Source organism: Nostoc sphaeroides (genome assembly GCF_003443655.1).
Taxonomy (GTDB): Bacteria; Cyanobacteriota; Cyanobacteriia; order Cyanobacteriales; family Nostocaceae; genus Nostoc; species Nostoc sphaeroides.
This window is the reverse complement of the sequence record NZ_CP031941.1, coordinates 1,556,956-1,614,626: the sequence shown is the minus strand read 5'-3', so window position 1 is coordinate 1,614,626 and position 57,671 is coordinate 1,556,956. Positions and strand designations below refer to the sequence as shown.

Sequence of the window (57,671 nt, the reverse complement as noted above, 5' to 3'; positions counted from 1 at the left end):
TTAATACCAAGTTTATCAGCATTATCCTTGGCAGAATTTGCAATCTCATTGATATTTGGCATAGTCAATTTTGGATTTTGGATTTTTTCGCTCCCTGCTTTCGTCTGGGAGTTTAATAATAGAGGCCTTCTGCCTTCCTAGATAAAATAAGTGGCAGAGCCACGAAGAAGGCGTTTCCAGGTAGAACCTGGGAACGAGTTGAACGAGTTGAGTTAATGAGGTTATCTTCCACCGACGGTAATAGAATCAACCTTAATGTGGGGTTGTCCTACTGTGGTGTAGATACTGCCACTGACGGAACCACAAAAACCTGGTGCAATTTCCAAATCTTGGGAACACATAGAAATTTTATTCATAATTTCCTTAGCTTCACCAATTAGAATTGCTCCCTTTAGCGGTTTGGTGATTTTGCCATTTTCAATCAAATAAGCTTCATCAACACTAAAGTTAAATTGGCCTGTAGCACCAACGCTTCCGCCACCCATCTTTTTACAGTAAATACCTTTATCAACAGAGGTAAATAAATCATCAATGCTATATTCGCCAGAATCAATATAAGTATTACGCATCCGGCTAGCAGCAGCAAAGGTATAATTTTGGCGGCGTCCACTTCCAGTTCTGGGATGTCCGGTGCGTGCAGAACCTGTTCTATCTGCTAAGAAGTTTTTGAGAACGCCTTTTTCAATTAATAGGGTTCTTTGAGCAGGCATACCTTCGTCATCCATGTCAATTGTCCCGAAGGCATTTTCAGAACGCCCCTCATCCCAGGCTGTCAAACTTTCGTGGGCAATTTTTTCGCCTTTTTTGTCAGCAAAGGGAGTGGTATTGCGTTCAATTTGAGTGGTTTCTAGCAGGTGTCCGCAAGCTTCGTGGAAAATTACGCCGCCAAAGTGATTGGCCATAATAATCGGGTAAGTACCTGATTCTACGTAATCGGCGTAGAGCATTTTGCCAGCAGATTCTGCTATTTTTTCGGCGGCTTGTTGAGAATCCCAAGTCCTCAAGAAGTTGGCATCGCTAGTGTTACCAGCGCGTTCACCGATAGAAGCACGATTAGCGCCATCAGCACACAATAGGTTAAATCCTACTGATTGGGTGAGGCGGATGTCACGGGCAAAAGTGCCGTCACTAGAGGCGATTAAAACTTCTTGCCAATCTCGGAAATAGGTAGCACGGCGCGATTGGACGTGGCTAGCTTTTTGCTTCAGGTTGGCAGTACCATCAAGAAGGACTTCTCCCATTTCTCGGATGGAGCTACACACTGGTAGCCATGCATCTTTACCTCTTTTAGTGGCGTAATCTCTTAGTAATTCTAGGTTGATTTCTGGGATGAAAGCTTTAGGGGTGGGTAGTTGCAATCCTAAGATAGAAAGACCTTTTTCTAAAGCTGCTTTCAAACCGGAAAATGAAAGGTCATTTGTGCTGACGTAGCAATCAGCTTTGCCGCGAAATACTCTGACTCCCGCGCCTGTAGACAGACTGGGTGAAATACTAGTGATGGAATCGTCTTCTGCAAGACAACTAATATAGTTGCGACGCTCTAAAAATAATTCGATGAAGTCAGCACCTGCGGCGCGTCCTAGTCCCAAAAGGGTAGCCAGGGGGGCTTCCCAGGTTTCATCGAAACGCTCTGGTGTGGAGGAATATTGCAGGGTTGGAAGTTGATTCGAGAGAAGTAACGTACTTGTAAGCATGGGTAGCCTCGTCTGCTGGCGTAGTTCAGAGATTTGACTGAAAAATCCCGGTGTGTTCAGTCTAACAAATCAGTGAAAGTCAGAGTCGGCGATTAAGTAGTAGGGGTTTCCTCACCTTGGAAACTTATACTAATTCTGTATGAAGATGCGCTAAACCATATTTAAGTACAAGAAAGAAGAAAGAAAAACGAACCGCAAAGTACGCAAAGGAAAGAAAGAAAGAAAGAAGTGAAAAGGTTTGACGCAGCCTCATAAAGAAATGGTATTACTTCCCTCTCTTAAGCGTGAATAAAAAACTCCACCCACAAGGGGATGGAGTTTTTAGTCATTAGTCATTAGTACCAATGACTAATGACTAAAGCGGCGGGACGGCTATCCCTCTACAGACACCTGGGGATGGAGCTTCCCGCCGCTTTCGTGAAATATTCGATACAGATGTTTATGTAATTGACTTGTGTCCCCAAGCCAATGTCTCAGAAATCCTATTAGGGGATATCTTAATAGTCCTAAGGGACTTCCAAGTAAAAAAATATTCCATTGCTATTGTTCACTGTTGACCATTGACGGTTCACGAGTTTTCAGTCAACAGTCAACAGTCAACAGTCAACGACTTGAATGTGGAATAATTTATTTTTTGGAGTTCCCTTATGTGTGTGTGCCAAGAGAATGAGCAAACCAGAAAGTGAAAATATTCATACATAAAAAATTGGAAGGCTGTCTTCCAATTTTTTATGTATAGGAAAGAATATCCACATATATTGGTAAAAGCAACAATTTAATCAAACTTATTTTTGATTTATGCCTTGCTCATCTCTAGAATGATACCGTTGATAAATTACTATTTCCCATCCAGTTAATTCTTGGTGAGAGCCTATTCCTTCTCAGGTTTATTTATGATTTGTTATTTTAAGTGGAATTCTTGCTGTTTCTTTCTGATTGAAAGTCTGACCTAAATTAGCAGCAGTTGGCGCTGGCGATGTTAAATTCTTAAACAATAGTTTTAGAGTTCGAGTAATAGTTTTAAGAATTTTCATTTTGCTGGCACTCGGCTTTTGGTCATATCTCAAAACCATTGGAATTTCTACGATTTTTGGTTTGAGCGGTTTGGCTTTCAATAGTAAATCTATCATGCAAGCAAATCCACTTTCAGTGAATAAATTCTCGCCATAATACATATCTAGTTTACTGACGAAAGTACGGTTATACAGTCTATAACCACAAGTGTAGTCTTTTACACCTGGTACACGGGCTGCAATTCTAAAAAGCCAGCTAGCTCCGTAACTCATCACCTCTCTAAATTTTGATAAGCCTATGACTTTGGAGCCTTTTCGATATCTGGATGCGATCGCAATATCATAGCTACCAGCTATCATCGTCTCATACATCTTGATTAATAGTTCTGGTGGTTGAGTGTTGTCGCAATCCATCGCGGCTAAAAAATCCCCTTCTTTAGAAATTTCTAAGAAAGTCGTGAAACCTGTTTTAATTGCTTGACCTAAACCAGCATTTTTGGCATGTTGGACTAATTTCAGTGATATTCCTAGTGATTGAGATTCTTCTATTGCAGTCTGAGCAGTTGCATCCCTGCTACCATCATCAACAAGAATCAGCCGGATATCCAGATTCGAGATTTGCTGCAATATCTGAAACTTTTTGAACAAGGGGCGAATTGATTCTTGCTCGTTGTATGCGGGTAAAAGAACAAAAAGACTCATAAGTACCTCGTGTGATTTTCAAAATATCATTCTCAAATCTCAAGAATTCAGTAATGTTGATTTCTTGAGAAATTCATCGACCTGTCGGACGACTGCGTTGTTATTGACGCTATCATTGACCAATTGTGAGGTATTGACGACGAAAAAATCATCGTTTTCAGTACTCACTTTTGGAACAAGGCTTGAATAATTTAAAACTTGTAGCGGCTGTACTTTAATAGCTCGATTAATGTGTGCTGCGACAATATCATCTGCTTTGAGTTCTGGGAACATCAAACGTATACCCTGAAAAAATACTTGGCGCAATTCATCATCTGGCTGTTTTAACAACGGGTCAGTGGAAAGGATATATTTTGGTAGGAATGTGATATGATATCCTGCTGTCTCTTGCAAAGAAACTAGGTTACTCATACCGATGACTCCAGTAAAGGGAACATTTCTATCGGCAATATTTACTACGTAATAAGGAACTAGAGCCTTGCGAGTAATAAGTACCATGCAGATTACGCCCAGGTATTCTACTGTTTCACCAGTGTCTGAAACTTTCACCAGTTCTTTAGCAGCAACCTGTTGCAAAATATTAACTGGGCCAGTAAAAATGACTTTATCAAAATGTTCCTTTTTGCTTTGATATTCTACCCACATTCCCCCCTCTGGATGAGGTGCGATATATTCCACCGCAGCACCTGTGTGGATATTACCTCCAGCCGCGTAAATTAATTTTTCTATATGGTCAAAAACAGTTTTGTAACCGCCTGAGACATAACCAAGTTGTTCTTTATTTAATGAAGAATCCCGCGCTGAAAATAGTCGTTTGATATAAGCCCAGATAAAAACTGCTGATATTCGCTTATAGTTCTCTCCTAATTTGGATAGAAGCAAGGGTTTCCAGAGCTTTTCGTATGTGCTTTTACCACCAAGTTTTAATAGCCAATCTTCAACTAATATCTTCTCTAAGCGCCGCCAGTTATTAAGACGTGAACCATACAGGAGAGTAAAAGCTAATCTTATTTTACCTATAAGTCCAAATAGAGGAAAGCGGAGAAATTCTATAGAGTTACTGATAGAATAAAATTTTTGATTGTCGTAAAAGCCTGTTAAACTTCGATGCCAACGCAGTTTATCTCCAAGACCAATATCTCTGATAAAATTTATTAAATGAGTATCAGAAGGGAGGATAACGTGATAAAACCGATCCCAGGTAAACAACCCATAATCATGATAAGTGGTAAGTCCACCAAGCTGCTTATTACTGTCGAATACAGTTACCTTATGTCCTTGATTTGAAAGACGTTGAGCTAATACTAGCCCAGTTATACCCCCGCCAATGATGCCTACATTCATAAATTTAATTGAGATTTATGTAAGGATACTTTTGAGATTTATCTTCAGTAAATTGTAGTATTAATAGCCTTGCTGTCTACCCCTTTTGCTATTAATTTACAACCAAAACTACACCAGTTATGATAATGGAAATTCCTAACCACTGGCTAAATATAACCTGTTCTTTTAGAAGATAGTGAGAAGCAATTGGAACAAATGCATACATTAATCCTAGAACTGGAAATGCTTGACTCAGAGGAATTGTCCGCAATACATAAAGCCACAATATAGTCATAAATGTATAGCAAACAAACCAAATCCAAAAATAACGAGACAATAACAGATTTTGGATAGATGCGCTTGCTCCTTTAGTAGGACTAGAAATGTGAAGTCCATACTTTAGCGATAAGTTCGCTGTTGTTCCGAATAAAACCACAAGCATTAAAACTAGCCAAGTAATGATGTTCATTTGTCAATCTTTATTGATGAGATTTACTATAAATTTATCTAGATTTTTTTAGGGGAATAACTACTAAAAGAACACCCAGAAAAATAGTGATTACTCCTGCTATTCGAGTTAGTGTAATCTCTTCATTAAAAAAGTAGTATGAACCGAAAAGTATCCCGACATAATTTAAACTAGTAAGTGGATAAGCAATACTCAATTTTACAGAGCGTAGAGCTAATATCCAATTTATTACTCCCAAGCAATAAACACTAATAGCTAATACTAATTTTTGAATAAATACCCAATTAAATAATCCTTCATTTGCATGACTCATGGTATGCTTCATCAGCAATTGCCCAGAAATACTAAATAAAATACTGACAAATAGGATAATATAAGGAATTATTTTAACGTTTGAAGTTTGCGAGATAGATTTCATAGTACATTTGCCTCAATCGAGATAGTAGGTATGAACCGGACAGTAAACAGCCCACCTTTTGAACGTTTCATATTTCGGTCACGCCTTCTGTGCAATTCAACTTCCACTTCAGTAAATAGACAACAAAACTAGGAAGGGTATGTTGAAGGAACTGAGATCAAAATTATCATTGAAGCTTATATCCAAGAGTTAGCAACTAAATACTATGTAGCTTGTAGGAGAGTTGCTGTATTATGGCAGCGCCCGATATTATCGGAGTATAATATGTTAAACTAGCTGACTGGGTTACACTCGCAGGCATAACAGTTAATTGGTACAATCAATTTAGGCTTTGCCCAATTGTGAATTGCACATATCTTCGCTATCAGCCAGTAATCTTTCTAGACTAGTTTTAGTGCGATGGCGTATCCGCCCGCCGTAGGCGATCGCAATATCTATCTCATAGTGGATGCAGATATAGGGAACATTAAGTCCTCTGTCACAAATTTGTGGACAAAGTTGCTGAACTCGGATTCGGCCCGCATGTTCAACAGATGGAGTTAAGCGAATAAAAATGGATTTCCAGAATTTTTGATTAATCCATTCATTAACTTTCATCAGTTGTATCCTGCTATAGGAATCTTGTTGAAGACACTACTTAACTTCTCAACCAATTAACTTCTGCATCAAACACTAAGCTGGATTAATAAATGTTCTTACATTTTCTCCACGAAGTGTTTATTTAGTTTTCTGACATGCAATAAAATTTATCCCGGCTCAGAGATATGTCCGAAATTTCGGCTTAGTCTTCAGCCGATTCATAAAAATTTGTACTTAAATTGAGTGTGCATAGGTGTTCTTCTTGGACATCGGAACACAATGGATAACAGAAATCTGGCTGAGAGCGAAAACCATTGATAGATAACTCTACAGTGATTTGCTTTACAGGTTTCTGCTGAATTTTATTGAATGTCAAAATCGAGTTTTTGACGAGAATAAAGGCTAATGTAAACTAGCGTTTGGCGATCAACTCGCAGCTTGCTTACGTTGAGTTAAGTGGATTTGAGATATTTTTACATGATCTTTAGTATTAGTGTTGTGTAATTGTTATTAACTATATGTAATTTTAACTAGAGCGTTATCTCAAAATTAATTTTTACATATAATCACTTACTAGAATACCACGAGAAAACAATGTTGCAAATTTATCGCCACACTTCATCAAAAATTCATTTTAGGAAAATATACCTAAACAAAAACTTTATAAAATCTCCACTTTCCTCTTGATAAATCTTTATTTTTAAGAATTTGTACATTTATATACCACTTTCTGGTTAATAAACTTGCATAAGGAGCGATTTAGCATCAGACTCTAAAAATGCAAAGTTAAGACTGTCATAAAGCAGAATTGAAACTTCAACAACAGTGTAAACAACCGAAATTTTAGTATAAAAGTATCCTGCTATCAGCAACCTTAGATGCTAATCTATAGTCTGAATCGTTTTTTATTTATCCATGAAAATCTTCAAATTCAGAGATATCAGACAAAATTCAATACTGCGTAGGTTTTGCCTAAAAAATAACCCCAATGTAGGTTGGGTTGAGGAACGAAACCCAACATTATCGAGGCTTTGTTGGGTAACACTAAAGTTCAATCCAACCTACAAATTTTCTTAACCGAGCAGTATTGAGACAAAATTTAGTTTAAGGTTAACTTAGACACCAAGTAAGCCGGAGGACTCTATTTCTGAATTCTCTTATCAAACTTTATGCTTTATGGTTCTTCAGTAGCTCTTCTTTTTTTAGATTAATTGTATAAAACAGGTGTATTTTTTACTCTTTTTTTACTTAGTTTCTCTAAATTGTTCTCCTTTGCTTGGAGTTTGTTTGGACTCATTTTCTTGCAAAAGTCTATTGGTAATAATTAAGACAATGATTAACAATCCAAACTGAATCTGCCAGGGTGCTAATACTAAACTAAAAATTAAGCTAATAGCTGCAAATACACCTGCAATATATGCAAGTTCATCGCTACTCTTTTTAAAGAAGTAGCCAGTGGCTAAAGCTGTGCATAGTGGTATCAAAAATAACAAAGCCATTTTATTTACTTCTGAACTATAAGTTGTTGTGCTTATAAAACAAACTGAAATTGTTTTTTGGAATTGTGGTTAATTTTACATCCAATGAGGTTTTAGCCACAACAGCCCATTGAAATAAATATTATAGAAAACCAAGATTACGCAACGTCGTATCTTACACAAATTGGAATAATTCTTGTGACAGAAGCAGCGCTCAAAAGCTTGGCTAATAACTCCTTCTTGTGTTGTCGATGATGAGCCAAGCTGGCTTTAACAATAGGTTACCAGACGCTAGGCGCAGCTTGGTGAGGAGTGCAAAATCTCTTCCGGTAACACTATCTCAACTCAGTATAGCTGCGCTATGCTATACAAACTCTTGTTTACCCAGACAAATTGGAAGGCTTTAAAACCTGCGTAGGTGGGTTTTGTCTATTTAGCCAATTGCACTCTTGTGAGCAATCATCTGGTAAATTAGCTTAAAACTTTGGCCTTGCGCCAGGATCAGAATTTAATACAGCGCGGCAAAAATCAAGCTACCATTTTAAAACTTGCAAAAGCCTTGATATACAAAACTTTTGAATGCGTGAATGCGTGAATGTGTGACTTCCGCCTTGCGGTACTAGCATATTACCTTTAGAAGTAGCATTTTCATTTTTTCATTTTAGACACTCAATGCTGAACATTCCTCAATTACTGGCAACTGAAATCAACCTCAAACCCCATCAGGTGCAAAACGCGCTCTCCCTTTTGGCGGAGGGTGCAACGATTCCCTTTATTGCACGTTACCGGAAAGAGCGCACCGATGAGATGAATGAGGTGCAACTACGTGAACTGGCTGATCGATATACTTATTTAACAGAACTGGAAGAACGAAAATCTGTAATTTTAAGTGCGATCGCACAACTTGGTAAACTCACAGATGAACTCAAAGCCAAAATCTCATCCTGCTTACAAAAAACCGAACTTGAGGATTTATACTTACCCTATCGCCCAAAACGACGCACCCGCGCCACTATCGCCAGAGAAAAAGGACTCGAACCACTAGCGGAATTCATCAAGTCGCTAAATGTCAAAAATGCTGCAACTGCTTCATTGGAAGAAGAAGCTGCTAAGTATATTTCTGAAGCCAAGGGAGTAAAAACAGCAGAAGAAGCACTTAAAGGTGCTGCTGATATTTTAGCGGAAGAAGTGGCTGAAAAAGCTGAATTACGCGCATATATCCGCGATTATCTTCTTGAAGAAGGGGTATTTGTCTCCCGCATCAAAGATGATTATCCTGAAGGTACAACCAAATTTGAGATGTACCGTAACTATCAAATTAAGGTAACAAATATTGCACCACACAATATGCTGGCCTTGTGTCGGGGTGAAACGGAGAAAGTATTAAGCTTTGAAATTGCTTTTGATGAAGATACGGTACTTTACTATCTTGAGTCGAAAGAAATTAAAACCAAAGTTCGGACAATTCGGGATTTTTATCAGGCGATGTTGAAGGATGCATTCAATCGTTTGATGAAAGTCTCTCTAATGGGAGAGGTAATTTCTGAGATTAAAGTCTATGCAGACATGGAATCAATCAAGACATTTGAAACTAATCTGCGAGAGTTGCTGCTATCTGCACCAGCAGGAATGAAACCAACCTTGGCGATAGACCCTGGATTTAGAACTGGGTGTAAAGTTGCTGTTCTCGACCAAACCGGGAAATTTTTGGAATACCAAGCGGTTTTTCCTCACCAAGCTGCTGAACAACGCGCCAAAGCTGCACAAACCGTCAAAAATCTGATTGAAAAATACAAGATTGAGTTAATCGCCATTGGTAACGGTACAGCCTCCCGTGAGACAGAGGAGTTTGTCACGCAAGTACTGGAAACCATAGAACACAAACCAGTTAAGGTGATGGTGAATGAATCTGGCGCATCTATATATTCTGCTAGTAGTGTAGCGCTAGAAGAGTTTCCCGATTTAGATATTACCGTGCGTGGTGCGATTAGTATCGGCCGTCGTTTGCAAGATCCTCTGGCGGAACTGGTGAAAATCGATCCCAAATCCATTGGTGTGGGACAATATCAGCACGATGTCGATCAGAAGTTGCTGAAAAAGAAATTGGATGAGACTGTAGAAAGCTGCGTTAACTACGTCGGCGTAGACTTGAATATGGCCTCCAAAGAACTTCTGACTTCTGTCTCTGGGATTACGGCAACAGTTGCCAATAATATTGTCGCCTATCGTAACCAGAATGGAGCCTTTAAAAATCGCCGACAACTTTTGAAAGTTCCCAAATTAGGGCCAAAAGCCTTTGAACAAGCGGCGGGTTTTCTGCGGATTCGCGGCGGTGACAACCCATTAGATAATACAGCAGTGCATCCAGAGAGTTATTCTCTAGTAGAAGCGATCGCATCTGATCTAAATGTGCCATTAAATCAGGTGACACAAATTGCCGAAAAACTTAAAAAGACCAACCTGAAAAAATATGTTACCCATAGCGTCGGTGAACCCACACTGCGCGACATCCTCAGCGAACTAGAAAAACCAGGTAGAGATCCCCGTGCAGAATTTAAGTATGCCACCTTCAAAGAAGGAATTAAGGAAATCAGGGACTTAAAGGTGGGAATGGAACTGGAAGGAATGATTACAAATGTCGCCAACTTCGGCGCTTTCGTTGATATCGGCGTACATCAAGATGGCTTGGTGCATATATCCCAACTTGCTGATAGATTTGTAGACGATCCCAACAAAGTTGTCAAAGTCGGACAAGTAGTCAAAGTGCAGGTGCTAGAAATCAACGAGAAACTCAAGCGGATTAGTTTGTCGATGAAAGCAGTTAAACAATAATTACAAACAGCAGATGGCAGTTTATCAAGTTCAATTCATCAATCCTACACTTGGATTAGATCGGACTATTCCAGTACCAGACGATCAATATATTCTGGATATGGCGGAAGAAGCTGGTATCCGCCTACCATCTGGGTGCAAACAAGGCGAATGTTCTGCGTGTATTGCTAAACTTATTAGTGGTGAAGTCGATCAAAGCGAGCAAAAATTTCTACGCCCAAGTGAAATACAGGCTGGTTATGTTGTGACTTGTGTAACTTACCCCTTATCTGATTGCACTTTAGAAACCCATCAAGAACAAGTCTTGTATAAATCAGCCCTTTATTATAAGCCTGAGTCGGGAAAATCTAAGCGATCGCAATATTAATCGGTTAAGAAGATTTGTAGGTTGGGTTCAAGGTAGTGAAACCCGACAAAGCGTGAAAATGTTGGGTTTCGTTCCTCAACCCAACCTACTCGGAGTGCTTTTTGAAGTAAAACCTACGCAGTATTGGAATCGCTATATTTTTATGATCGGCCTAACGATAGAACCAAATTCTATCTTGCAAGAGAGGTTAAAACCCTGCACATAGTTGAAGATGAAATAAGAAGTTACAAAAAATCTCTAGTGATTAGGTAAGAAAAATGTTAACACCATTATTAACCGCCCTAGCTACAGCTTTGAGCCTGTTGATTGTCGATTTAGTTGTTCCAGGCGTTAATATTGCTAACTTTCCCGCAGCTATGATTGCTGCTTTAGTAATTGGTTTAATTAACGGTTCAGTTAAACCAGTCTTGTCTGCTCTTTCTCTACCACTTAACTTTCTATCATTTGGAGCATTTTCGCTCGTCGTCAACGGTTTGTGTTTCTGGTTAGCAGCAGTGCTAGTTCCTGGGTTCGCAGTTCGCGGAATTATTGGTTTCCTTCTTGGGCCAGTGATCCTAACTTTTGCTAACACCTTCATTAACAACTACTTTGTTGAAAGAAACCTGTTAACCGGCAGTGGTGATGTAAAAACACAAGGTGAATTACCTTCTAGATAGGTATTAGAAGGAGTAGAAATACGAATTTTATTACTACGTTTCTACTCCAAATAAATATCCGAAGGTGGATTTCCTAATTCGGTATCTTGAGCAGAATGTAGTTAAAGAAAATCACAAAAAATACGGTAAAATCATGAAATTAGTTCGTTTTCTTCTAGGTTTGTTAGTGCCTCCTTTAGGCGTTTTCCTGACAGTTGGAGTTGGCCCAACCCTGTTTATTAACATCTTGCTCACAGTTCTAGGTTGGCTACCCGGTAGTATTCATGCAATTTGGGTTATTGCCAAGCATGATGAACAACTGAATAGAGAAGGCAATATTTACTAATACGCAAGATGAATTTTAGGGAATCTTGAGTGGGGTGCGTTATGGCTTTAGGCGTCGTAACGCACCATTTTAGTTTCTACCAGAATTAGAAGTTATAAGACAATACAGTTCAGATAAGACCAAAACACTTGTAGAGACGGCGATTTATCGCGTCTTATAGAGACGGCGATTTAGTAGAAATAGCGCTTAACTGAACCGTATTGAGTTATAAGATCTAACCCCCAACTCGTCGCGGGAAGGAAGAAAAATTCAAAGCCTCTCTCCTTTTAGAAGAGAGGTCAAAGTTGTACCTCATACCAATTCTGTATGAAGATGCGCTAAACCATATTTATAGCGGTTCCCATTCAAATGAGGTACAAAATTATATCGCAAGGTGTAGGGGCACGGCATTGCCGTGCCCCTACGAGTGTACGTCACGCTTGCCGGGAAACGCTATTAAGTACAAGAAATAAAAACGAACCGCAAAGTCCGCAAAGTCCGCAAAGAAAGAAAGAAGTTAAAAGGGTAAACGAGTAGTTTGAAAACACGTCCTAACGCACCCTAAGAAAGCTGAGTATTTAATAATTATACAAATACGTTGGTAGGGGCACGGCATTGCCGTGCCCCTACATGTATCAGAGTTTTTGTGAAAAAGCAGTCCAGTCTATTTATGAATAGTCTCGCGCTCTTTATTAGCAGGTTCCTTATCTTTGAATAAGTCAGCCGCCGTTAAGAGTAACTCTCTCAATGTTTGTTTGATTTGGCGCTCTTTTCTCGCTAAAGATGTACCAGCTTCACCCAGTTTATCTTCAAGCTGCGATCGCTTCTCTTCTACCTGCACAGCCATAGATTCGGCTTGAGGACGAGCTTTATCATACCAGTGTTTAGCCTCGTCTAGATAATCTTGAACTTCCATATTACGTCCGCCATAGCGTGCAGCCATATTAGCTCGAACAATGGCTAGCTGTGCTTGCAGTTGGGCGTAACGTTTCTTTAACAATCCGACTTCATCACTATCTTTAATAGCATTGACAGCAGAATCAATGGCAGTTTTGGTACTAGCAGGTTTTTCCTTACCCGTCTCCTCAATTTCTGCCAAAATTACATCAACCTCTTGCTGGAGTTGTTCTTCTTCACCATCAAGTTGAGCCTGTAGCCGCTTGATATCTGTCTGAGTTCTAACAATGTTTTGGTGTCTTTGGCTATTAATTCCTTCCAGCGCTCCTTCAATGGAAGCTGTCACTTCATCTTTGAGTTCGCCACCTTTTTCTTGGAAGTTGTCAATTACAGCAGAAACAGCATCTCTCACAATGCTACGAACTTCACTAGAACCTTGTTTAAACTCAGAAGCTACTTGAGAAACTGCGGATTTTACAATTTCTCGAATCCGTTCAGTTCTTAATTGTCCAGTTTCTTTAGCTTGTTGCAGGTCTGCTTGAATTTGTTGTTTGATATTGTTAGGCATTTTCAACTCTTGGGGTTTAACTATTTTGGATAAAATTTTCTAGACATGTTCCCATACCCACATTATGGCGTAGTCTAAGAAGGCTTGGCACTTCCTTTAGATAGAAAATAATAACCCGAAAGACGTGATGTGTAGCATGTTGCCCATTCGTGAGATGATTAATTGTTGGTAATAATTGAGATGCAAATATGTGGCGAGTAAATATTACTTGTTCAGCCGATGCCTGGAAGCTCTATGGTAGCGAATTTAAAGCGATCGCAGAAAAATACAAAGGGGAATTGATTGGTTCCAAAAAAATGCCAGATGGGACGCGCATCATGTCTTACAAAATTGAAGAAGTTAGCGATGCCGAAGCCTTTCAAGATGATTGTGCAAATTTTGCTGGATTTACAACTGACTTTGAATCCTTATAGTATTGGTTCTGACACTAATCCCTACAACCCTATGTCAAAATCAGGAGAAGTTAATTGAAAAAACTAGTCACATTAGTATTAGTAACATTTTTGTTATCGATAAGCACTTTTATACCTGCTAGTGCAGCAGACACGGTTAACGGTGAACAAATATTTAGTGTTCATTGTGCTGGTTGTCATATCAACGGTAGCAACATCATTAGGCGAGGTAAAAATCTCAAAAAGCAAGCGCTGAAAAAGTATGGCATGGATTCAATAGAGGCAGTTACATCTATAGTTACCAATGGTAAAAATAATATGTCAGCCTACAAAGAACGCCTCAGTGAACAGCAAATTAAAGATGTTGCTGCTTACGTTCTCGAACAAGCTGAAAAAGACTGGCGTTAGAAAGTTGGGAGCGATGCCCTGAGCCTGCCGAAGGGTTAGGAGTGAAAAGTTAGGAGTTAGGAGTTAAAATTTAAGAGTTATTGATTATCGCTGTTATAAATGGTTCTTAAGAAGGCATAAAGGGTAAGAATGTTGTAATAAGATGCTTCCGAACTCACTCTTAACTCCTCACTTCTAACTCCTAACTCCTAACCCCTCACTCCTCACTCCTAACTTTTTACTCCTCCTAAACTTGAAAATGAACTTACCCACAGCTAGCCGTCTCCAATTCACTCCTGATTTAAACATTTGCCGCATATTAAATGGGATGTGGCAAGTCTCCGGCGGACACGGACGCATTAATCCCCAAGCCGCCATTGAGGCTATGTTCAAATATGTAGATGCAGGCTTTACCACTTGGGATTTAGCAGACCACTATGGCCCCGCAGAAGACTTTATTGGTGAGTTTCGCTGTCAACTAATTGACACTCGTGGGAAAGATGCTTTATCTCAGGTGCAAGCTTTTACCAAATGGGTGCCTCGTCCTGGCAAAATGACGAAAAAACTCGTCGAAGAAAATATTGATATCTCCCTGAGAAGGATGAATGTGCAATCGTTAGATTTGATGCAATTCCACTGGTGGGAATATCAGGATAAAAATTACCTGGATGCCCTCAAATATATGGCAGAACTTCAGACTGAGGGTAAAATTAAGCATTTAGGTTTAACTAATTTTGACACGGAAAACTTAAAGCTGATTACCGAAGCAGGGATCAAAATCGTTTCTAACCAAGTGCAATTTTCCCTTGTTGACCGCCGTCCCGAAGTTAACATGGTGGAGTTTTGTCAACAGCATGACATAAAGCTTTTTACTTACGGTACACTGTGCGGCGGTTTGTTATCAGAAAACTATTTGGGGAAACCGGAACCGCGAGGATTTGATCTATCCACTGCTAGTTTGAAAAAATATAAAAATATGATCGATGCTTGGGGTGGTTGGCGATTATTTCAAGAGTTGCTAGCTATCTTAAAAGAAATTGCTAATAAGCATGGGGTAAGCATTTCTAACATAGCAGTGCGTTACATTTTAGATCAACCAACTGTGGGCGGTGTGATAGTTGGTGCAAAACTTGGTGTATCTGAACATATAGAAGATAACGCCAAAGTATTTAGTTTTAGTTTAGATGCTGACGATCGCGATCGCATCAATGCAGTATCTCGCCAATCACGCGATTTGTACCAGCTTATCGGCGACTGTGGCGACGAATATCGCCGATAACCATTAAGGCTTGAGGAATTGGTGCGATCGCTTATTTATTTTTTGGAAGTCCAAAAAGACTCGTCGGCGAGTATCAAAGACTCGTTCACGAGTATCAAAGACTCATCGCCGAGTATCAAAGACTCGTTCACGAGTATCAAAGACTCATCGCCGAGTATCAAAGACTCGTTCACGAGTATCAAAGACTCGTCGGCGAGTATAAAAGACTCGTTCACGAGTATCAAAGACTCATCGCCGAGTATAAAAGACTCGTTCACGAGTATCAAAGACTCATCGCCGAGTATCAAAGACTCGTTCACGAGTATCAAAGACTCATCGGCTGTTTAGTAGAGTGTGTTAGCGACAGCATAAGGCAGTAAAAACATCTTGGAAGGTGCTTTAAGTTCTTAACGCACCTTCCAAGGTCACTAACCTACTTCATACATCTGCTTATGTTTGGCTAAAAGCTTTTGATATTTCTCATTTGTCTTTGCTTCTACCCACTTGGCTTTAAATATTGCTGCTGATTCTGCTTTAACTGGGTCTACTTCATAAGGAAGAATTTCTTTTTTAGAATCTGGATCTTCCGAATTTTGTTTATACTTCCTACCACTTTTATGATTAGCATAACGGCGAGAGCGAGTATAACCCATTTGGATAAACTTTCGTGCCATATCTGCGCCGACAAAATCATCTTTATCTAAATAATCAAGAAACATCTCGTAGATTTTTTCACTCGACTCTCTAGCAATATCAGGAGTTTTGAACCGCCAGTAGGGAAGGATTTCTGATTTGTATGGCTCAACCAAAAGTACACCCTGCTCACCCTTACCAACGCGATAGAGTTCAGGATGTTGGCGAAAATCAATATTTTTAAAATCTAAAGAATAATCAAAAGCCATGATAGATTTTTATTATGAATAGTAAACTTTAAAAAAAAGTTCAACTTCTATCTAAGTATTGAGATTTTGTTGATTATGCTATCTAGCACCCAATCCGTGAACAGTGTCCTTGCGCCAGGAAATCTGCGTAAAGTGCATCACATTGCTCTCAACGTCCAGGATATGCAAGCTTCGCGCTATTTTTATGGCACAATTCTGGGTTTGCATGAACTCACAGGCGACGAAGTACCCGCAACCCTGATAGAACTTGTCGCATCTGGGAAAGTAGCCAACTTCATCACCCCAGATGGTACAATTCTCGATTTATTTGGCGAACCAGAATTATCACCACCAAATCCTGATCCCGAAAAGACCTTCACCAGAGCCTACCATCTGGCTTTTGATATCGATCCGCAGTTATTCGATCGCGCGGTGACAGTGATCAGAGAAAATAAAATAGCGATCGCACATGGCCCAGTCACTCGTCCTACTGGTAGAGGAGTGTATTTTTACGATCCAGATGGCTTTATGATTGAAATTCGTTGCGATCCAGATGTGCATTAAATAATTATTTGTCAGCAAAAAACGGGAAATATTTCTATGACAGCACTGACATTAAACCTTAATTCGATTCTTAAACTGACAAGAGAGCAGTTTTATCAGTTGTGTGAAGAAAACCCCGATTTACAATTAGAACGCAATTCTCAAGGAGAATTAGTCATAATGCCACCAACGGGAGGAGAAACTGGAAGAAGTAACGTTAATTTAATTCTGCAATTGGCATCATGGAATGAACAAAAGCAGCTAGGCGAAGTTTTTGATTCTTCCACTGGATTTACTTTACCTTCAGGGGCTGACCGTTCTCCTGATGTTTCTTGGGTTGAAAAATCTCGTTGGGATAATTTGACTAAAGAACAAAGAGAAAAATTTATTCCTTTATGTCCTGACTTTACAATTGAAATAATGTCACCATCTGACACTTTAAAAAAAGTTCAAGGAAAAATGCATGAGTATATGTCAAATGGATGTCGTTTGGGTTGGCTGATAAATCGAAAAAAACAGGAAGTTGAAATTTATCGTCTAGGACAAGATGTGGAAATTTTAAAATCACCTCAAACACTTTCTGGAGAAACTTTTTTACCTAGTTTTGTACTCAATATGAAAAAAATTTGGGGATAATAATAATTGATTCTTATGTGCCAAAAGTAGGAAAAATTCTGGAAAAAACACTAGTTAATCTACTATGACCGCGAAACTCACCCAAATATTTAAAGTAATTGAAGACACAATCGCAAAACCGCCAATTCCACACGAACCATACAAGCAATCATTGAAAGCCTGGGCGATGTATTGCTTGCGAGACAAAGGTTTTATAGTTGTTTATGCTCAAAATGCCGACTTTGCTATTGAAAGAAAAGGCGAAGAAAAGCTATATTTCAAAGTTTCAAATAGCCCCGATGATTTAGATAATTCTTTTAACTGGATTGTTTGGGATAGTGTAACCAAAAGCGCCAGTCTGATAATTCGTAATTCGTAATGACGCTCGATGACTCGCTACCGCTTCGCTAACGTAATTCGTAATTTGTAATTAATGGTGCAATTAATTACGAACTTCCTTCTGTAGACAACTGCTGCACAAATATTTGATGTTCTGGCGAATTTAATCCCAACTGCAACACAGCCAATACTTGCTGCATATTGCCAGCAAGCAAATTTGACATTGATAACCACAAACCAGGAAATACTTGACTTTTGATAATTCCATCTGCCTCTACTTCTAAAGAGACATATTCTCCTTGTTGTAGGTTAAACCAATCTAATTTGTTTTCAAATATTTGCCAAACAATGTATTCTTTTACGCCATTACGACCATAGACTTTTTTCTTGTCATGTAAATCAATAGCAACACTGCTAGCTGCTATCTCTATTACGAGTTCTGGCACACCTTCTATATAATCATCATTGCTGAAACGAGATTGTCCGTTAGCTGCTGGTGTGATTAATAGTACTCCATCTGGTTGCGGTTCATTGTCTCGATCTAAGCGGACTGTTGGCTCAATTCCCAATCTCACACCAGGAGTGGCAATTTGGTAAGTCCACAACCAACCTATTAGATGGCCATGTGGTTCAGCATGACTTTCAAAGCGTAATGGGGATGCCAAGTATACAACTCCTTCAATTAATTCTGCTTTTTGATGACGGGGCATTGCTTGATAGCGGCGCTCAAATTCGTAACGAGTGAGGCGATCGCCATTTTCTAAATGAGGAATTCGTTGCTTGAGTGATAGGTTGACCATGATTTTCTGCTCTGGCAAGGAGTCTTACTTTATTATGGCTTGGTACATATTTTTTTTGAGTAAACTAGAAGCGCTAAAATCAGGTTTTTCAAATACCATTAAATGCTGTTGAGGTAACAAGTTTTTAGTTTCCCGCCAAACCAAACCAACAGCTTGCATTTCTTTGCGGACTTGCTTTTGAGTCATCTTGTGCAGACCTTTAATCATAATAAAGGGATTTTCACCCCGGTACTCAACCAGCACCACCCGGCCACCTGGTTTAAGTGCTTTCACAATTCTTTGCATTACTTCTTGGGGATACTCTAGTTCATGATAAGCATCTACCATCAACGCCAAATCGATACTTTCAGATGGTAAGTTGGGGTCAGTAAGGGTTGACAAAATAGGCTCAATATTGGTGATATTTTTCTCTTTTTTGAATAACTCAATAATTTCCAACATTTCAGGCTGAACATCTACAGCCAACACTTTCCCTGCTGTTAATAAAGGCGCGATGCGAAAGCTTAAGTAACCTGTACCAGCGCCAATGTCCGCCACTACATCATTAGGTTTCAGGTTGAGGACGTTAACTATTTTAGTTGGCTGTTCCTCTCCCTCTCGGCTGGGACGTTCTAGCCAGCCAGCGCCAGTGTATCCCATAACTTTGGCAATTTCGCGCCCCATGTAATATTTGCCAATACCATCTGGACTGTGGATTATCCGTTGTTCGTAAACAGTGCTGGATGAAGTCGCGGCTTGTGCTATCAGGGTTGGATTCAGCAGCAAGGAACTTAATATCACAACAAGAGTTACTATAAAATGTAGAAAATTTAACATTTGGTTATGACCGATCTAGATAGCTATAAGCAGCAACTAAAAGAATTCTATGGCAGTAGAACGACTTACGACCATGAGGAAGGTACTCGCCATCCTCTAGAAGCCAAAATTTTACTTGAATTTGTTCCACTACATTCGGGACAGAAAATCCTTGATGTAGCGACTGGAACAGGTTTACTGGCGATACCCGCAGCTGAAAAAGTTGGTTCACAGGGCTATGTCATTGGGATTGACATGACCCCTGGAATGTTGCATCAAGCAAGACTTAAAATTGCAGCAGCAAAATTACAAAATATCGAGTTAATTGAGGCAGATGCAGAATATTTAAACTTTAGTGATAGTAGTTTTGATGTTGTCTTTTGCTGTGAGGCAATTGTACTTTTTCCTGATATCCTCACTATTTTACAAAAGTGGTATCGCTTCTTGAAAACAGGAGGGTTTGTGGCATTTACCTGTCCTCCCGAAACTGCTTATATGGCATCTCTTCAGCAGAGTGTCTGCGCTAGAGTTTTGGGTGTATCATTGTTACATATCCTTGAACCACTTGGGACTCCAGAAAAATGTCGTAATTTGCTCATTCAGGCAGGTTTTAGAGATATCGAAATTAAGATTGAGCCATCGGGACGTTATCGCCCTCTAAGGGATAAAGAATTATCTGAGATAGCAATTAATATAAATTTTAAAGGTAATTCCCTGTTGTCAAAATTATCACAAGAACAATTAAATCAGTTGCAAGTTGAGTACAAAGCAGAAATTGAGAAACTAGCAACCGATCAAGGTATTTGGGAAGACACTACAAAGTTCTTTGTTCGCGCTCGAAAATAAGTTTTACCTTAGCGCGAACCCCTGAAAGTGACCGATCTTTGCAAATTAGCTAGAGCGCGATTGTAATCCAAAATAGCTGCGACTCGATTACCTTCTGCTCTTGTCAGGTCATTTTCAGCAGAAATCACCTCTGTTTGAGTGCCCACACCAGCTTGGAACCTCAGCCTTGCTAAATTCAGAGCTTCCCTAGCTTGATTTAAAGCCACACTAGAAGTCTGCACATTATTTAAATTGGATTGCAATTGAGAATAGTACTGTTCTACATCAAAGCGAATTAGGTCGCGCTGGCTAGCAAATTGAGTCTCTGCGATCGCAATATTAGCTCTTGACTGATCCGCTCTTGCTCTTGCGGCTCCGGCATCAAACAAAGTGAGATTTCCATTAAGTCCCAATGAATAGCCATCAGTAATGCTGACACCATCATTATACCGATCTAACAGATTGTAGTTGCCTGCCAAACTAATTTGCGGCCCTAGCTGTGAAAGTGCCTGTCGTCGCCGTTGCTCGGAAATATTACGTTGTGCTAATTGCTGTTGCAATTCTGGGCGATTTTGAAACGCTTGCACAATACTTTGTTCTACCGTCTGTGGCCAAAGACCGGCTATTTGTACAGGATCTGCGGCACTAATATCAGCTGACTCTGACAAACTTAACAACGTGGCAAGTTGACGACGGGCAATTTGCTGCTGCGAGATAGCATTAGTCAGTTCTTGTTGAGAGTTTGCTAAATTTACCTGAGCTTGCAGCACATCAAACCGCGTACCCACTCCAGCCTGTTCTCTGGCTTGAGTATCCCGCAAACTAGCCTGGGCATTTTCCACAGCAGATCGATTAATTCTTACTTGTTCATCTGCTTGTTGCAAATTGTAGTATTGAGTCGTAGCATTCAACCTAATTGTCAAAGCCTGACTTTCAACATTCAATTCATTCACGCGTAGTTGTTCTTGGGCTGCTTGGATTGTCGCTTCTCGATTACCTCCGGTATAAACGTCGTAATTCAGTTCTGCTGAACCATTAAAAGAGGTGCTGGCTTGAGATGAATTGCTAGTAAAACCATTACCACTATTAGTTACATTACTGTTAATACCCAGAGTTGGAAACAAGGCAGCTTGAGACTCGCGTAGCTCCGAACGACTGCGTTCTAGCTGTAATATGGCTACCTGTAAATCTCGATTGTTGCGTTGTGCTAGTTCCAAAGCTTGTGCCAGACTGATTGGCACAGTTTGCTGAATCCTTACTTCCTGCGGTTTAGTAGGAAATTGCAGAGGATTGGGACTGGGGTTGAGGTAATCGGGAACCTTTACAGAGCTTGAGGTATTCTGCGGCTTTGGGGGAGTTGCTGCACTTGCTGCATTTGGAAAAAGAATAGCGAATGCTAGGGTAACCCAGGTAAAATGAACGAAGAATAAACTGAAATTCATAAATAGATAGATGTAGTCATTAAATTGGGTTTATTTGAGAATACAATCAAAACTTTTCATCCTGATTTACCTACGGAAATATAAATTTTAAATTCCCGCTCAAAAAACTGATATTAACAAATTACCCTACAATCAAGCCATCCTGAACTCGAATAATCCTTTTGGTTTGAGCAGCGATATCTGGTTCATGAGTGACAATCACAATTGTGATCCCTTGGTCATTAAGTTCTGTCAGTAAACTCATCACCTCATGAGAAGTTTCAGTATCTAAAGCTCCTGTTGGCTCATCTGCCAAAACTAATGCAGGTCGGTTGACCAAAGCACGAGCGATCGCTACCCGTTGTTGTTGTCCCCCAGATAGTTGACTAGGACGGTTAGATATGCGTCCCTCTAGTCCCACCTTTACCAAAGCTTCTAACGCCCTTTCCCGGCGTTTTGGCTTAGGTAAGTTAGCGTAAACCATTGGTAGCATAACATTTTCCAGCGCTGTCGCCCGCGCCAATAGGTTAAATTGTTGGAAGACAAAACCAATCCTTTGGTTACGAATATAGGCTAATTCATCATCATCAAAAGTTGTCAGATTCCTGCCTTCAAAAATATAGTCTCCAGTTGTCGGACGATCCAGACATCCCAAAATATTCATGAGTGTGGATTTACCCGAACCTGACGCACCCATAATCGAGACATATTCCCCTTCTTCAATAGAGAGTTCAATTCCCTTGAGTATTGGAACACTAACTTCTCCCAAGTGGTAAGTTTTAGTAATAGATTCCATCCAGATCATTGTTGGCATATTGATTTTAGTTTAATAAATTGTTAGTTATTGATTGTTAATTTTCAAAAAACTATATTGATTGTATAACCTGCGAATAATTAGAATTTCGTACCCAGATTATTTGCAAATAATCTGCAATGTTAGCATGTAAAATTTTCAGCAGATAGAATATATTCGCTGTAATCAAATTCCATAATCACCATTTAATTAAAATAGGGAGTTGTAAGCCAAAGTCTTGTGAATTACCTGACTTAGCATTATCAAACTCTATTTCTAGTTGGTAAAAATTGCCATGTGAAAATTGCACTAATCCAAGCTCAATGAGCGTTTTCACCTCAGCAGAAAAGTTTTGAACACCGGGTAAGGTAATTTTTAATGCTGTAATTTCTTTGAATCCAACTTTATGAACTAAAGAAGGTCGCCGTTCTAAAGGATAATTTGTGGGTTTTCGAGTTGTGGGTGAAATGAAAATCAATGGTTCTGATAAATTGTCACTATTGGTTGCGATCGGAATAGAAGCTCTTGGCGGCAGATATGTTGCATAGTAATCCCAAGTAGAAAATGGCATTTCTCGTAAATCTGATGCTGTTAGCCGGAATGAAATGCCAAAAGGGCAAGCCTGCGTTTCTTGCCAACGGCAACGTTCCCACAAACCTGTAGCGCGAACAACAGGAGATTGGATTTCGTTAGTGTCAAAAAGCCAAAGTAACTCAAGATAAGCATTCTCAAATGAAAAGCAAACGTTTGCAGTTCCTTGGCCTCGATGAATTCTACGACTACCTTCTGTGAGTCCGAAATCAGTTAGCAAATCTGCTACAACTGCTTCTGGTTCAACACAGACAAAGATATGGTCTAGTTCAAGTTGCATAACTATTCACCTGTTTTAAGAGAAGCTTTTAATTTTTAAATTTTCTTTTTTTGAATTATTTAATCACTACGTAAAGCAGTAATTGGATCTAATTTAGATGCATTTCGTGCTGGAATTACGCCAGCGACTAAGCCAACACTTAATGAGAGTCCAAAGCCAGCAATGATTGACAATAAAGAAATTACAAAGGGAAATTTGAAAGTGTTTGCAGCTACAAAGGCTAATACAACACCAGTGACCATCCCAATACATCCGCCAACAATGGAAATCACGATCGCTTCGGCTAAAAATTGATTAAGGATTGCCGAATTGGTGGCTCCTACGGCTTTGCGAATCCCGATTTCTCGCGTCCGCTCAACCACGGAAACCAGCATAATGTTAGCAATACCGATTCCACCAACTACTAACGAAATTCCAGCGATCGCTACCACCATTACTGTAAATAAACCCACAATATTAGTGAAGGTACTAACAATATCAGCTTGATTGGTCAATCTAAAATCATCAGCTTGTGGCGGATAAATATTGTGACGCAGCCGTAAAAGATTGGTGACTTGAAACTGAGCGGCTTCTAATTGCTCCTGATTAGCGCCTTTAACTAAAATTCCATTTACAGAAACGCCTACTAGGGCATTGTTTCCAACCAGTCTTTTCGACATTGTAGTTAGAGGAATGAACACCTGGTCATCTCGATCCATCGGCCCTTGAGAACCTTTAGGTTCCATCACCCCAATTACTTCATAAGCCTCTCCCTGAATGCGAATTTTCTCGCCGAGCGGATTTACACCCTGTCCAAATAGTGTTCTTTGAACTGTAGGGCCAAGAATAGCTACCTGTGCGGTAGTATCTAGTTCTTCTTGAGTAAAATATCTCCCTTGTTCGGGGTGGGTATTTCTAACTTCTGGGTAATTCAAATCTGTACCATAAATGGTAGTTGAGGTGTTCTGTCCTGCATATACAACTTGGGCGCTACGTTGAAGATAAGCAGAAACCATCTGTGCTGATGGCGCTTGTGTAGCGATCGCCTTTGCATCTTCCCAAGTCAAGGTGCTGCTAGAACCTACCCCCTGACGGACATTCCCACTTCTTGCTGCACCCGCCAAAATTTGGATCACATCTGTACCCAATGCTTGTATCTGTTGCTCAACCCCCTTTTGCACTCCCTGACCGACAGAAGTAATGGCAATAACTGAAGAAATCCCAATAATTACGCCCAACATAGTTAAACCCGTGCGTAATTTGTTACTCCACAGAGTCTCTGCCGCCATTGTCAAGATTTCCAGCAACGGCACTGTGCGAGTATTCTTAGTTTTATAAAAGCTTTTAAATATCTTAAACATAATGTTTTATTTAAAACTCACTTAATACAATTCAGTTAAGCATTTCTTCCTTCTCTTCCTTTGCGTCCTTTGCGTCCTTGGCGGTTCGTTAAAAAAGTTGAACCTTTTTACTCGACAGTTGAACCTTTTTACTCGACAGTTGAACCTTTTTACTCGACAGTTGAACCTTTTTACTCGACAGTTGAACCTTTTTACTCGACAGTTGAACCTTTTTACTCGACAGTTGAACCTTTTTACTCGACAGTTGAGCTTTTTTACTCGACAGTTGAGCTTTTTTACTCGACAGTTGAGCTTTTTTACTCGACAGTTGAGCTTTTTTACTCGACAGTTGAGCTTTTTTACTCGACAGTTGAGCTTTTTTACTCGACAGTTGAGCCTTTTTACTCCCCTTTGTGTTCCATCCCCCTGCTCCCTTGCCTTTTTTAACTAAACCGTATTGATTTAAAACTCACTTTAAGGGGAACCACCACCGGAACGACCTCCGCCACCGCCGGAACGACCTCCGCCGCCACCTGCTCCTCCTCCTAGACCAGGGAAAACTCCTCCTCTTGGTGTTGATTGCGGACGCGATCCAGGTGGGAAACTCAACAATACCCTTTCATCTCCTGTCAATCCAGACTTAACTTCAGTAAAGTTATTCGCGCTGACACCAGTCTCAATAGGAGTAAACACAGGTCTGTTATTCTTTCCTGCCACAAACACACCTGTAGCATTTTCTTGCCGCACCACCGAGGCCGTTGGCACTACTAGAACATTTTCAACTTGACCGACTTGAAAATCTACTTCCGCATTCATCCCAGATCGCAGTAGTCTTTGAGGGTCTGAAAGTGATACTCTCACTTCAAAACTGGTGACGTTTTGCTCTACTATTGCTTGGGCAGCAATTTGGCTGACTTTACCTTCAAAGGTTTTTCCTGGGTAGGCATCTGCCTTAATCGAGACTTTTTGACCAAGGCTGATTTTGGAAATATTTGTTTCTGCCAAATTTGCGACAACTTCATTTGTTGAAGCTAGAGACAAGATTGAAGAGGAAGAAGAAGAAGCTACTTCACTACTGGCTGTTGTGGGTGTCACGAAAGCGCCGGGATCAGCAAACTTCTTTGTCACCACACCATCAAAAGGGGCGCGAATAATTGTGTCATTGATTTGGGCTTGGATATTTTGCAGCGAACCGCGAGCAGATGTTACCTGGGCGCGGGCTGCGTCAATATCTTCTTGGCGCGTTCCGGCTTTTAGAAGTGCCAAAGCTTGCTGTCTTTGCTTCACCACAGCTCGGGCTTGCTCAATGTCTTCTGGACGTGACCCAGCTTTTTGCAGAGCTAGTGCTTGTTGTGCTGCATTTACAGTAGCTTGGGCGCTGTCGCGATCGGCACGGCTTTGGTTGAGAGTCTGAAGGGAAATACCGCCTGCATTGTAAAGTTGTTGATTGCGGAGAAGATTATCTTGTGCTTTTCTTAGAGCCGCTTGAGTGTTTTGTAACTGTGCCTGTGAAGCAGCAATATCTTGAGAGCGATTGCCTGCTTGTACCTTTTGTAGATTTGCCTGGGCTTCGTCTAATGCTCCCTGTGATTGACCAATATCTTGAGGACGATTACCTGCGATCGCCTTTTGCAGATTCGCCTCGGCTTGTGCCACTTGTCCTTGAGCAGAGGTGAGTTGTCCCCGCAGGTTGGAATCATCCATGTAAGCGACAATCTGTCCCTGTTTGACGATATCTCCTTCTTTCGCCAAGAGGCTTTTCAGGATGCCGGAATTTTTCGGGCTGAGGTTGATTGACCGTTCAGGTTTCACCGTTCCGTTCGCTGAAACTGTCATTGTTAAACTCTGCCTTTCTACAGGCTGTGTCAGCACCCGGCGGCTGGCTTGTTGACGGGGAGCAACCGTTACTTGGTAATAAACGGCATAGCCAATTCCACCCAAAAGGCAAAGAGCAATTAGCCAAGAGAGCCAATTACGTTTGACCTTTTTTTTCTTTACCTCTGGAACCAAAACTGATGAATCTACGGTATTTGGTGTATCAAGTTTCATATAACTTCGTCTAAAAAGAACGGCTACCGAGCTAGTTATTCACGGCTAATATAGCCTGGTAGCCCTATACCAACAATAGTTGCGTCTGCCGTCACGATCCCAATTTTGATTGCGATCGCCAACAACATAGACTGAATGAAGCCCAAAGGCTTGTTTAGCCTCGTTAAGAGCCTCCAGGCTGGAAATGTATTCTCATGGGCTGCTGCCTCTGGTCAAGCTACTGGAGGCGGAGCCTAAGAGAATGGGTTAAGAGCCTCCAGGCTCTTAACCAGTCAGGGTAAGGGCTGTATCTTTTCTTAGTGCCATTCAACATAGACTTTCGTCTGGGCACTTGCAGGCGCAGTCAACAGAGTAGGAACAATGATCAGGGCAGCAGCAGCTAAGACTATCGATATCCGGTTTGCTTTCAACATGGAATTGATTCCCTATTTGTATTAAAGTTATATTTTGCTGAGGTTTGAATCCAGCAATCTTTAGACAGTTATTTTTGTTTTGGCATCAAGGTGTTTAATATTTACCTCATCGTATAAATTCATACATATTAATTATTGCTTAAAACGTCCAAACCGATGTATGACCAAAGTCATTAGTAATTCCAGACTGATGTATGACCAAAGTCATAAGTTTTTTTAATGGGGAGTGGGGCAAAATAGTGCTGAGTTAGGAGTTAGGAGTTAAGAGTTCTTCTCCCCTCTGCCCCACTCAGTACTCAGCACGGGCTAAACCATAGCTATCCGCTCACGGAACTTGGAACTCAGCACTCTTGAAGGGCATTGGGCATTAAGTAATAATTCTTCTTCCCCTGCTCCCCCTGCTCCCCCTGCTCCCTCATCCCCATTCCCTCCTGCCTTTCTTTGTAAGATTTTGCTACCGTCAACAGCGTAGATCGTTTAAGCTAGCTGAAAGATTCTTTGATTAGTGGCTTAGAGGCGGTAGTGTGCCGAAATATGTTCGTTTGATTTCTTTTCTAATGGTCTGTAGTTTATGGAGTATGCCAAAAGCCGCTAACGCGCAGGCATTAATACCCCATACATTGCAACTAGATGCGACAAAGTTAGAGAAGCAGGGGTTGAGCTTGGCACAAGAGGCGGCTCAACTAGCTCAGTTTCAACAGGTTGAATTAGCTTTGCCACGAGCGCGGCTGGCTAGTCAACTGGCTCCTAAGAATGATAAAGTGTGGTTGCTCTTAGGTGGATTGCAACTGCAAACTAAAGAGTTTGACGGGGCGATCGCTAGCCTGAAAACAGCGCAATCTATCAACCCGAAAAATGGTGATATTTTGTTTGCTTTGGGTTCAGCTAATTTTCAGCAGAAAAATTACCAAGCAGCTGTTGTCAATTACCAAGACGGTTTGAAGTTAAAACCCAACGATCCAGAGGGGTTATTTAATTTGGGTAATGCTTACTATTTGCTGGGTAAATTGCCAGATGCGATCGCACAGTACGATAAAGCAATCTCCCACGATAAAAAATTCTGGCCGGCGATCAACAATATTGGCTTAATCAACTACGAACAGGGTAATACCACCGAAGCGATTAAGCGATGGCAATCTGCTGTAAGCCTTGATAAACAAGCCGCAGAACCTTTATTAGCCTTAGCAGTGGCACTGTATACTAAAGGCGATAGCGAACAAGCATTAAGCTTCGGAGAAGCCGCACTCCGCATCGATCAGCGCTATGCTAGTTTGAATTTTCTCAAAGAAAATCTCTGGGGCGATCGCCTACTGGCTGATACGAAAAAATTCCTAGAATTACCCCGTATTCAAACAGCCCTACAGCAACGAGAAAACTCATCATCAGCGCCTAGAGAACAGCCTACTCAATAGGAGTGGGGAGTTAGGAGTTAGGAGTTAAAAGTTAGGAGTTAGGAGTTAAAAGTTAGGAGTTAGGAGTTAAAAGTTAGGAGTTAGGAGTTAAATATTTCAACAGTTATCAGTTAATTTGTCCGTTGGGAGTCAGAGTCCCCCACAACTAACAAGTGGTGTGTTTCAGTCCGGGTGGTCACGTAGCTCTTGCTGAAGTGTCAAATCCCCTACTGAAACCGTGATAACTCCAAACTCCTCACTCCTAACTCCTCACTCCAAACTCCTCACTCCTAACTCCTAACTCATAACTCATAACTCCTAACTCCTAACTCCTAACTCCTAACTCTCCCATTACCACTTGCCTAACAGTACCTTTTCATAGTACATATATACTAAATGAAGACAGGAACGGGTCGCCCAAAAACCTTTGCGGGCGAGTATTCCTGAAATAAGTCGTCAATTCTTAGCGGTCGTCTGTGGGTAGAAGTGCGATGATTTGGTCAACAAACTGTTGATGGTCAACAACTGGCTTAGAAATGTAACCATCAGCGCCGCTTTGCTTGAGAAAGTTTTCGCGATCGCCTTCCATAGCATGTGCCGTCACCAAAATAACGGGTAAGTTTGCTGTTTTGGGATCAGATTTTAACATTTGTGTAATTTTGATTCCATCAACAGATTTACCTTGGTAAACACTTCTAGACAGAGAAACATCCATCAAAATCAGGTCGGCTTCTCCTGATTGGGCAATTTTTATTACTTCTTCGACATTTTCAGTGTGTTTCACGCCCAATCCCCCACGCTTGGACAAAATTTTGGAAAAAACACGAGCATTAATTAGATCGTCTTCGACAATTAAAACAGTTTTCATGAGATTTTTAGTAATAGAGGTAGAGGTAAGGCGATTAAGCAATTCAAAATTTAAAATGAGAAAATGCAGTCATGGCAAGTATCCTGGCTATGGAGTCTACACAAATTAAGTGTGCAACAGATTATCATTCGATTAAAACAGCTACCAGGTATCTGTTTCCTTTTTAATAGTCAATGTACATCCTGTCATCAAGGATGATACTACTGCTTTTTCTTCTATGACTATCAATATTTTGTTAGGAATCCCATTTCATCCGTTATGCTGTGGTTGCTGCAATATTGAGTTCCGCCGACTTTAGTGTAGTTAAATTTCAGGGAAAAAACTCATGGCAAAACAGTTAAACCTTCTCTCAACGGGACAGGTAATTCCAACAGCCCTGCACACCGAGATGCAACGGTCTTATCTAGAATATGCCATGAGCGTGATTGTCGGGCGAGCGCTACCAGACGTGCGTGATGGCTTAAAACCAGTGCATCGGCGCATTCTATATGCCATGCACGAACTCGGTTTAGTACCAGATAGACCCTATCGAAAATGTGCCCGTGTAGTGGGTGATGTGTTGGGTAAATACCATCCCCACGGCGATCAATCAGTTTACGATGCTTTAGTCAGGCTGGTACAGGATTTTTCTAGCCGCTATCCTTTACTAGCAGGACACGGTAACTTTGGTAGTGTCGATAATGACCCGCCAGCAGCGATGCGTTACACAGAAACGCGCCTCGCACCCATCAGCCATGAGGGAATGCTGACAGAAATTGGCGAAGAAACTGTGGAATTTGTCGGTAACTTCGATAATTCCCAGCAAGAACCAACGGTTTTACCTGCTCAGTTGCCGTTTCTGTTGCTCAATGGCTGTGCTGGTATCGCCGTGGGAATGGCGACGAATGTTCCACCTCATAACTTGGGAGAAGTTGTTGATGGGTTAATTGCCTTAATCGACAACCCAGATATGCCAGATGAAAAATTATTTGAGTTAATTCCAGGGCCAGACTTTCCCACTGGTGGGGAAATAATTGGTGAGGCGGGAATTCGGGAAGCGTACACCACAGGTAAAGGTGGGATTATGCTGCGGGGAGTTGCGACTCTGGAGGAAATTCCAGCCACTAGGGGAAGTAAGCGACGGACGGCAATTATCATTACAGAATTGCCTTATCAAGTAAATAAGGCTGCCTGGATTGAGAAGGTAGCGGACTTAGTAAATCAAGGTCGTTTGCAAGGAATTTCCGATCTTCGAGATGAAAGCGATCGCGAAGGAATGCGGGTGGTAATTGAACTCAAACGCGATACCAATCCCCAAGAAGTTCTCCAGCATTTGTATCACCAAACTGCTTTGCAAATGACTTTTGGGGCAATTCTCCTAGCAATAGTGGATGGACAACCTCGCCAGTTAAGTTTGCGTCAACTGTTGCAGGAGTTTTTGAGTTTCCGAGAAGAGACGCTGAACCGTCGCTACAATTACGAGTTGGAGAAGGCTCAAAGTCGTGTGCATTTGGTGGAAGGTTTACTCAAAGCACTATCTAATTTGGATCAGGTAATTGAAATTTTACGCCAAGCTCCCGATGGCAGTACGGCAAAAATTAACCTTTGTAGCCGACTAGATTTGAGTGAGGTACAAGGAGATGCAATTCTGGCTATGCCGTTGCGCCGCCTCACTACTTTAGAACAGCAAAATTTGCAGCAGGAATTTGAGCAGATAAGTGGACAAATTAGCTTATTGGAGCAATTACTCAACGATCGCCGCGAATTACTCAAGGCACTGAAAAAAGATTTGCGATCGCTCAAGCGCAAGTACAGCGATCCCCGACGGACGAAAATTGGAGAGGAGCAAAAGTCTAAAGCAGAGGAGCAGAAGAACAGAGGAGCAGAGGGGCAGAGGAGCAGAGGGGCAGAGGAGGAGGAACTTAAATCTTCTGAACCAGCAGAGGAAGCAATTTTAGAGTTTACCCAACGAGGTTATGTGCGGCGCACCCAGCCATCGGGGAAAAAGTCAAAAGGTGAAAATGGTCTGCATGATAATGACTTCATTATCCAAACTGTGTTGACTGACACAGAGAAAGACTTGCTAGTACTAAGCGCTAGCGGCAAAGTCTATCCTGTGAAGGTGGGAGAAATTCCCCCAACCACTGGCCGTTCTCCACGGGGAAAACCTTTGATTACCATGCTCAGTAGTACTGCTCAAGGCGCTCAAGAAGCTGTAGTCAGCCGCTTTTTGCTGCCGGAAAATCTCGAAACTAAGCAGATGATTCTCTTAACAAAAGAGGGACGAATTAAGCGGCTGTCTCTGGGAGAATTTACTAACTTGACTCGGCGCGGAATCACGATTTTGAAGCTCAAAGACGATGATGAATTGTCATTTACCCAGTTCACTAAACCAGGGGAGCATCTGATTTTAGCTAGTTCCGGTGGGCGACTGTTGCGTTTTGCAGTCAATGATGAACAATTACCGATCATGGGACGCACAGCAATGGGTTTACAAGCATTTCGGTTATTGAAAAATCAGCAAATGGTTGGCTGTGTCACTGTCGGTAAAGATGACCATCTGCTGCTAGTTACCCAAGAAGGATATGCCAAGCGAATGCCTGCGAGTCAGCTAAGAGCAGCTAATCGCGGCGATTTAGGCACGCAAGCGCTGAAATTTGCCAGCAAAACTGACAATTTAGCTGGGATGGTCATGGCGATCGCATCTGGCGAGGTAGCTTTAGTGACGAATAAGGAGCGGGTAGTGCGGATACCTGTGGAAACGGTGCCAATTTTAGGTAGAGATGTCAAAGGTGAAAGCATTCTCCAACTCAACCGTGATGAAAAAATCATTACTGTTGCTGAAGTGCGATCGTAAACTATCTAAAGCTTATCTCGTTCCCAGTCTCCGACTGGGAATGCCCGTCCTTGAGGCTCCGCCTCAGGAACTGGCGGCAGAAAATATTGGAATGGTGCTTATTTAACCTGGATTTAGATCCCCGACTTCTTGAAGAAGTCGGGGATCTGGACAGTATTTTTGACTCCAAATATATCTATTAATTCTCAATAATTTTTAATTTTAAAATAACAAACTCTCTAAAAAATCAGCAAATACAACCAAAATTTTTGATAAATCTCAATAAATATAATATTGTCTATCACAGTAAAAGTCTGAATAACATTTCTTCTAGCTCAGTAAATCTAACTGAAGGCTGATGTTTTAATCTGTATAAATAGCTATTCCTATTTATGTCAAGGTATGGAAACAAAAGTATAAAACATGTTGCCTTTATTAAAATATTTGTTATATTAGTTTACATAAGGCAATAAACCTTAAAAATTAAGCTTGGAGTCTGAACCATGACAAACGCAACCACAACAAAAGTAACTACTCCTGTAATTGAAGACCGCAACGCTTGGCGCTGGGGCTTTACCCCACAAGCAGAAATTTGGAACGGTCGCTTGGCAATGATTGGTTTTTCAGCAGCCATTTTGGTTGAGCTTTTTTCTGGTCAAGGCTTTCTACATTTTTGGGGCATCCTGTAAGTTTTAATATCTAAGATGACCTATAAATAAAAAAACCTGGAGTGCTAATTCACTACCAGGTTTTTTATTGTTTTGTCATTTGTCAGTTGTCATTTGTCATTTGTTTATTTACTAATACTTCGGCTTCTCTACGAGACGCTACGCGAACGCTCAGTACAAGTGACCAATGACTAATGACTATTGACTAATTGACTACCGAATATACTCTTTGAGAACGCTGTTACGATTTGGGTGGCGTAACTTGCGGAGTGCTTTCGCCTCAATTTGGCGAATGCGTTCGCGGGTGACGTTGAAAATCTGGCCGATTTCCTCAAGAGTCTTCATCCGACCATCATCCAAGCCGTAACGTAGTCTGAGTACATCGCGTTCACGAGGGCTGAGACTGTCGAGGACTTTTTCAAGGTCTTCGCGCAGAAGGTTTTTGGAAACTTGGTCTTCTGGCGTTTCACCATCGGATTCAATAAAATCGCCCAACCGAGAATCTTCTTCTTTACCAATGGGTGTTTCTAATGAAATGGGTAACTGGGCAGATTTAGCAATGAACCGCAACTTCTCAATGGTCATTTCCATGCGAGTGGCGATTTCTTCTTCAGTGGGTTTGCGACCCATTTCTTGAGACAGTAACTTGGTAGTTTTCTTAATCCGAGAGATGGTTTCGTAAAGGTGAACTGGAAGCCGAATTGTACGTGATTGATCTGCGATCGCGCGGGTAATTGCTTGACGAATCCACCATGTAGCATAAGTGGAGAACTTATAACCTTTTTCGTGGTCAAACTTTTCAGCGGCACGAATCAAACCGAGACTGCCTTCCTGAATTAAGTCCTGGAACGACAAACCACGATTCATGTACTTCTTGGCAATTGAAACTACAAGACGGAGGTTAGATTGCACCATCTTGTCTTTCGCCCTGCGACCAACATGGAGGCGATAACGAAAAGCTGGCAAAGGTAGTTGTACTGCTTCTGCCCATTCACTATCACGAGGATCGCGATCTAACTGTTCACACAGTCTTTCGCGGACTCTCTCTAATTCCAGCAAATCGGCTATTTTCCGCGCCAATTCAATTTCTTCGTCTGCCCGCAACAGCCGAATTCTACCAATTTCTTGCAAGTAAAGCCGAATTGAATCTTCGGTATAGTGCTTCTTCTTGCTTTGTGTCCGACGACGCGATTTAGCGGCTTTTCCAGACTTTGCGTCGTCCTCATCAGACTGAGGCTCTAAAAATTCCTCGTCACCTTCATCGATGATCAGCAAGTCCTCTTCATCGTCTATTAAGAGTTCTTCTAACTCGAGCTCAGGCTGATTTATTATTTCTAGGTCAGGCTGATATATGCTTTCGAGTACGTTGTTAGCCTGGTTCATGCCGCGTTCCTCATGCTCCTTGCAGAATCAATTACTCAAGACAAGATGTGTTTAATGCTCTTTTAAACGAGCTATTCATTAACCGAAAATAAGCTTTTTGGCAGATTTGCCAGAGATATTTTCGGACGTTTTACACCTCCGGTTGGAGGTTTTAAAATTAGTTTAAGCGATTACTAAAAGTGACTTGCTCATCTTAGTAAATGTTATGTGTGTTGCTATCACACAATGCTTTCAACTAACTGGTCAAAAAAAAGACTCGCCTTTATCAAAAAATTTGCCACTCTATACTAATGAGTTCAGACTGTTGGCAGATTTTCCTAGAAAGACTCTTCCGATTGTAGCCTGTTTCACAGAAGTTGCACTCTTTTTGTGTATTAATCATGAACTTCTAAAGCAATTTTTAGCCACTATTACCAAAAAGACATTCAAAACAGGAGTTATACTCTTAAATTTTTCTCCACTTTTCAGAATTGCAGTGACCCTCTTATTACATTACAAAGTAAGTACGTTTGCTTTTGCCGAATTTCATGTATTTTACACAACATTCATTACTTAGGAAGAGTGAATTTTATGTGAACTCAGACCATTTGTCTTAATCTACCCATTTTTACATTTCCTTCACAAATTACGCATTCCTTAGACTAAAGCGGTTCTTGACCTTGGGTAAATACAACAAGGGTGATGGTGTTTGCCTTAAAGCAGTTAACCTTCTGCGTACTAATTACCTTAACTGAGGAGTTGAGGCTCTGGCAGAATCGACCTGATAGCAGATCAATTTAGGTTTAACTAATTTGGTCTTATTCACACGTTAGCGCACTGTGGCGATTTCAGCCCTATGAAACTTGACAAACTTTTCTTATTGTATACAAGGATATTTTAATCAATACAAAAAGAATTTGTCGTGTGAACTCGCCAGTATAGTCTTATTTAAGGCAAAAGTTCATTAGATACATCAGATACAATAGCGATCGCCACGGCAGTACATGAAGATATTAACAAGTTTGCTGCCAGATGGTGTCCGCTTCCAGTAGGCATTACCTCGAACAAAGAGAAGCCAGAAGATTGCCTGATGATTTGCTTATAAACTTGGCTTACGTAAGTAAGTTGTAAACTTCAATACTTTTATTTCGGTAAGTTTCGGTCATCTTATTATGAGAAATCCTCAAAATACTTATTAATTGCTGTTTGATAGATGAGATTCAGTTATTTTCTTAAAGCATAACAAATGTGTTTCTTGCTGGTGGACAAAATAAATCAGCCAGTCTGTGCAAAGAGTATTATCTTAACTAAACTTCTATAAAGTTGGTAGTTTAGCTAACAGTAGAAGATTGAATTTTTGTAAAATATTGACAATAAGCAAATTATATGATTATTCACTAAGTGAAAAATTTAGAATTTTTGTAGTTATGTTGCACTGACCTACCGCTTACGTGGTAAGGCAACCTAATTTTTTTATTAGGAAAGATATGGTTTTTAACCCAATACGGTTCAGTTAAGCGCTACTTCTACAAAATCGTGGGTTTGGAGACGCGATAAATCGCCGTCTGTACAAGACGCGATAAATCGCCGTCTGTACAAGTGTTTTGGTCTTATCTGAACTGTATTGGTTTTTAACCTTGATCCATATTTGGTATTTCTTGTCAACGCGTAAGTCATATTTATTGAAAAAGTAAGGGTTCAAAACCTCGCCCGAAGTCAAGCGAAAAAATCCTTGTATTCTCTTGGTAGGTTGAAACCCTCTGCCCGTTGTGTCGGGCTTAGTTTAATTCCGAATGGGCGAAAAAGCGAACTTGTACTGAGCGCAGTCGAAGTATTGCGAATTGACTTCATGTGTTTCGTAGTTTGTCATCATTCAAAAAAGGTACTTTTTATAGGAGTTTTGGATATAAAAAAGGTAATGGGTGATACGTTTTCACCCATTACCAATGTCACAAATTATTGGAGTCGTGCCAGAGAATTGATATTAGATATCTAAATCGGTGAAGTTGAGTTTAGAACCATAGGTTTCGATAAATTCTCGTCTGGGGGCGACGCGATCGCCCATTAAAATTGTGAAGATGCGATCGGCTTCGGCTGCGTCCTCAATTTCGACTTGCTTCATTTTGCGGGTTTCTGGGTTCATTGTGGTGTCCCAGAGTTGTTGTGGCATCATTTCACCCAAACCTTTGAAGCGTTGGATGGTATAGTTGGCGTTAGCAGGGAATTTAGCGATCGCTTGATCTTTTTCACGATCGCTATAGCAGTACTCATGATTACGTCCCCGTTCTACTTTAAACAGTGGGGGACAAGCAATATAAATAAAGCCTTGTTCGATCAGCGCTCGTTGATATCGATAGAAGAATGTTAACAACAAAGTCCGAATGTGCGCTCCATCTACGTCAGCATCCGTCATGATGACTATGCGGTGATAACGCAACTGAGTGGAATCGAATTCATCACCTTTGACACCTAAACCGAGGGCTGTAATTAACGATTGAACTTCGTTATTTTTATAAATTTTGGCATCGTCGGTTTTTTCAATGTTAAGAATTTTACCACGTAGAGGCAAAATCGCTTGAGTACGGCGATCGCGTCCTTGTTTGGCACTTCCACCGGCTGAGTCGCCTTCCACGATGAATATCTCAGATTCGCTGGGATCACGAGAACTGCAATCTGCCAATTTACCAGGTAATGGCGAAGATTCCAGTACCGATTTGCGCCGAACTAATTCCCGTGCATGACGCGCTGCTTCTGCGGCTTTGAAAGCTTGGATAGCTTTATCTAAAATTGAGTCTGCGATCGCCGGGTGAAATTCTAGATACTCAGTGAGGACTTCTCCCACTAAAGAATCAACAATCCCCCGAACTTCAGTGTTACCGAGTTTAGTCTTAGTTTGTCCTTCAAATTCTGGATCGGGGACTTTAACGGAAATTACCGCAGTCAAACCTTCACGGACGTGTTCGCCACTGAGGTTAGGTTCATTCTCTTTAATTTTATTGCGCTTGCGAGCGATCGCATTTAGTGTCCGAGTCAGAACTGCTTTTAACCCTTCTAAGTGCGTACCACCATCTACTGTACGAATATTGTTAGCAAAACCTAGCACATTATCCGTATAAGCATCAGTACACCATTGCAAAGAAACTTCCACTTGTACATTGTTTCGTTCCCCCTGCACATAGATAATTTCTTCATGCAGTGGTTGCTTCTCACGATTCATGTAAGCGATATATTCTTTAATACCACCCTTGTAATTGTAGGATTCTACTTTCGGTGTATCGCTTTTTAGTAGTTCTAAACGGTGGTCAGTAAAGGTAATTTTGACACCTGCATTCAGATACGCTAATTCCCGTAGGCGACCGGATAAAGTGATGTAATCAAACTCAATGCTAGTTGTAAAGATTTGGGTATCTGGCTTGAAAGTGACAGAAGTTCCAGTTCTAGCTTCTTTGTAAGGCTTTGCTTCCAGTTCACTAACTGGGATACCGCGTTCATAGCGTTGGAGATAAACTTTTTTATCTCGCCAAACTGTAACTTCTACAACCTCAGACAGGGCATTAACAACAGAAATACCAACCCCGTGTAATCCTCCAGAAACTTTGTAGCCACCGCCGCCAAACTTACCACCGGCGTGTAGTACCGTCATTACGGTTTCCAAAGCCGATTTTCCGGTGCGCGAGTGAGTATCGACGGGAATACCGCGACCATCATCTGTTACAGTCACCGAACCATCAGCGTTGATATCCACCTCTATATGAGTGCAATGACCCGCCAAAGCTTCATCAATTGAATTGTCCACCACCTCGTAAACTAAATGGTGGAGTCCTCGCGGCCCAGTCGTACCGATGTACATTCCTGGTCTTTTGCGGACGGCTTCCAGACCTTCCAGAACTTGAATCTGATCGGCACTGTAACTGCTCGTCATGTAAACTCTCCTGATGCGTGGGGTTGAAATCGCCTAAAGGCAAATAAAAGTAAAAACACTCCAAAATTGTAACACAAAAGCCTTGCTGGCGTCTGTAGGGCATTTTCTAGAGAAGTTTATACTGGGGTTGCACTACCGTGGAAGAGGGGCACGGGGAGCAGGGGAGGCAGGGGGGCAGGGGAGGCAGGGGGCGGGGAAGATTATTTACCAATGCCCAATGCCCAATGACTAATGACTAATGACTAATGACTAATGACTAAATTAATTGTGATTTGTGGGGCAACGGCAACGGGGAAATCGGGTTTGGCTTTGGCTTTGGCGATGCGATTGGGTTCTGTAATTCTCAGTGCTGATTCTCGTCAAGTTTATCGTGAGTTTGATATAGGGACGGCAAAACCAACTGTAGCTGAACAAAAATTGGTGTCGCACTATTTAATAGATATCTGCGATCCAGCAGATATCATGACAGTAGCAGACTATCAGCAGCAAACACAAGCTTTAATTGCTTCTGTTGGTGTTACACCAGTGTTTTTAGTTGGTGGCACTGGTTTATATATCCGTTCCATTGTTCAAGGGATGAAAATTCCGAGAGTTGCACCACAAATTGAATTGCGATCGCAGCTTGAATCTCTTGGTCAAACTCAACTCTATGCAATGTTACAACAAGTTGACCCCGTTGCAGCACAAAAGATTCATGGCAATGATTTAGTCCGAACTTTAAGAGCATTAGAAGTATATTATGTTACTGGATATCCCATTTCAGAACAGCAAGGGGAGAATCCGCCCAATTATCCGATTTTGCAAATTGGTTTAGATTGCGATGTTGAAAAGTTGCTTGCTCGGATTCAACAGCGTACTGAGCAAATGATAGCAAATGGTTTGGTTGCTGAAGTGGAGCATCTTTGTCAAAAATATGGCGCTGATTTGTCTTTGTTGAATACTTTGGGCTATCAAGAAATCAAGCAATATTTGGCTGGGGATATTTCCTTAGATGAGGCGAAAGAATTGACAATTTTGCATACGCGACAATTTGCCAAGCGACAACGTACTTGGTTTCGAGCCTATCCAAAAATTGAATGGTTTGATGCAGATGATCCTAATTTATTAGAGAAAGTTTGGCATCGGATAAATGAGTTTATAAGTTGCACTTCGTGATAATTATAAACTCATGCAAAGACGCAAAGTTTTTTGCGTCTTTACAGTGAGTGTTCTACAGATTGTCGGGATCTACACCCATAGCCCGTAGCCTATCTGCTAGTAATTGGGTACGTTGTTCTGCCTGTTCGGCGCGTTGTCGTTCTTGTTCGGCGCGTTGTCGTTCTTGTTCGGCGCGTTCATCTCCAGTCGATAAAACATTACCATCTTGGTAGCACCAGCGTAACCAAGTATCTTGTCTATCTTCAAATTTACCTTCCCACAAAGTTACGCCTAAACCAACTTGTTCTAACCAATTTTCTGAAGTTTCAAAGTAGCGCCTTCCTCTAAGTTCATAAACGCGTAGTAGTTTTTCTCCTAATTGCTGATTCTGGTCATATACGATGTAGTAACTAGCCCGCATTTGTTCATAAATTTTCAGCTTTTTGCCAAGTTCATCACCTTCTTTATTAGAGACAATTTCTAGGACAACTTCTGGAGGTTTGCCAAAACGCCAAACCATATAACAACGATTTTGTTTTTCCCACCAATTTTGAGGCACTTGCACATCTAAGCTGAGAAAAACGTCGGGGACAATTGCAGGTTGACCGTCTGTATGGTAAACTCCGACATTCGCTGCTGCTAAAAAACTCTGGCTTTGTAAAGAACTGTAAAGAGAGCCAACCAAGAGACGTTGTTGTTTTTCAGAAGCAAAATTGTCCACAGGTGTATCATCTTCAGTGACTAGCTGGTTGGCATCTGGCACATAGTAATCATCATCATTGATTAGAACTTGCTGAACCATGATTTTATCCAGTATTTGAGAGCGTTATTTCTAGGTTAATTGATTGGGGATGAGAGAGTGCGTAGTCTTTGAGCTGCAATAACTGGGTAGGTTGTGTGAAAATCTAAAGATAAAAGTCTGTAGAATCAGCGCAATGATTGGAAGAACACTACGGCAACACTACAAAATCATTGATAAGTTGGGATCTGGTGGTTTTGGAGAAACCTATTTGGCTGAAGATTTAGATATCCCTACAAACCCTAAGCCTAAATGCGTTGTCAAGCGGCTTCAGCCCAACGAAAGGAATCGAAATATTCCTAATTCAGATATTTTGCGCCTGTTCCAGAAAGAAGGAGAAATTCTCTACCAATTGAGTCAAAATCACAACCACATTCCCAAACTTTACGCTTATTTTCAGGAAAAGCAAGAATTTTATCTAGTTCAAGAATTCATTGATGGGCATGACTTGAGCCAGGAAATAACTTCGGGTAAAGTGTGGAATGAAACCTCAATTTGAGGAAGCTAAATTCTTTTCACAAGGGCTGGCAGCAGTAAGGATTGGTGGGAAGTTTGGTTATATAAATATCAAAGGGGTATTTATTATCCAACCTCAGTTTGATGAGGCTGAGTGCTTTTATGGTGGGTTAGCCTCGGTAGAAATTGGTGGAGAGGGTTACTGTATTGATAAGACTGGGAATTTTATTGATTAATGATTACTATAAAATCTAATAACAGTTTCATTCCTCACTTTCACCTAACCAAAATTCATCAGGTAAAGGTTTATTGAAATCATCACTTATCCAAATCTTATCTTGATTTAAACCTAGTACCCGTTTCTGGGGTGGTTGTTGAGGTTGAGCATATTTTTGTGCGAGAAATTCCACAAAATCTAGCACCTGTTGTTGCTGTTCGGGTGCTAGGGTTTGCAGCTTTGCAATTAATTTTGAGGTGGAATCTAAAACTTGGTAAGTCATTTCACCCTCTGCTGTTAAATGGCTGACTCTATGTTACTGTAGCCCCACAATTAAGAGAATATCTGAATTCTACCATCATTCAACGTACTCCTTAAGAGACATCGCAGCTTCCGTACTCAAATTATGCGATCGCCTTTTACTCCCCCCTTAGCTGCTATTCTTGCAACAATAGTAAACACAGCCATCAACAGCAGCCTGTAAAATGCCATGACAGACACCGCAGTTAGCATTTTTCCCGCCGATATCCAAACCATTGAGCAGTTATACACCTTCCGAGAGCGCACCGAAGTTTTAGAATTTCTGGATAAACATCCGTTTCTCATTCCCGTGCTGCTAGAAGCACCTGACAAAATTCGCCACTACTTCCCTGACTCCCAACTATTTCTGGAAGTTGTTCCAGATCCAGAAATCATCGACTACGTGCTACTGGTATTATCTATACTGATGAAGCTTGATCCTGATGATGCGATCGCAAGACAAAAACAAATGGATCTGGATTGGTGGTTAAATAATACAACACACGAGGTACGAAGTCAGTTGATTACGCTTTTAGAATATCCAGATGAGTTTTGATTGGTCTGAGTATCTTAAAGTAGCTAAAGAGCTAGCAGGTGCTGCAACTACTTCTGCCAATCAAGAAGCTAAGTTTCGTGCGGCCATCAGTCGAGCGTACTATGCAGCTTTTATCGAAGCACGAAACTACCTGCGCGATCAACAAGGGCATTCAATTCCGACAACAGGTAATGCTCACAAGTATGTCAGTGACCAATTTGATATTAGTCCCGAACCACAGCGTCAATTGTTAGCAAAAGAATTAGCAAAGTTACGACTTTATCGCAATCAAGCAGATTATGTAGATAAATTTCCTGGATTGGCTGGTATTACGTTAATGGCTTTAAATTCATCTGAGGAAGTAATTTTAATTTTAAGCAACCTGTAAACATCTACCTTGAACTTTAAAAAACTATGCTTACCCAAGATAAAAAACAACTCAACTGGAAACCGATTATCAAAGCATTCGAGGCTGTCCTTGGCAAAAATGGTGTGGTGCAACGCCGAGAAGAACTCATTACCTATGAATGCGATGGTTTAACTGGTTATCGCCAACGTCCGGCTGTGGTGGTGTTACCCAGAACTACAGAACAAGTTGCAGAAATTGTAAAAATATGCAACCAATACTCTATACCCTTCATAGCACGCGGTTCTGGTACTGGTCTATCTGGTGGCGCTTTGCCAGTCATAGATTCTGTTTTAATTGTCACTTCCTTAATGCGGCAAATCCTCAGTATTGATTTAGAAAATCAACGAACAGTTGTCCAACCAGGGGTGATTAATAGTTGGGTAACACAAGCTGTAAGTGGTGCTGGTTTTTACTACGCTCCTGACCCTTCCAGTCAAATTATTTGCTCTATTGGGGGCAATATTGCCGAAAATTCTGGTGGCGTACATTGTCTCAAATACGGTGTTACTACTAACCACGTTTTAGGATTAAAAATTGTCACGCCGGAAGGGGAAATTATCGATATAGGCGGACAAATCCCAGAAATGCCTGGTTATGATTTAACAGGTGTTTTTGTTGGTTCCGAAGGTACTTTAGGAATTGCTACAGAAATTACTTTGCGAATTCTCAAAAGTGCAGAATCAATTTGTGTGCTGTTGGCAGATTTTACTAGCATTGAAGCAGCTGGAGCAACTGTTTCTGACATTATCAGCGCCGGGATTATTCCTGGTGGTATGGAAATGATGGATAACTTCAGCATCAATGCTGTTGAAGATGTTGTAGCAACTAATTGTTATCCCCGCGATGCTACTGCCATTTTGCTAATAGAGATTGACGGTTTAGAAGTAGAAGTTGCAGGAAATAAGCAGCGAGTTATTGAAATTTGTAAAAAGAATGGGGCACGAAATGTCACTTCTGCTACTGACCCAGAAACCAGATTGAAATTATGGAAAGGACGCAAAGCCGCTTTTGCTGCGGCTGGACATTTAAGCCCAGATTATTATGTACAAGATGGTGTAATTCCTCGGACTCAGTTGCCTTATGTTCTGCACGAAATTCAGACTTTAAGTGAACAATATGGTTATCGTGTTGCTAATGTATTTCATGCTGGCGATGGTAATCTTCATCCGCTAATTCTTTATGATAATTCTGTGCATGGAGCATTGGAACAAGTAGAAGAAATGGGTGGAAAAATTCTCAAACTTTGTGTCCAAGTTGGTGGCAGTATTTCTGGCGAACATGGTATTGGTGAAGAGAAAAAGTGCTATATGCCACAGATGTTTAGCCAAGTTGATTTAGAAACTATGCAATGGGTACGGCAAGTTTTTAATCCAAAAGGGTTAGCAAATCCTGAAAAGATATTCCCCACACCACGAACTTGTGGTGAAGCCGCAAATGCATCGGCTATCAAGCAATTTGAAGGTGTGGAACGATTTTAAAAGTTAGGAGAGACGCGATTAATCGCGTCTGTACGTTTGGAGTTATCAGGTTTTGGTATATTCTCTCGTTCCCTGGCTCTGCCAGGGAATGTAGTTATATGAGGCTCTGCCTCAAGTTAGTATAGGAGGCGGAGCCTCAATGAGGGGCATTCCCAGCCAGAGGCTGGGAACGAGAGTGTGAGGGGTGTGCTTAATCTGGGGAAAGTACGTACATTATGGCATCTTGTATTTCATAGAATTCAAAATAGCGAGAATTGTCCACTAAGGCACATTTATTAATTTACATATTGGCATAAAATCATCATTTATTTGTTAATTACATCATCCGGAGGATTACAACTTTATTTTGTAGTTATATATATTCCGATCGCACTAGGTCACGCTTACAAATGAATCGGGTTGCTCGCCGTTGTGTTTCTTACTTACTGTGTTTGGGATTAGTAGCCACCTTAACAGTTTTTTCGCTCTCTTCAGTCTCTTCAGTGCCAGTTGATTCCCAAAAAATAAGTCCTTTAACTACAGAAATCCGCGGCGTTTGGCTCACTAATGTTGCTAGCGGTGTACTATTTGTTCCTTGGGGTATTAACCGTGCTATAAACCAATTATCGACTCTCAACTTTAATACAATTTATCCTGTAGTTTGGAACCGAGGACATACTTTTTATAAGAGTGCTGTAGCTAAAATGACTACAGGTTCGGAAACTCAGCCTTTGCTCAACTTTATGCATGGTGGACAGGATGTTTTAGCAAAGATAGTGACACTTGCTAAAAATAAAGATTTGAGAGTCATTCCCTGGTTTGAATACGGGTTTATGACGCCGCATTATTCACAATTAGCAAGGCGTTATCCCGACTGGTTAACAATAGGGCAAGAAGGTATAAAATCTACCCAAGATGCTCCACCAGAAGAAATTGATAATGTTTTGGTAAGTAAGGTGGCTTGGTTGAATCCCCTACATCCGCAAGTTCAAGAGTTTATTCAAGGGCTAATTTTAGAAGTAGTCAGAGATTACGATGTGGATGGTATTCAGCTTGACGATCATTTTGGGATGCCGGTACAGTTTGGCTACGATCGCTTCACTATTGAACTATACCAGCAAGAGCATCAAGGCAAAAGTCCCCCAACTGATCCTTTTAACTCAGAGTGGATGCGGTGGCGGGCAGATAAAATTACTGATTTTATGGCAGAAATCTATCAAGCTGTCAAGGCTGTTAAACCCAAAGTTATAATATCTTTATCTCCTAACTATCAAGCTTTTGCTTATAAATACTATTTGCAAGACTGGGAAAATTGGGTAAAAAAAGGTTTAGTTAATGAGTTAATTTTGCAGGTGTATCGAAATGACAAAAACTCTTTTATCGCTCAACTAGAACTTCCATCGATAAAATTGGCTCAAAGTCTAATTCCTGTAGGTATTGGGATATCAACGGGAACGGTGCGTCATCCTGTGAAAATGGCACAAATTAGAGAACAAGTTCAAGTGGTGCGCGATCGCAATTTTGACGGGATCTCCTTTTTTTACTGGGAGAGTCTCTGGGGTTACATTGTACCCGAATCACCCCAACAGCGACGCAAAGGTTTTTTTGATCTGTTTAATGCTAAAACTGTCAGACTATTACAAACAAAGAAACTTTGATGCCATTCGCGTCGGAAAATACTAGATTTGGCTTTATATTGCTGTGGACTTTCGCTACTTTTGGCGGTTTTTTATTGAGTTTACTCTTTATTGAAGTCGGCGATAAACCTGATATTGGAGTAGTAGAAGCAGCTATCGGTGGATTTGCGATCGCACTTCCTCAAGGTTGTCTTCTCAAAGAACCTGCATATTGTATCAGGTGGATTTTGTCAAGTCTTTTGGGTTGGAGTATTATCACCGCGATCGGTATTGGTGCGGTGGGTTGGATAGTCCCTAGCACTCAGATTTTCCCTGTGAGAATCTTGTCTGGGGCTGTTTCTGGGGCGCTTGGCGGCTTGGGCATTGGATTAACACAATGGTTAGCAATTCCCCAGCATAACGCGTGGCGATGGATATTTGTCTCTTCGGCTAGTTGGGCTGTTGCTGTCCCCGTGGGTTCTGCTATTGGCATGATTTTACACCGCCTGATGCAGTTATTCTTAGGTGAAGTCATGGGATTAGCTATTACTTGGCTGCTGGTTGGTATCCTCACCGGAATGAATGCTCATAAATTGCGATTGTGAGTTTTCCCACTCCCTATATTAAGAATTATAAATTTAATTGATGTATACTGAGGTTTACACTTAAGTATATGCAACAATCTTGAAAAACTGTTTAAAATCAACTTCAATAAGTTTGCCCTAACCTGCAAATGTATTTTCGCCTTCAAAAAGCAGGATTTGTTAAGCTGACTTTTATTAGCTTTCCTAGATTTCTGACAAGAAGTAGAGAAAGATCCAAATTTCGATGAGCAACAGCTGACAAGACTTTGCTATAGGCGCTAAAGTGCATCTACTACAAGCTTAACAACAAGAGAGCGCCTAGAAGAGTCAGTAATACCAGACAGGGACTCTCGCATGAATATAAATCCAATGGAATCAACTATGGAGTTGACAAAATTATCACCACCTCAGATTCTCTTCGGCACAGAAGTAGATGAGAAAAGTAGTAGTGAGCAATTTCTACTGAGCATGTACGATTCTGTGCAAGCATCAATATTTGTAGTTGATGTTCTGGAGGACGGAGATTTTCGATATGTGGCACTTAATCCTACTCATGAGCGATGGATAGGCATTCGCTCAGATGATCTCCGGGGTAAAAAACCAGAGGATATTCTCTCCCCCAACGATGCTGCTAAGGTGCGTCAACATTATGCTGAATGTGTGCTATTTGGCAAAACTATTTCTTACGAACAATGTTTGCAATTCCAAGGGATTGAGACTTGGTGGAGTACGACTCTCACCCCGCTACGGGATGCTAACTCTCGGATTTATCGACTGATTGGTACTAGTAGCAATATTACTCCTGTGAAGCAAGCAGAACAAGCAGTTGGACTTCAGGTTGAACGGGAACAACTGCTAGAAGCGATCGCCGGACGAATTCACCAATCTGTAGAATTAGAGACAATTCTGCATCAGACAACAATTGAACTGCGGCAATTTTTGAATTGCGATCGCGTCCTAATTTATCGCTTCAAGGCTGATAGTAGTGGGGTAATCATTGCCGAATCAACTGTGACTGATCCCCTGTTGGGAAAAAACATTACCGATCCCTGCTTCAGTGACAAACATCCAGAACACTACGCGCGAGGTTGCATTCAAGTTATTGAAGATATTTATGCAGCTGGGTTGCATCCTTGCCATATAGATTTTCTGGCATCTTTGCAGGTGAGAGCCAATCTAGTCGTGCCGATTTTCAAAGAGCAAGATATGTGGGGGCTATTGATTGCCCAGCATTGCCACAAATCGCGTCAATGGCAGCAAACAGAAACCGATTTACTTAAACAGTTGGCAACTCAAATCGGCATTGCTGCTGAACAAGCAGAACTTCGTCAGCAGTTCCAGGATCTCAAAGCAAAGTTGCAGTTGCAAAAACAGAAGCACAAAAATCAGTTGCAGCAGGTACGAAACTTTGAAGCCTTGGTGCGACGCATGACAGAACAAATCCGCGACAGTGTGGATGAAACTCAGGTATTGCAGACAGTGACTCAGGAATTAGCAGAGTTACTGAACCTTGCTCGTTGCCAAATCGAACTCTATAGCACCTGCCAAATGGTTACTATTGCCTACGAGTACACCACTAACTTACCTCAGTGTCAAGGATTGACTAAACAGATTGCAGACCGTCTTGAAGTTTATCAGCCACTGTTGCAAAAACAAACATTGCAATTTTTGGAAATTGTGCCGGGATGGGAACCAAAGCTATTGGTTATGTCCCAGATGGCTTGTCCCATTTTCGATACTCAAGGGATTTTGGGAAATATTTGGTTGACAAGACCGACACAAGAGGCATTTGATGAATTTGAAATCGAGTTAGTGCAGCAGGTTGCAAATGAATGTGCGATCGCTATTCGTCAAGCCCAGCTTTACAAACAAAACCAGGCACAGGTAAAAGAATTAGAAAATTGCGATCGGCTCAAAAACCAATTTCTCAGAAACCTGTCCCAAGAACTGCGGACACCAATAACTAGCATCAGCCTTGCAGTCCAAACTCTCGAAAGTGTCCTCACACCAGCAGAAATATTAGAGATAGAAATAGTTCCACAACTCTTGCAGATTCTGCATAACGAGTGTGCGCGAGAAAGCAAGTTAATTAACGACCTACTCACACTCACATATCTAGAAGCCGAACCCGATCCCCCAACTTTGATTGCCATTGATTTACAAAGCTGGCTTCACCCCATTGTCGAGTCTTTTCGCGACCTCACCAACTGCCAGCGACAGCAGTTAAACCTGAGTGTTGATCCTGCACTCCCGCTTTTAGAGACAGATATCACAGATATGGAGAGGATTATCACCGAACTACTCAACCATGTCTGCAAATATACCCCAGCAGGTGAGTCTATCACAGTCTCTGCTCACCTCATAACGGACGCAGTAGAGCTTAATATTAGCAATTCTGGACTAGAGCTTACTAGCAATGAACTGTCACGGATATTTGAGCCATTCTATCACCTTTCCAAACACGATCCTTGGAAACATAGCGGCACGGGACTGGAATTGGCATTAGTCCAGAAAATGGTCAGACATTTAGGCGGCTCAATTTATGTAGAGAGTGGAGCCGGTCAAACCACCTTCACTGTCAAATTCCCCCTTTAAGGGATTTCCAAGAAATAAATTATCCAAGAAAACGTAGACGCTGCATCGGCTTGCCGCAGGCTACCACAGAGGCGCAGAGAACACGGAGAAAGGAAGATGAGAGAAGATTGTTTTATGAGATTTTTGGATGTTTTTTAATTTGGAAGTCCCTAATTAGTTTTTTGGGCGCGGCACTAGTTAAATTGTCAGGAGTCTGCTATGATAACTATTCGTGCGGGTGACTAGCTCAACGGTAGAGCAGTAGACTCTTAATCTATTGGTTGCGGGTTCAAATCCCTCGTCACCCACTTCTTTTGGTCCAACACATTAAACCCCTTGCCTAAATGGATCTTGTGCCAAACTCTGAAAGCCTTGTTTTCCAAGGATAAACAGCGATAAATTTTTGACTAATCTAACCAAAAACCCTCTCTTGCCTTTTAGGAGTGAGGAAAAAATCTTCCCAACTCACCAAACACCAGTTCAAATCCAACAAGACTTCAGTCAAATTGGTATCAAAGTAGATATGCAGATAGTCAGTTTTAATGTAGTATTGCAAAAGCTACTCTCTCGTCGAGATTGGGATTGTTATGTCGGTGCATTTGGTGTTCCCGGTGCAGATGTTAAACCTAATCTTCTATCTTTATTTTGGACTAGTTTTTATAAATCTAAGGGTAGGTTGGGTTGAGGAACGAAACCCAACACCAAGAATCCTTCATTTGGTTGGGGTTTCACTAAAGTTCAACCCAACCTACAAATATTTGATTTTTTCAAAGTAATAAAAGAGCGCTAATCTTCTATCTTTATTGTGGACTAGTCATATCACGTCCGTATAATTAGTTATGATTTCCACAGTCATTGCACCCCACCCCCAGCCCCTCCCGAAAAGCGGGGAGGGGAGACAAAGCATAGCTAGCTTTGGCGGCGTAGGGTTCTTCAGGTTTAATAAGTAATCTAGCCGACATCATATGAGAGGAAACGCAAGGCAATTTATGGCAACTGTTCAGCAAATCGTTGCTGAACAGTTGCCGATATTCTGTCTTGTGAATCCAATCTCGTTTCAGGCGGTGCGTGAACGTGTCAATCCCATCAAGTTTTCTGCCTTTGGGTCAACTTTTTGGAATATTGATGAACTGAAAATCACAGATTATAAAAATAAATATGAGTGAAAATTTGCTTTTAAATGTTGGAATCCAGAATGAATAACGACACAATAAATATTTGTTGAAATAGATTATATTTCTTCAGTATTCATTAAGTTTAAGAATTATGTTAAATCACTTAATCATGCTAACGTCAAGCTATAATGTGTTTACTCCGCTTTGCAAGACAACCCATTAATGTTTATCAATTTTGTTTTTAACTAGTTCCGTGGGTTTAAGTCCCCCGGTTCTAAAACCGGCAAGTTTTGTGTTGGGGTTAAATCCCCATTACAAAACTTAATTACGAATTACGAATTACGAATTACGAATTACTTTAATGGAGATTAATGTATGCAATTTATCAAACAGTTAGGTAAACAGCTAAGTTTTCTGGTCTTAGTCGGTTCTGGGATGTTTTCTGCATTATCAGCTAGCGCGCAAACTTCCGTGACAATCAATGCCAATACTGAAGGCAATATACCCCCGAATATTGCATCCAGACCAACACGCGCATTTGAGTTTAAAAAATTTCCAGTAACTTTTTTTCACTGCCGAAATATCTTTGTAACACCAGAGGCAATTTTGAATGGAGATACTCTTTCAATAGTATTTTCTAAGTTTAAAGCTATAGCTCCACCTACTGAGGTTGTAGCAGAAAGCTGCACCCTGCGGATCAATCTTAATGTACCTGTTGGATTTAAGGTTCAGCCCATTAGCCTCTTGTATAATGGGTTTGCAGATGTGCCTAAGGGAGGTAGTGCTGACGTGACCGTTAGACTATTGCTTCAAGGTAAACTAACCCCTACTTCAAAGCAAAGCTTTGCTTCTGGCTTCTCAGATACTTTTTCCAAAGATGTAGCTGTTGTATCAGACACAATAAATGCCTGTACTAAACCAGTGGATATAGTTGTTGGTATCAATTCATTTATTGTTGCAAGAGCTAACAATCTACCTGCAACCCCTGCGGGTCTAAAAACCCAAATCTCAATTGATACAATCGACACATCAATCGGTGCTGTATTGTTCAAAATCAAGTTTGCTTTCCTACCTTGTACTTAGGTTTTTTGAGTACATAGTAAGTTTTGCATTTAATTTTTCGCAAAAACTGATCCCTCTAATGTCAAGCCTTGGAAAATAGATAATAGCAATACAATTACTTGTTAACCAAATTACGAGAAGTTAAGCTATGATGAAATCCGCAAAATAGCTCATCTATATCCACTATAAAAATCAATATTAATACCCTGGAATAATTTAAAAAAGTATTGATTTACAAGCCTTACAGAACTTGATAGCTAAATCTTGACATTCTCGGTGTGGAGATAATCAGATACACGTAAATAAATGATATAGGGGAACTCCAAGAAATAAATTATCCAATATTGTGGAGTGGGCGTCTCGCCCGCCCAGTTTATATGGCTCTCGTGTCGCCCACCCCACAGAAGTTAACTGGATATTTTTTTATTTGGAAGTCCCTAGTAAGGATTAGATAAAGCAATTGAGGGCGTGACATATTGTGCCCCAACTATAATAATGCATTGATTTTCTAACCTCTATCAAAAGAAACAAAAATTGTATTCCTTTAGTTAGAGTCAAAAATACTGAGTCATAGATACTTTAAGTAAAGAAGAACACGGTTTAAGTGCCTGCTGAAAAGTTGATATTTGTAGGTACACAGATAAATCATATTTATCTGTGTTATTTCGTGTTTATATCTGGTTTAAAAAAAGGTTGAGGCTTATTAGTCTCGCCTTAAAAGTTAACAATGCAAACATCGTCATCTAGTGGAGTTGTCATGTCTGAATTGCTTCAAGCAGTCTTAGATAGTGAAGAAAAAAGTGATTTGCGTTCCTTTCTTAGTGAATTACGCCAACAAGACAAGAAGTATTTGCTGCGGAACGACATCCTTAATGTATATAGTGAGTATTGCTCAAAGTCCCAGAAACCGCAGGCTTATTACACTTCCTCTGAGTTAGGCAAACTGATTTACTATACTCAAGAAATTATTCAGGAGGACTCAAACTTTTGTTTCATCATCCGTTCTAAGATTGCCAGCCAAGAAGTTTATTGGTTGACATCAGACTTAAACATTGAGCCGATGACGGTACAGGATTTGCTGGATTTGCGCGATCGCTTGGTGGACAAATTTCATCCTAACGACGGCGGCTTGCTAGAATTGGATTTCGGCCCGTTTTATGACTACACTCCAGTCATCCGCGACCCCAAAAATATTGGTAAAGGGGTGCAATTCCTCAACCGCTATCTATCCAGCAAAATATTTCAAGATTCCAAACAATTGCTGAACAGCTTATTGAATTTCCTGCGCCTGCACCACTACAACGGTGTGCAACTGCTGCTTAACGATCGCATTCAATCACAGCAGCAACTTTCCGAGCAAGTTAAGAAAGCTATCAGTTTTGTTAATAATCGCCCCGAAGAGGAACCTTACGAACAATTCCGGTTCCAATTGCAGTCAATGGGTTTTGAACCGGGTTGGGGTAACACCGCAGGGCGAGTTCGGGAAACTTTAAATATTCTCGATGAATTGATTGATTCTGCCGATCCCCAGACCCTAGAAGCCTTCATTTCTCGTGTCCCAATGATTTTTAGAATCGTCTTGGTGTCAGCCCACGGTTGGTTTGGGCAAGAGGGAGTTTTGGGTCGTCCCGATACCGGCGGTCAGGTAGTTTACGTCCTTGACCAGGCAAAGAGCCTAGAGAAGCAGCTACAAGAAGATGTCCTGCTTGCGGGTTTAGAGAAATTGAATGTCGAGCCAAAGGTGATTATTCTCACCCGCTTGATTCCTAATAGTGATGGCACCCTTTGTAATCAACGGCTAGAAAAAGTCCACGATACCGAAAATGCCTGGATTTTGCGAGTCCCTTTACGGGAATTTAATCCTAACATGACTCAAAACTGGATTTCTCGGTTTGAGTTTTGGCCTTATCTAGAAACTTTCGCCATTGATTCAGAAAGAGAACTACGGGCAGAATTTCACGGCACACCTGACTTAATAGTTGGCAACTATACTGATGGAAATTTAGTAGCATTCTTGCTGGCGCGACGGCTAAAAGTTACCCAATGCAATGTTGCTCATGCTTTAGAAAAATCTAAATACTTGTTCAGTAACCTCTACTGGCAAGAATTAGAGGATAAATATCATTTTTCATTGCAATTCACAGCTGACTTGATTGCAATGAATGCTGCTAATTTTGTTGTCAGCAGCACCTACCAAGAAATTGTGGGAACACCGGATAGTGTGGGACAGTACGAGTCTTATAAGTGCTTCACCATGCCGGAGTTGTATCATGTTACCAATGGCATTGAATTATTTAGTCCCAAATTTAATGTTGTACCGCCTGGAGTAAACGAAAATAATTACTTCCCCTACACCCGAACTAAAGACAGAGTAGAGAGCGATCGCCAACGCCTTGCAGAAACACTCTTTACTCTAGAAGACCCCGCGCAAATCTTTGGCAAACTCGACGATCCTAACAAGCGCCCTCTCTTCTCAATGGCGCGTCTTGACCACATCAAAAACCTCACAGGTTTAGCTGAATGTTATGGTCAAAGTAAAGAATTACAAGAGCATTGCAATTTAATTTTGGTGGCGGGTAAATTGCGTGTCGAAGAATCAGGCGACAACGAAGAACGTGACGAAATTATTAAACTCTATAAAATCATTGACGAGTACAATCTCCACGGCAAGATTCGTTGGCTAGGTGTGCGCCTAACTAAAACTGATTCTGGTGAAATTTACCGAGTCATTGCCGATCATCAAGGAATTTTTGTACAACCAGCTTTATTTGAAGCTTTTGGTTTGACAATTTTAGAATCGATGGTTTCAGGATTACCGACTTTTGCCACACAGTTTGGTGGGCCACTGGAGATTATTCAAGATAAGGTTAATGGCTTTTTGATTAACCCAACAAAATTAGATGAGACAGCCGTAAAAATTGTGGACTTTATCACAAAATGCGAACAAAATTCTAACTATTGGAATGAAATTTCGCAGCGAGGAATTGACCGAGTTTATAGCACCTATACTTGGAAAATTCACACTAGCAAGCTGTTATCATTAGCACGGATTTATGGCTTCTGGAACTTTACCTCGAAGGAGAACCGGGAAGATTTGTTACGTTATCTTGAGGCTTTATTCTATTTAATTTACAAGCCAAGAGCGCAACAGCTATTAGAGCAGCACAAGCACCGATAATAAGTTAGAAGGGATAAGCTGTTCCATATTTAACTCAATACGCTTGGATTAAGGATTTTTGGTATGTAGAGACGCGATTAATCGCGTCTCTACTCCTAACTAAATTGTCAACGCCCGCCAAGTTTGTTGACCAACTACTCCATCTGTTGCTAAATTCTGCTGATTTTGAAAGGCTTTGACAGCAGTCTCTGTCAATGCGCCATAAATCCCATCCACTCTAACGGCATAACCGTTAGCCACTAATAGCTGTTGTAAGGCTCTGACAGCAATACCAGAACTACCGAAATAAAGAGTCGGTAGAGGTTGGCTACTAAACTTCTGGAACTGTCCTGTAGCCTTTGTACCAACTTTACCTCCAGAGTGAGAATACTTATTAGACTCACCTAAGTTAGAAGAAACTAGTCCCGGATTCTTTTTGCTGATTTTCTTAAGTATATGTTTTTTCTCTGGTGCGATCGCTGAGGGAGAAGCCTGAGAAATCCCATCTGTCTGCATTAATTCAGGTGGTGTGACTTGAGCAGTTATCTCTAACTGACTCTGTTTTGACTGGTTTACGTCATTCTCCATCTGAACTAATTGCTGCTGTGGCAAATTGGCTCCAGATGCAAGTCTATTTGTTAACACGCCCGTCATCATCAGGCCAATTTCAGTCATTGTAGTTCATTTTGAAATTTTCAGAAAGGATGCACCTTAAGAAAAAGCGCGTAGGCGTAGCTGCTCAGAGACATCACTTAGTACGCTCAGTTGTGGATACTGAAAAAGTTTTTACCTTTTTTCATCTCGCCACAAAGCAATACCGCCTAATAAACCAGTGATATTGGGGATGAGTTTGACATTTAACGGTAGCTGTAAATTCACTCTCACAGCTTCACCGCCGCCAATGTAAAGGTAATCATAATTGAACAGGTGTTCCAAGGATGCGATCGCTTTTTCTAAACGCTTATTCCATCTTTTATCACCAATTTTTTCTAACTCTGCACGCCCCAACTGCTGCTCGAAAGTCTCTCCTTTGCGAAACGGGTGATGTCCCATTTCCATATTCGGCACCAGCTTACCATCCACAAATAAAGCCGAACCAAACCCCGTACCCAGAGTAATCACTAGTTCGACACCTTTACCTGCGATCGCACCAAATCCCTGCATGTCTGCATCATTAATCACCCGTACAGGTTTGTTTAAGTGTTTTAATAATGCTGTTTCCAAATCAAATCCGATCCAATCTGGATGTAAGTTTACCGCAGTTTCCGTGACTCCACACCGTACCACACCGGGAAAACCGACCGAAACGCGATGAAATTCACCTTGAGCGGCTGCTAACACAATAATTGCATTAATTACAACCTCTGGTGTAGCAGGTTGGGGTGTATCTAAACGCGCCTTTTCCGTTACAGGATTCCCCGTAATATCCAAAACCATCGCCTTAACGCCACTGCCGCCAATATCTACCGATAGAGTACGAATCGATCCATTTTCTCCAAACATTGAGTTAACATCCTTCTTACTGCTTAGTTAGTGCTTGTTACTTCGTTATTATCCTCTGCTGAATCTTATAATATCTGGATGTTTGGAGAGTCTTTATATTGGTGGGGAGTGGGGAGTAGAGGCAGTTCTTGCTGGGAGCAGAGGAGAGTAACTAATGACTAATGACTAATGACTAATAGATTTGCTAATGTAGGAATAATGGAAATAGTATTGGCCTAGCTGCTTAAAATCTATCGGGCAGCAAATTTCTATTAAAAGTAATATAAGAGAAAGAATTATGACGACATTTGAACCCAAGAGCCTCCGCTCTTATAGCCAAGATGATGTCCAACAAATTCTGCAATTAGCGATCGCTCGTCAAGCTGACGACAAAGATACAGAATTTTCTTATGAGCAGATATTAGAAATTGCTGCTGAGTTAGAAATTTCACCTGATTCTTTAAAGTTAGCAGAACGCGATTGGGTGGTACAACAGGGTCAAGTCCAACAGCGAAAGGCTTTTGAAGCTTACCGCATCAGAAGATTTCAGAAGCGTCTAGGGAATTATGCAATTTTCAATGGCTTTTTTATACTAGTCGATTTAATCACTGGTGGCGGAATTTCTGGATCGCTCTACATTTTGCTATTCTGCGGATTGCCTGTAGGGTTTGATGTCTGGAATACCTTTCAACTGAAAGGCGAAGAGTATGAAGTCGCATTCCAGAAGTGGAGCCGTAATCATCAGATTAAGAAAACCATCAGCACAGTTTTGAATAAGTGGTTTAAGGCATTACAGCCTTAGTTTATTTCAATACGGTTCAGTTAAGGCCAAAACTCTTGTTTTACTAACCGCAGAGGCGCAGAGAACACAGAGAGAAGAAAGAGTATAAATGCTTAACTGAACTGTATTGGTATTTATTTAAGTTTTTCGTGAGCAGCCAAAATAATTTTTTCGGTTTCTTCCCAGCCGATACATTTATCAGTTACAGAAATCCCATATTTTAATTCTTCTTTACCAGTAATTGCTTGACTACCTTCATGCAAATGCGATTCCAACATCATGCCAACTATTGATGTATTACCATCTACTATTTGCTGAACAATATTTTCTAAGACTGCACCTTGTAATTTGTAATCTTTATTGGTATTGCCGTGGCTACAGTCGATAACAATCCTGGGTGGTAAATCTGCCTGTTTTAATTTTTCTTCTACCAGTTTGACATTTGCTGCATCAAAGTTGGGTTGACTACCACCCCTTAAAATTACGTGACCGTAGCCATTACCTTTAGTTTGAAAGACGCTGACCTGTCCGTTTTGATTAATTCCCAGAAAACTATGCGGGTTTCTAGCTGATTGTAGAGCATTCAAAGCTACTTGAATATTGCCGTCAGTACCGTTTTTAAAACCCACAGGCATCGAAAGTCCACTTGCCATTTCGCGGTGAGTTTGTGATTCGGTCGTGCGTGCCCCAATGGCAGACCACGTAATTAGTTCACTAATATATTGAGGTATGATTGGATCTAGTGCTTCTGTACCAGCAGGTAATCCCAATTCTGTAATTTTTAATAATAGATCCCGTGCAATTAATAACCCATTCTCTACATGGAAAGAATCATCCATATCTGGATCGTTAATTAACCCTTTCCAGCCTACGGTTGTTCTTGGTTTTTCAAAGTACACTCGCATAATTAATAGTAGCTTATCCTGGACTCGCTCGGCCAATCTTTTCAACTTTTCAGAATATTCAAGTGCTGCTTTTGGGTCGTGGATTGAGCATGGGCCAACTACTATAAATTTTCGGCGATCCTGAAAATCTAGGATATGTTCTATTTCTTGCCTATATGCTAAAACTCTTTGCTCGGCTAATTGTGTTAAAGGTAATTTTGACTTGACTTCATTGGGAGTTAATAAAATGCGATCGTTCTCAATGTTAGCGTTGTCGATATTACTATTAAATAATTTGTTGTGCATGGTGATGCTCTGGCAATTTTATATACGCACTTCAAATCAAAAGTTTAACACAAACCCATGAAATGTTAAAATGCTTGTCTCAGGCTTTTCTTAATTATCCTGCGATGCCTACGGCGGTAAACTACGCAAATAGACCATGCTGTAGGGGCACAGCAATGCTCATTGGTGTCAACTTAAGCAAAAACTCCTTTAAAATCTCGTTTCCAGCCTCCGGCTGGAAATGCATCTCCTGGTGGCTCTGCCGCCAGTAAGGGAGGCGGAGCCTCTTAATAGGCATTCCCAGTCGGAGACTGGGAACGAGGGAACGAGATAATCTGCTAAAAGCTGCTTATAAGCTGGTTTTCACCTTAAGTTGACACCAATGAGCAATGCTGTGCCCCTACAAACTTTTCTTTACTATAGCGGTTCTCGCTTGGGTGCAGTACAGTTTTGACCTCACTTCCATTCCTCACTTCCTTTAAGGAGAGAGGCATTGAATTTTGCTCCCCAACGCTCGCTCTTAAGGGGCTGGGGGTTGGTCTGTATTGCACTCAACTAAGAACTGCTATATTGGACTACTTACTCAGTAGTAGTGTATATAATTACTGCCATACAAACACTTTGGCTTCGTATGGCCCCAAGTCAGTTATGATGCCATCGTCACCAGCTTCGACATCATAATTACCTGTCCATTCGTGCCATGTACCGGGGCTAGGAAAGTTAGGAACATGATAGCCAGCTAGGAAGTTTTCTGAGAAATTTGCAATTACGACTACACGAGAACCTTCATCATT

The 57,671-nt window shown here is 40.9% G+C and carries 57 protein-coding genes and 1 tRNA gene (2 of these 58 only partly in view); 30 read left to right on the top strand and 28 right to left on the bottom strand.

Going from position 1 to position 57,671, the window contains the following annotated elements; genetic code table 11:
* The 9 genes from D1367_RS07465 to D1367_RS07430 form a co-directional block, all read right to left on the bottom strand.
* Positions 1–62, bottom strand: the 5' portion of a protein-coding gene (locus D1367_RS07465; RefSeq protein WP_118165301.1) for a TldD/PmbA family protein. The gene continues 1,279 nt to the left of window position 1, outside the view; 62 of the gene's 1,341 nt are visible here — the first part of the coding sequence; its start codon is at positions 60–62; its stop codon lies beyond the left edge, outside the window.
* Positions 63–221: 159 nt separating this feature from the next.
* The gene (locus tag D1367_RS07460) at positions 222–1,694 is read right to left on the bottom strand and encodes a TldD/PmbA family protein (protein WP_118165299.1); all 1,473 of its coding nucleotides are present in this window, start codon (positions 1,692–1,694) and stop codon (positions 222–224) included.
* Positions 1,695–2,581: 887 nt separating this feature from the next.
* Positions 2,582–3,409, bottom strand: coding sequence for a glycosyltransferase (locus tag D1367_RS07455; RefSeq protein ID WP_118165296.1), 828 nt, complete (start codon positions 3,407–3,409; stop codon positions 2,582–2,584).
* A gap of 39 nt (positions 3,410–3,448) precedes the next feature.
* Positions 3,449–4,753 carry an NAD(P)/FAD-dependent oxidoreductase gene (locus D1367_RS07450; RefSeq protein WP_118165294.1) on the bottom strand — a complete coding sequence of 435 codons (1,305 nt, stop codon included), beginning with the start codon at positions 4,751–4,753 and terminating at the stop codon, positions 3,449–3,451.
* A 91-nt stretch (positions 4,754–4,844) separates the two neighbouring features.
* On the bottom strand, positions 4,845–5,201 hold the full coding sequence (locus D1367_RS07445) for an EamA family transporter (RefSeq protein WP_118165292.1): 357 nt from the start codon (positions 5,199–5,201) through the stop codon (positions 4,845–4,847).
* A gap of 34 nt (positions 5,202–5,235) precedes the next feature.
* On the bottom strand, positions 5,236–5,619 hold the full coding sequence (locus D1367_RS07440; RefSeq protein WP_118165289.1) for an EamA family transporter: 384 nt from the start codon (positions 5,617–5,619) through the stop codon (positions 5,236–5,238).
* Between the two features lie 324 nt (positions 5,620–5,943).
* Complete coding sequence (locus tag D1367_RS07435) at positions 5,944–6,216, bottom strand: hypothetical protein (protein ID WP_118165287.1); 273 nt, start codon at positions 6,214–6,216, stop codon at positions 5,944–5,946.
* Positions 6,217–6,400: 184 nt separating this feature from the next.
* Positions 6,401–6,574: a hypothetical protein gene (locus D1367_RS30585; protein WP_181985096.1), complete on the bottom strand. Its 174-nt coding sequence runs from the start codon at positions 6,572–6,574 to the stop codon at positions 6,401–6,403.
* A gap of 868 nt (positions 6,575–7,442) precedes the next feature.
* Positions 7,443–7,697: a hypothetical protein gene (locus D1367_RS07430; RefSeq protein ID WP_100898562.1), complete on the bottom strand. Its 255-nt coding sequence runs from the start codon at positions 7,695–7,697 to the stop codon at positions 7,443–7,445.
* A 651-nt stretch (positions 7,698–8,348) separates the two neighbouring features.
* Between D1367_RS07430 and D1367_RS07425 the strand changes: the two genes are divergently transcribed.
* The 4 genes from D1367_RS07425 (at position 8,349) to D1367_RS07410 (ending at position 11,856) form a co-directional block, all read left to right on the top strand.
* Complete coding sequence (locus D1367_RS07425) at positions 8,349–10,508, top strand: Tex family protein (protein ID WP_118165284.1); 2,160 nt, start codon at positions 8,349–8,351, stop codon at positions 10,506–10,508.
* Between the two features lie 13 nt (positions 10,509–10,521).
* The gene (locus D1367_RS07420) at positions 10,522–10,875 is read left to right on the top strand and encodes a 2Fe-2S iron-sulfur cluster-binding protein (protein ID WP_118165281.1); all 354 of its coding nucleotides are present in this window, start codon (positions 10,522–10,524) and stop codon (positions 10,873–10,875) included.
* Between the two features lie 257 nt (positions 10,876–11,132).
* Positions 11,133–11,531: a phage holin family protein gene (locus D1367_RS07415; protein ID WP_118165279.1), complete on the top strand. Its 399-nt coding sequence runs from the start codon at positions 11,133–11,135 to the stop codon at positions 11,529–11,531.
* 133 nt (positions 11,532–11,664) lie between these two features.
* The gene (locus D1367_RS07410) at positions 11,665–11,856 is read left to right on the top strand and encodes a YqaE/Pmp3 family membrane protein (RefSeq protein ID WP_094353212.1); all 192 of its coding nucleotides are present in this window, start codon (positions 11,665–11,667) and stop codon (positions 11,854–11,856) included.
* A gap of 643 nt (positions 11,857–12,499) precedes the next feature.
* Here the strand turns inward: D1367_RS07410 and D1367_RS07405 are convergent.
* Positions 12,500–13,300 (bottom strand): histidine kinase, encoded by an 801-nt coding sequence (locus D1367_RS07405; protein ID WP_118165277.1) that lies wholly within the window; start codon positions 13,298–13,300, stop codon positions 12,500–12,502.
* 188 nt (positions 13,301–13,488) lie between these two features.
* On the opposite strand from D1367_RS07405, the gene D1367_RS07400 reads away from it, so the two are divergent.
* The 3 genes from D1367_RS07400 (at position 13,489) to D1367_RS07390 (ending at position 15,358) form a co-directional block, all read left to right on the top strand.
* Entirely contained in the window at positions 13,489–13,713 is a 225-nt protein-coding gene (locus D1367_RS07400; protein WP_118165274.1) for a hypothetical protein, read from the top strand.
* A 54-nt stretch (positions 13,714–13,767) separates the two neighbouring features.
* Positions 13,768–14,100: a cytochrome c6 PetJ gene (petJ, locus tag D1367_RS07395; RefSeq protein ID WP_118165271.1), complete on the top strand. Its 333-nt coding sequence runs from the start codon at positions 13,768–13,770 to the stop codon at positions 14,098–14,100.
* 238 nt (positions 14,101–14,338) lie between these two features.
* Positions 14,339–15,358 (top strand): aldo/keto reductase, encoded by a 1,020-nt coding sequence (locus D1367_RS07390; protein WP_118165268.1) that lies wholly within the window; start codon positions 14,339–14,341, stop codon positions 15,356–15,358.
* A gap of 35 nt (positions 15,359–15,393) precedes the next feature.
* Here D1367_RS07390 and D1367_RS07385 read toward each other — a convergent pair whose 3' ends face one another.
* Positions 15,394–15,657: a hypothetical protein gene (locus tag D1367_RS07385; RefSeq protein ID WP_244944988.1), complete on the bottom strand. Its 264-nt coding sequence runs from the start codon at positions 15,655–15,657 to the stop codon at positions 15,394–15,396.
* Positions 15,658–15,765: 108 nt separating this feature from the next.
* Positions 15,766–16,239 carry a DUF4385 domain-containing protein gene (locus D1367_RS07380; RefSeq protein ID WP_118165263.1) on the bottom strand — a complete coding sequence of 158 codons (474 nt, stop codon included), beginning with the start codon at positions 16,237–16,239 and terminating at the stop codon, positions 15,766–15,768.
* Positions 16,240–16,314: 75 nt separating this feature from the next.
* Here D1367_RS07380 and D1367_RS07375 point away from each other — a divergent pair, with 75 nt between their 5' ends.
* The 3 genes from D1367_RS07375 to D1367_RS07365 all read left to right on the top strand — a co-directional run bounded on the left by D1367_RS07375 (position 16,315) and on the right by D1367_RS07365 (position 17,755).
* Positions 16,315–16,782, top strand: a complete 468-nt coding sequence (locus D1367_RS07375) for a VOC family protein (RefSeq protein ID WP_118165261.1) — start codon at positions 16,315–16,317, stop codon at positions 16,780–16,782.
* A gap of 36 nt (positions 16,783–16,818) precedes the next feature.
* Positions 16,819–17,397 (top strand): Uma2 family endonuclease, encoded by a 579-nt coding sequence (locus D1367_RS07370; RefSeq protein ID WP_118165259.1) that lies wholly within the window; start codon positions 16,819–16,821, stop codon positions 17,395–17,397.
* A gap of 64 nt (positions 17,398–17,461) precedes the next feature.
* Positions 17,462–17,755, top strand: a complete 294-nt coding sequence (locus D1367_RS07365) for a hypothetical protein (protein ID WP_118165256.1) — start codon at positions 17,462–17,464, stop codon at positions 17,753–17,755.
* A 67-nt stretch (positions 17,756–17,822) separates the two neighbouring features.
* Here D1367_RS07365 and D1367_RS07360 read toward each other — a convergent pair whose 3' ends face one another.
* Positions 17,823–18,515, bottom strand: a complete 693-nt coding sequence (locus tag D1367_RS07360) for a Uma2 family endonuclease (RefSeq protein WP_118165254.1) — start codon at positions 18,513–18,515, stop codon at positions 17,823–17,825.
* Positions 18,516–18,539: 24 nt separating this feature from the next.
* Positions 18,540–19,331 carry a class I SAM-dependent methyltransferase gene (locus D1367_RS07355; RefSeq protein ID WP_118165252.1) on the bottom strand — a complete coding sequence of 264 codons (792 nt, stop codon included), beginning with the start codon at positions 19,329–19,331 and terminating at the stop codon, positions 18,540–18,542.
* A gap of 6 nt (positions 19,332–19,337) precedes the next feature.
* Between D1367_RS07355 and D1367_RS07350 the strand changes: the two genes are divergently transcribed.
* A complete protein-coding gene (locus D1367_RS07350) occupies positions 19,338–20,156 on the top strand; it encodes a class I SAM-dependent methyltransferase (protein WP_181985095.1) in 819 nt (272 codons plus the stop codon).
* A gap of 8 nt (positions 20,157–20,164) precedes the next feature.
* On the opposite strand, the gene D1367_RS07345 is transcribed toward D1367_RS07350, so the two are convergent.
* The 5 genes from D1367_RS07345 to D1367_RS07325 all read right to left on the bottom strand — a co-directional run bounded on the left by D1367_RS07345 (position 20,165) and on the right by D1367_RS07325 (position 26,588).
* Positions 20,165–21,577 (bottom strand): TolC family protein, encoded by a 1,413-nt coding sequence (locus D1367_RS07345; RefSeq protein WP_118165250.1) that lies wholly within the window; start codon positions 21,575–21,577, stop codon positions 20,165–20,167.
* Positions 21,578–21,698: 121 nt separating this feature from the next.
* Positions 21,699–22,370, bottom strand: a complete 672-nt coding sequence (locus D1367_RS07340) for an ABC transporter ATP-binding protein (RefSeq protein ID WP_118165247.1) — start codon at positions 22,368–22,370, stop codon at positions 21,699–21,701.
* A gap of 178 nt (positions 22,371–22,548) precedes the next feature.
* Positions 22,549–23,220 carry a VOC family protein gene (locus tag D1367_RS07335; RefSeq protein ID WP_118165245.1) on the bottom strand — a complete coding sequence of 224 codons (672 nt, stop codon included), beginning with the start codon at positions 23,218–23,220 and terminating at the stop codon, positions 22,549–22,551.
* 59 nt (positions 23,221–23,279) lie between these two features.
* On the bottom strand, positions 23,280–24,560 hold the full coding sequence (locus tag D1367_RS07330; RefSeq protein WP_267255543.1) for an ABC transporter permease: 1,281 nt from the start codon (positions 24,558–24,560) through the stop codon (positions 23,280–23,282).
* Between the two features lie 453 nt (positions 24,561–25,013).
* The gene (locus tag D1367_RS07325) at positions 25,014–26,588 is read right to left on the bottom strand and encodes an efflux RND transporter periplasmic adaptor subunit (protein WP_118165242.1); all 1,575 of its coding nucleotides are present in this window, start codon (positions 26,586–26,588) and stop codon (positions 25,014–25,016) included.
* 937 nt (positions 26,589–27,525) lie between these two features.
* On the opposite strand from D1367_RS07325, the gene D1367_RS07320 reads away from it, so the two are divergent.
* Positions 27,526–28,413: a tetratricopeptide repeat protein gene (locus tag D1367_RS07320; protein WP_118165239.1), complete on the top strand. Its 888-nt coding sequence runs from the start codon at positions 27,526–27,528 to the stop codon at positions 28,411–28,413.
* A 442-nt stretch (positions 28,414–28,855) separates the two neighbouring features.
* Here the strand turns inward: D1367_RS07320 and D1367_RS07315 are convergent, their stop codons facing one another.
* Positions 28,856–29,260, bottom strand: coding sequence for a response regulator (locus D1367_RS07315; protein WP_118165237.1), 405 nt, complete (start codon positions 29,258–29,260; stop codon positions 28,856–28,858).
* Between the two features lie 325 nt (positions 29,261–29,585).
* Here D1367_RS07315 and gyrA point away from each other — a divergent pair, with 325 nt between their 5' ends.
* The 3 genes from gyrA (at position 29,586) to D1367_RS07305 (ending at position 32,764) form a co-directional block, all read left to right on the top strand.
* On the top strand, positions 29,586–32,096 hold the full coding sequence (gyrA, locus tag D1367_RS07310; RefSeq protein WP_118165234.1) for a DNA gyrase subunit A: 2,511 nt from the start codon (positions 29,586–29,588) through the stop codon (positions 32,094–32,096).
* On the top strand, positions 32,059–32,202 hold the full coding sequence (locus D1367_RS30580) for a hypothetical protein (RefSeq protein ID WP_181985235.1): 144 nt from the start codon (positions 32,059–32,061) through the stop codon (positions 32,200–32,202). Before gyrA ends, D1367_RS30580 begins: the two co-directional genes overlap by 38 nt.
* A 376-nt stretch (positions 32,203–32,578) precedes the next feature.
* Positions 32,579–32,764 (top strand): chlorophyll a/b-binding protein, encoded by a 186-nt coding sequence (locus D1367_RS07305; RefSeq protein WP_118165232.1) that lies wholly within the window; start codon positions 32,579–32,581, stop codon positions 32,762–32,764.
* Between the two features lie 192 nt (positions 32,765–32,956).
* Here D1367_RS07305 and rpoD read toward each other — a convergent pair whose 3' ends face one another.
* Positions 32,957–34,126, bottom strand: coding sequence for an RNA polymerase sigma factor RpoD (gene rpoD, locus D1367_RS07300; protein WP_069073375.1), 1,170 nt, complete (start codon positions 34,124–34,126; stop codon positions 32,957–32,959).
* 1,963 nt (positions 34,127–36,089) lie between these two features.
* On the bottom strand, positions 36,090–38,027 hold the full coding sequence (gene gyrB / locus D1367_RS07290) for a DNA topoisomerase (ATP-hydrolyzing) subunit B (RefSeq protein WP_118165228.1): 1,938 nt from the start codon (positions 38,025–38,027) through the stop codon (positions 36,090–36,092).
* Positions 38,028–38,279: 252 nt separating this feature from the next.
* Here gyrB and miaA point away from each other — a divergent pair, with 252 nt between their 5' ends.
* Positions 38,280–39,182, top strand: a complete 903-nt coding sequence (gene miaA / locus D1367_RS07285; RefSeq protein WP_118165225.1) for a tRNA (adenosine(37)-N6)-dimethylallyltransferase MiaA — start codon at positions 38,280–38,282, stop codon at positions 39,180–39,182.
* A 55-nt stretch (positions 39,183–39,237) separates the two neighbouring features.
* Here the strand turns inward: miaA and D1367_RS07280 are convergent, their stop codons facing one another.
* Positions 39,238–39,966, bottom strand: coding sequence for a Uma2 family endonuclease (locus D1367_RS07280; RefSeq protein WP_118165222.1), 729 nt, complete (start codon positions 39,964–39,966; stop codon positions 39,238–39,240).
* 133 nt (positions 39,967–40,099) lie between these two features.
* On the opposite strand from D1367_RS07280, the gene D1367_RS07275 reads away from it, so the two are divergent.
* Positions 40,100–40,462 carry a protein kinase domain-containing protein gene (locus D1367_RS07275; RefSeq protein ID WP_118165220.1) on the top strand — a complete coding sequence of 121 codons (363 nt, stop codon included), beginning with the start codon at positions 40,100–40,102 and terminating at the stop codon, positions 40,460–40,462.
* Positions 40,446–40,655, top strand: a complete 210-nt coding sequence (locus D1367_RS07270; RefSeq protein WP_118165218.1) for a WG repeat-containing protein — start codon at positions 40,446–40,448, stop codon at positions 40,653–40,655. Before D1367_RS07275 ends, D1367_RS07270 begins: the two co-directional genes overlap by 17 nt.
* 27 nt (positions 40,656–40,682) lie before the next feature.
* Here the strand turns inward: D1367_RS07270 and vapB are convergent, their stop codons facing one another.
* Positions 40,683–40,919, bottom strand: a complete 237-nt coding sequence (vapB, locus tag D1367_RS07265; protein WP_118165216.1) for a type II toxin-antitoxin system VapB family antitoxin — start codon at positions 40,917–40,919, stop codon at positions 40,683–40,685.
* A gap of 207 nt (positions 40,920–41,126) precedes the next feature.
* Between vapB and D1367_RS07260 the strand changes: the two genes are divergently transcribed.
* The 11 genes from D1367_RS07260 (at position 41,127) to D1367_RS07215 (ending at position 53,466) form a co-directional block, all read left to right on the top strand.
* Complete coding sequence (locus tag D1367_RS07260) at positions 41,127–41,492, top strand: magnesium transporter (RefSeq protein WP_118165214.1); 366 nt, start codon at positions 41,127–41,129, stop codon at positions 41,490–41,492.
* Entirely contained in the window at positions 41,482–41,859 is a 378-nt protein-coding gene (locus D1367_RS07255) for a HEPN domain-containing protein (protein WP_118165211.1), read from the top strand. The genes D1367_RS07260 and D1367_RS07255 overlap by 11 nt, the downstream gene beginning before the upstream one ends.
* 26 nt (positions 41,860–41,885) lie before the next feature.
* On the top strand, positions 41,886–43,358 hold the full coding sequence (gene glcD / locus D1367_RS07250) for a glycolate oxidase subunit GlcD (protein WP_118165209.1): 1,473 nt from the start codon (positions 41,886–41,888) through the stop codon (positions 43,356–43,358).
* Between the two features lie 389 nt (positions 43,359–43,747).
* Complete coding sequence (locus tag D1367_RS07245) at positions 43,748–44,995, top strand: glycoside hydrolase family 10-like protein (RefSeq protein ID WP_118165207.1); 1,248 nt, start codon at positions 43,748–43,750, stop codon at positions 44,993–44,995.
* Positions 44,995–45,558: a hypothetical protein gene (locus D1367_RS07240; protein WP_118165204.1), complete on the top strand. Its 564-nt coding sequence runs from the start codon at positions 44,995–44,997 to the stop codon at positions 45,556–45,558. The genes D1367_RS07245 and D1367_RS07240 overlap by 1 nt, the downstream gene beginning before the upstream one ends.
* Before the next feature lie 333 nt (positions 45,559–45,891).
* Positions 45,892–48,132, top strand: a complete 2,241-nt coding sequence (locus tag D1367_RS07235) for a PAS domain-containing sensor histidine kinase (RefSeq protein ID WP_118165202.1) — start codon at positions 45,892–45,894, stop codon at positions 48,130–48,132.
* 215 nt (positions 48,133–48,347) lie between these two features.
* Positions 48,348–48,419 (top strand) — tRNA-Lys (locus D1367_RS07230).
* 95 nt (positions 48,420–48,514) lie between these two features.
* The gene (locus D1367_RS32095; RefSeq protein ID WP_228674604.1) at positions 48,515–48,796 is read left to right on the top strand and encodes a hypothetical protein; all 282 of its coding nucleotides are present in this window, start codon (positions 48,515–48,517) and stop codon (positions 48,794–48,796) included.
* 304 nt (positions 48,797–49,100) lie between these two features.
* A complete protein-coding gene (locus D1367_RS30575; protein WP_181985094.1) occupies positions 49,101–49,277 on the top strand; it encodes a hypothetical protein in 177 nt (58 codons plus the stop codon).
* Between the two features lie 324 nt (positions 49,278–49,601).
* Positions 49,602–50,309: a DUF4360 domain-containing protein gene (locus D1367_RS07220; RefSeq protein ID WP_118165198.1), complete on the top strand. Its 708-nt coding sequence runs from the start codon at positions 49,602–49,604 to the stop codon at positions 50,307–50,309.
* Positions 50,310–51,045: 736 nt separating this feature from the next.
* Positions 51,046–53,466 (top strand): sucrose synthase, encoded by a 2,421-nt coding sequence (locus D1367_RS07215; protein ID WP_118165196.1) that lies wholly within the window; start codon positions 51,046–51,048, stop codon positions 53,464–53,466.
* A gap of 99 nt (positions 53,467–53,565) precedes the next feature.
* On the opposite strand, the gene D1367_RS07210 is transcribed toward D1367_RS07215, so the two are convergent.
* Positions 53,566–54,120: a peptidoglycan-binding domain-containing protein gene (locus tag D1367_RS07210; RefSeq protein ID WP_118165194.1), complete on the bottom strand. Its 555-nt coding sequence runs from the start codon at positions 54,118–54,120 to the stop codon at positions 53,566–53,568.
* A 111-nt stretch (positions 54,121–54,231) separates the two neighbouring features.
* Positions 54,232–54,948 (bottom strand): ROK family protein, encoded by a 717-nt coding sequence (locus tag D1367_RS07205; protein ID WP_118165192.1) that lies wholly within the window; start codon positions 54,946–54,948, stop codon positions 54,232–54,234.
* A gap of 277 nt (positions 54,949–55,225) precedes the next feature.
* Between D1367_RS07205 and D1367_RS07200 the strand changes: the two genes are divergently transcribed.
* Entirely contained in the window at positions 55,226–55,729 is a 504-nt protein-coding gene (locus tag D1367_RS07200) for a 2TM domain-containing protein (protein WP_118165189.1), read from the top strand.
* Positions 55,730–55,842: 113 nt separating this feature from the next.
* Here D1367_RS07200 and D1367_RS07195 read toward each other — a convergent pair whose 3' ends face one another.
* Positions 55,843–56,898: a 3-deoxy-7-phosphoheptulonate synthase gene (locus D1367_RS07195; RefSeq protein WP_118165187.1), complete on the bottom strand. Its 1,056-nt coding sequence runs from the start codon at positions 56,896–56,898 to the stop codon at positions 55,843–55,845.
* A gap of 581 nt (positions 56,899–57,479) precedes the next feature.
* Positions 57,480–57,671 carry the end of an alpha-amylase family glycosyl hydrolase gene (locus D1367_RS07190; protein ID WP_118165185.1) on the bottom strand. 1,467 nt of this gene lie beyond the right edge of the window, so the window shows 192 of its 1,659 coding nt (coding positions 1,468–1,659); the start codon falls outside the window, past its right edge; its stop codon occupies positions 57,480–57,482.

Bases quoted from the DNA above. Each gene is read 5' to 3' on its own strand.
- vapB (WP_118165216.1), bottom strand. From the start codon at position 40,919: ATGACTTACCAAGTTTTAGATTCCACCTCAAAATTAATTGCAAAGCTG.
- D1367_RS30575 (WP_181985094.1), top strand. From the start codon at position 49,101: ATGGCAACTGTTCAGCAAATCGTTGCTGAACAGTTGCCGATATTCTGT.
- D1367_RS07240 (WP_118165204.1), top strand. From the start codon at position 44,995: ATGCCATTCGCGTCGGAAAATACTAGATTTGGCTTTATATTGCTGTGG.
- D1367_RS07280 (WP_118165222.1), bottom strand. From the start codon at position 39,966: ATGGTTCAGCAAGTTCTAATCAATGATGATGATTACTATGTGCCAGAT.
- D1367_RS07255 (WP_118165211.1), top strand. From the start codon at position 41,482: ATGAGTTTTGATTGGTCTGAGTATCTTAAAGTAGCTAAAGAGCTAGCA.
- D1367_RS07440 (WP_118165289.1), bottom strand. From the start codon at position 5,619: ATGAAATCTATCTCGCAAACTTCAAACGTTAAAATAATTCCTTATATT.
- D1367_RS07365 (WP_118165256.1), top strand. From the start codon at position 17,462: ATGACCGCGAAACTCACCCAAATATTTAAAGTAATTGAAGACACAATC.
- D1367_RS07425 (WP_118165284.1), top strand. From the start codon at position 8,349: ATGCTGAACATTCCTCAATTACTGGCAACTGAAATCAACCTCAAACCC.
- miaA (WP_118165225.1), top strand. From the start codon at position 38,280: ATGACTAAATTAATTGTGATTTGTGGGGCAACGGCAACGGGGAAATCG.
- gyrB (WP_118165228.1), bottom strand. From the start codon at position 38,027: ATGACGAGCAGTTACAGTGCCGATCAGATTCAAGTTCTGGAAGGTCTG.
- D1367_RS07460 (WP_118165299.1), bottom strand. From the start codon at position 1,694: ATGCTTACAAGTACGTTACTTCTCTCGAATCAACTTCCAACCCTGCAA.
- D1367_RS07390 (WP_118165268.1), top strand. From the start codon at position 14,339: ATGAACTTACCCACAGCTAGCCGTCTCCAATTCACTCCTGATTTAAAC.
- D1367_RS07245 (WP_118165207.1), top strand. From the start codon at position 43,748: ATGAATCGGGTTGCTCGCCGTTGTGTTTCTTACTTACTGTGTTTGGGA.
- D1367_RS07195 (WP_118165187.1), bottom strand. From the start codon at position 56,898: ATGCACAACAAATTATTTAATAGTAATATCGACAACGCTAACATTGAG.
- D1367_RS07340 (WP_118165247.1), bottom strand. From the start codon at position 22,370: ATGCCAACAATGATCTGGATGGAATCTATTACTAAAACTTACCACTTG.
- D1367_RS07370 (WP_118165259.1), top strand. From the start codon at position 16,819: ATGACAGCACTGACATTAAACCTTAATTCGATTCTTAAACTGACAAGA.
- D1367_RS07450 (WP_118165294.1), bottom strand. From the start codon at position 4,753: ATGAATGTAGGCATCATTGGCGGGGGTATAACTGGGCTAGTATTAGCT.
- D1367_RS07360 (WP_118165254.1), bottom strand. From the start codon at position 18,515: ATGGTCAACCTATCACTCAAGCAACGAATTCCTCATTTAGAAAATGGC.
- D1367_RS07445 (WP_118165292.1), bottom strand. From the start codon at position 5,201: ATGAACATCATTACTTGGCTAGTTTTAATGCTTGTGGTTTTATTCGGA.
- D1367_RS07325 (WP_118165242.1), bottom strand. From the start codon at position 26,588: ATGAAACTTGATACACCAAATACCGTAGATTCATCAGTTTTGGTTCCA.
- D1367_RS07215 (WP_118165196.1), top strand. From the start codon at position 51,046: ATGTCTGAATTGCTTCAAGCAGTCTTAGATAGTGAAGAAAAAAGTGAT.
- D1367_RS07345 (WP_118165250.1), bottom strand. From the start codon at position 21,577: ATGAATTTCAGTTTATTCTTCGTTCATTTTACCTGGGTTACCCTAGCA.
- D1367_RS07330 (WP_267255543.1), bottom strand. From the start codon at position 24,560: ATGTTTAAGATATTTAAAAGCTTTTATAAAACTAAGAATACTCGCACA.
- gyrA (WP_118165234.1), top strand. From the start codon at position 29,586: ATGGCAAAACAGTTAAACCTTCTCTCAACGGGACAGGTAATTCCAACA.
- D1367_RS07275 (WP_118165220.1), top strand. From the start codon at position 40,100: ATGATTGGAAGAACACTACGGCAACACTACAAAATCATTGATAAGTTG.
- D1367_RS07205 (WP_118165192.1), bottom strand. From the start codon at position 54,948: ATGTTTGGAGAAAATGGATCGATTCGTACTCTATCGGTAGATATTGGC.
- D1367_RS07350 (WP_181985095.1), top strand. From the start codon at position 19,338: ATGACCGATCTAGATAGCTATAAGCAGCAACTAAAAGAATTCTATGGC.
- D1367_RS07435 (WP_118165287.1), bottom strand. From the start codon at position 6,216: ATGAAAGTTAATGAATGGATTAATCAAAAATTCTGGAAATCCATTTTT.
- D1367_RS07355 (WP_118165252.1), bottom strand. From the start codon at position 19,331: ATGTTAAATTTTCTACATTTTATAGTAACTCTTGTTGTGATATTAAGT.
- D1367_RS07200 (WP_118165189.1), top strand. From the start codon at position 55,226: ATGACGACATTTGAACCCAAGAGCCTCCGCTCTTATAGCCAAGATGAT.
- D1367_RS07210 (WP_118165194.1), bottom strand. From the start codon at position 54,120: ATGACTGAAATTGGCCTGATGATGACGGGCGTGTTAACAAATAGACTT.
- D1367_RS07305 (WP_118165232.1), top strand. From the start codon at position 32,579: ATGACAAACGCAACCACAACAAAAGTAACTACTCCTGTAATTGAAGAC.
- rpoD (WP_069073375.1), bottom strand. From the start codon at position 34,126: ATGAACCAGGCTAACAACGTACTCGAAAGCATATATCAGCCTGACCTA.
- D1367_RS07415 (WP_118165279.1), top strand. From the start codon at position 11,133: ATGTTAACACCATTATTAACCGCCCTAGCTACAGCTTTGAGCCTGTTG.
- D1367_RS07315 (WP_118165237.1), bottom strand. From the start codon at position 29,260: ATGAAAACTGTTTTAATTGTCGAAGACGATCTAATTAATGCTCGTGTT.
- D1367_RS07455 (WP_118165296.1), bottom strand. From the start codon at position 3,409: ATGAGTCTTTTTGTTCTTTTACCCGCATACAACGAGCAAGAATCAATT.
- D1367_RS07400 (WP_118165274.1), top strand. From the start codon at position 13,489: ATGTGGCGAGTAAATATTACTTGTTCAGCCGATGCCTGGAAGCTCTAT.
- D1367_RS07405 (WP_118165277.1), bottom strand. From the start codon at position 13,300: ATGCCTAACAATATCAAACAACAAATTCAAGCAGACCTGCAACAAGCT.
- D1367_RS07335 (WP_118165245.1), bottom strand. From the start codon at position 23,220: ATGCAACTTGAACTAGACCATATCTTTGTCTGTGTTGAACCAGAAGCA.
- glcD (WP_118165209.1), top strand. From the start codon at position 41,886: ATGCTTACCCAAGATAAAAAACAACTCAACTGGAAACCGATTATCAAA.
- D1367_RS07420 (WP_118165281.1), top strand. From the start codon at position 10,522: ATGGCAGTTTATCAAGTTCAATTCATCAATCCTACACTTGGATTAGAT.
- D1367_RS07270 (WP_118165218.1), top strand. From the start codon at position 40,446: ATGAAACCTCAATTTGAGGAAGCTAAATTCTTTTCACAAGGGCTGGCA.
- D1367_RS07375 (WP_118165261.1), top strand. From the start codon at position 16,315: ATGCTATCTAGCACCCAATCCGTGAACAGTGTCCTTGCGCCAGGAAAT.
- D1367_RS07260 (WP_118165214.1), top strand. From the start codon at position 41,127: ATGACAGACACCGCAGTTAGCATTTTTCCCGCCGATATCCAAACCATT.
- D1367_RS07220 (WP_118165198.1), top strand. From the start codon at position 49,602: ATGCAATTTATCAAACAGTTAGGTAAACAGCTAAGTTTTCTGGTCTTA.
- D1367_RS07380 (WP_118165263.1), bottom strand. From the start codon at position 16,239: ATGGCTTTTGATTATTCTTTAGATTTTAAAAATATTGATTTTCGCCAA.
- D1367_RS07235 (WP_118165202.1), top strand. From the start codon at position 45,892: ATGAATATAAATCCAATGGAATCAACTATGGAGTTGACAAAATTATCA.
- D1367_RS30580 (WP_181985235.1), top strand. From the start codon at position 32,059: ATGAAAAAATCATTACTGTTGCTGAAGTGCGATCGTAAACTATCTAAA.
- D1367_RS07410 (WP_094353212.1), top strand. From the start codon at position 11,665: ATGAAATTAGTTCGTTTTCTTCTAGGTTTGTTAGTGCCTCCTTTAGGC.
- D1367_RS07430 (WP_100898562.1), bottom strand. From the start codon at position 7,697: ATGGCTTTGTTATTTTTGATACCACTATGCACAGCTTTAGCCACTGGC.